Origin of the sequence: Tianweitania aestuarii (genome assembly GCF_018457165.1) — a bacterium.
Lineage (GTDB): Bacteria > Pseudomonadota > Alphaproteobacteria > Rhizobiales > Rhizobiaceae > Tianweitania > Tianweitania aestuarii.
Genome location: NZ_JAFMNX010000002.1, coordinates 510,519 through 566,169, shown reverse-complemented (window position 1 = coordinate 566,169; position 55,651 = coordinate 510,519). Strand labels below are relative to the sequence as shown.

Annotated in this window: 56 protein-coding genes, 1 tRNA gene and 1 pseudogene (1 of these 58 running past the window's edge); 33 read left to right on the top strand and 25 right to left on the bottom strand. The window is 60.5% G+C overall.

The genetic code is table 11. The features are described from left to right. Positions 1–54: 54 nt before the first annotated feature. Genes JYU29_RS10790 through JYU29_RS10770 form a run of 5 tightly spaced genes read right to left on the bottom strand, consistent with a single transcriptional unit; the run spans position 55 to position 5,306 of the window. Positions 55–801 carry an amino acid ABC transporter ATP-binding protein gene (locus JYU29_RS10790; protein ID WP_213984796.1) on the bottom strand — a complete coding sequence of 249 codons (747 nt, stop codon included), beginning with the start codon at positions 799–801 and terminating at the stop codon, positions 55–57. Continuing rightward, positions 798–1,895, bottom strand: a complete 1,098-nt coding sequence (locus JYU29_RS10785) for an amino acid ABC transporter permease (protein ID WP_213984795.1) — start codon at positions 1,893–1,895, stop codon at positions 798–800. Before JYU29_RS10785 ends, JYU29_RS10790 begins: the two co-directional genes overlap by 4 nt. Next, the gene (locus JYU29_RS10780; protein ID WP_213984794.1) at positions 1,892–3,043 is read right to left on the bottom strand and encodes an amino acid ABC transporter permease; all 1,152 of its coding nucleotides are present in this window, start codon (positions 3,041–3,043) and stop codon (positions 1,892–1,894) included. Before JYU29_RS10780 ends, JYU29_RS10785 begins: the two co-directional genes overlap by 4 nt. Before the next feature lie 19 nt (positions 3,044–3,062). Beyond that, positions 3,063–4,085 carry an amino acid ABC transporter substrate-binding protein gene (locus JYU29_RS10775; RefSeq protein ID WP_213984793.1) on the bottom strand — a complete coding sequence of 341 codons (1,023 nt, stop codon included), beginning with the start codon at positions 4,083–4,085 and terminating at the stop codon, positions 3,063–3,065. A gap of 39 nt (positions 4,086–4,124) precedes the next feature. Beyond that, positions 4,125–5,306, bottom strand: coding sequence for a PLP-dependent transferase (locus JYU29_RS10770; protein ID WP_213984792.1), 1,182 nt, complete (start codon positions 5,304–5,306; stop codon positions 4,125–4,127). Positions 5,307–5,415: 109 nt separating this feature from the next. Between JYU29_RS10770 and JYU29_RS10765 the strand changes: the two genes are divergently transcribed. Continuing rightward, complete coding sequence (locus tag JYU29_RS10765) at positions 5,416–6,321, top strand: LysR substrate-binding domain-containing protein (protein ID WP_213984791.1); 906 nt, start codon at positions 5,416–5,418, stop codon at positions 6,319–6,321. A 280-nt stretch (positions 6,322–6,601) separates the two neighbouring features. On the opposite strand, the gene JYU29_RS10760 is transcribed toward JYU29_RS10765, so the two are convergent. From JYU29_RS10760 to JYU29_RS10735, 6 genes are read right to left on the bottom strand one after another with little or no spacing between them, the layout of a single operon-like run. Further along, entirely contained in the window at positions 6,602–7,846 is a 1,245-nt protein-coding gene (locus JYU29_RS10760) for a four-carbon acid sugar kinase family protein (RefSeq protein ID WP_213984790.1), read from the bottom strand. 1 nt (position 7,847) lies between these two features. Beyond that, complete coding sequence (locus JYU29_RS10755) at positions 7,848–9,122, bottom strand: ribulose-bisphosphate carboxylase large subunit family protein (protein ID WP_213985040.1); 1,275 nt, start codon at positions 9,120–9,122, stop codon at positions 7,848–7,850. Between the two features lie 8 nt (positions 9,123–9,130). Further along, complete coding sequence (locus JYU29_RS10750) at positions 9,131–9,670, bottom strand: VOC family protein (protein WP_213984789.1); 540 nt, start codon at positions 9,668–9,670, stop codon at positions 9,131–9,133. Between the two features lie 8 nt (positions 9,671–9,678). Next, positions 9,679–10,956 carry a TRAP transporter large permease gene (locus JYU29_RS10745; protein WP_213984788.1) on the bottom strand — a complete coding sequence of 426 codons (1,278 nt, stop codon included), beginning with the start codon at positions 10,954–10,956 and terminating at the stop codon, positions 9,679–9,681. Further along, positions 10,953–11,498 carry a TRAP transporter small permease gene (locus JYU29_RS10740; protein WP_213984787.1) on the bottom strand — a complete coding sequence of 182 codons (546 nt, stop codon included), beginning with the start codon at positions 11,496–11,498 and terminating at the stop codon, positions 10,953–10,955. The genes JYU29_RS10745 and JYU29_RS10740 overlap by 4 nt, the downstream gene beginning before the upstream one ends. 3 nt (positions 11,499–11,501) lie before the next feature. Then, positions 11,502–12,521 (bottom strand): TRAP transporter substrate-binding protein, encoded by a 1,020-nt coding sequence (locus JYU29_RS10735; protein ID WP_213984786.1) that lies wholly within the window; start codon positions 12,519–12,521, stop codon positions 11,502–11,504. Between the two features lie 152 nt (positions 12,522–12,673). Between JYU29_RS10735 and JYU29_RS10730 the strand changes: the two genes are divergently transcribed. Next, the gene (locus JYU29_RS10730; RefSeq protein WP_213984785.1) at positions 12,674–13,696 is read left to right on the top strand and encodes a LacI family DNA-binding transcriptional regulator; all 1,023 of its coding nucleotides are present in this window, start codon (positions 12,674–12,676) and stop codon (positions 13,694–13,696) included. Between the two features lie 245 nt (positions 13,697–13,941). Beyond that, positions 13,942–14,976, top strand: coding sequence for a DmpA family aminopeptidase (locus JYU29_RS10725; RefSeq protein WP_431192856.1), 1,035 nt, complete (start codon positions 13,942–13,944; stop codon positions 14,974–14,976). Positions 14,977–14,986: 10 nt separating this feature from the next. On the opposite strand, the gene JYU29_RS10720 is transcribed toward JYU29_RS10725, so the two are convergent. Beyond that, complete coding sequence (locus JYU29_RS10720) at positions 14,987–15,409, bottom strand: Lrp/AsnC family transcriptional regulator (RefSeq protein WP_250157339.1); 423 nt, start codon at positions 15,407–15,409, stop codon at positions 14,987–14,989. 131 nt (positions 15,410–15,540) lie between these two features. On the opposite strand from JYU29_RS10720, the gene JYU29_RS10715 reads away from it, so the two are divergent. The 15 genes from JYU29_RS10715 (at position 15,541) to JYU29_RS10645 (ending at position 31,959) form a co-directional block, all read left to right on the top strand. After that, a complete protein-coding gene (locus JYU29_RS10715; protein WP_213984783.1) occupies positions 15,541–16,638 on the top strand; it encodes a saccharopine dehydrogenase family protein in 1,098 nt (365 codons plus the stop codon). Positions 16,639–16,885: 247 nt separating this feature from the next. Beyond that, positions 16,886–18,511 carry an amidohydrolase gene (locus tag JYU29_RS10710; RefSeq protein WP_213984782.1) on the top strand — a complete coding sequence of 542 codons (1,626 nt, stop codon included), beginning with the start codon at positions 16,886–16,888 and terminating at the stop codon, positions 18,509–18,511. Between the two features lie 57 nt (positions 18,512–18,568). Continuing rightward, a complete protein-coding gene (locus JYU29_RS10705) occupies positions 18,569–20,161 on the top strand; it encodes an ABC transporter substrate-binding protein (protein ID WP_213984781.1) in 1,593 nt (530 codons plus the stop codon). Between the two features lie 81 nt (positions 20,162–20,242). Next, the gene (locus JYU29_RS10700) at positions 20,243–21,178 is read left to right on the top strand and encodes an ABC transporter permease (protein ID WP_213984780.1); all 936 of its coding nucleotides are present in this window, start codon (positions 20,243–20,245) and stop codon (positions 21,176–21,178) included. Between the two features lie 3 nt (positions 21,179–21,181). After that, positions 21,182–22,003 carry an ABC transporter permease gene (locus tag JYU29_RS10695; protein WP_213984779.1) on the top strand — a complete coding sequence of 274 codons (822 nt, stop codon included), beginning with the start codon at positions 21,182–21,184 and terminating at the stop codon, positions 22,001–22,003. Then, the gene (locus tag JYU29_RS10690) at positions 22,000–22,917 is read left to right on the top strand and encodes an ABC transporter ATP-binding protein (protein ID WP_213984778.1); all 918 of its coding nucleotides are present in this window, start codon (positions 22,000–22,002) and stop codon (positions 22,915–22,917) included. The genes JYU29_RS10695 and JYU29_RS10690 overlap by 4 nt, the downstream gene beginning before the upstream one ends. Beyond that, positions 22,914–23,864: an ABC transporter ATP-binding protein gene (locus tag JYU29_RS10685; protein ID WP_250157338.1), complete on the top strand. Its 951-nt coding sequence runs from the start codon at positions 22,914–22,916 to the stop codon at positions 23,862–23,864. Before JYU29_RS10690 ends, JYU29_RS10685 begins: the two co-directional genes overlap by 4 nt. A gap of 9 nt (positions 23,865–23,873) precedes the next feature. Beyond that, positions 23,874–25,361, top strand: a complete 1,488-nt coding sequence (locus JYU29_RS10680) for a M81 family metallopeptidase (RefSeq protein WP_213984777.1) — start codon at positions 23,874–23,876, stop codon at positions 25,359–25,361. A 398-nt stretch (positions 25,362–25,759) separates the two neighbouring features. After that, positions 25,760–26,335, top strand: coding sequence for an Lrp/AsnC family transcriptional regulator (locus JYU29_RS10675; protein WP_213984776.1), 576 nt, complete (start codon positions 25,760–25,762; stop codon positions 26,333–26,335). A gap of 1 nt (position 26,336) precedes the next feature. Then, positions 26,337–27,146 carry an ABC transporter substrate-binding protein gene (locus JYU29_RS10670; RefSeq protein ID WP_213984775.1) on the top strand — a complete coding sequence of 270 codons (810 nt, stop codon included), beginning with the start codon at positions 26,337–26,339 and terminating at the stop codon, positions 27,144–27,146. A gap of 66 nt (positions 27,147–27,212) precedes the next feature. Further along, positions 27,213–27,881, top strand: a complete 669-nt coding sequence (locus tag JYU29_RS10665; protein WP_213984774.1) for an amino acid ABC transporter permease — start codon at positions 27,213–27,215, stop codon at positions 27,879–27,881. Positions 27,882–27,890: 9 nt separating this feature from the next. After that, positions 27,891–28,553: an amino acid ABC transporter permease gene (locus JYU29_RS10660; protein ID WP_213984773.1), complete on the top strand. Its 663-nt coding sequence runs from the start codon at positions 27,891–27,893 to the stop codon at positions 28,551–28,553. A 61-nt stretch (positions 28,554–28,614) separates the two neighbouring features. Beyond that, on the top strand, positions 28,615–29,346 hold the full coding sequence (locus JYU29_RS10655) for an amino acid ABC transporter ATP-binding protein (protein ID WP_213984772.1): 732 nt from the start codon (positions 28,615–28,617) through the stop codon (positions 29,344–29,346). A 27-nt stretch (positions 29,347–29,373) separates the two neighbouring features. Further along, the gene (locus JYU29_RS10650; protein WP_213984771.1) at positions 29,374–30,651 is read left to right on the top strand and encodes an NAD(P)/FAD-dependent oxidoreductase; all 1,278 of its coding nucleotides are present in this window, start codon (positions 29,374–29,376) and stop codon (positions 30,649–30,651) included. Positions 30,652–30,657: 6 nt separating this feature from the next. Beyond that, on the top strand, positions 30,658–31,959 hold the full coding sequence (locus JYU29_RS10645) for an NAD(P)/FAD-dependent oxidoreductase (RefSeq protein WP_213984770.1): 1,302 nt from the start codon (positions 30,658–30,660) through the stop codon (positions 31,957–31,959). A 754-nt stretch (positions 31,960–32,713) separates the two neighbouring features. On the opposite strand, the gene JYU29_RS10640 is transcribed toward JYU29_RS10645, so the two are convergent. After that, on the bottom strand, positions 32,714–33,538 hold the full coding sequence (locus tag JYU29_RS10640) for an IclR family transcriptional regulator (RefSeq protein WP_213984769.1): 825 nt from the start codon (positions 33,536–33,538) through the stop codon (positions 32,714–32,716). A gap of 115 nt (positions 33,539–33,653) precedes the next feature. On the opposite strand from JYU29_RS10640, the gene JYU29_RS10635 reads away from it, so the two are divergent. The 9 genes from JYU29_RS10635 to JYU29_RS10595 all read left to right on the top strand — a co-directional run bounded on the left by JYU29_RS10635 (position 33,654) and on the right by JYU29_RS10595 (position 41,834). Then, the gene (locus JYU29_RS10635) at positions 33,654–34,802 is read left to right on the top strand and encodes an acyl-CoA dehydrogenase family protein (protein ID WP_213984768.1); all 1,149 of its coding nucleotides are present in this window, start codon (positions 33,654–33,656) and stop codon (positions 34,800–34,802) included. A 28-nt stretch (positions 34,803–34,830) separates the two neighbouring features. Then, positions 34,831–35,829, top strand: a complete 999-nt coding sequence (locus JYU29_RS10630) for an acyl-CoA dehydrogenase family protein (protein WP_213984767.1) — start codon at positions 34,831–34,833, stop codon at positions 35,827–35,829. An 11-nt stretch (positions 35,830–35,840) separates the two neighbouring features. Continuing rightward, positions 35,841–37,067, top strand: coding sequence for a CaiB/BaiF CoA transferase family protein (locus JYU29_RS10625; RefSeq protein ID WP_213984766.1), 1,227 nt, complete (start codon positions 35,841–35,843; stop codon positions 37,065–37,067). Next, positions 37,052–37,822, top strand: coding sequence for an enoyl-CoA hydratase/isomerase family protein (locus tag JYU29_RS10620; RefSeq protein WP_213984765.1), 771 nt, complete (start codon positions 37,052–37,054; stop codon positions 37,820–37,822). Before JYU29_RS10625 ends, JYU29_RS10620 begins: the two co-directional genes overlap by 16 nt. A 25-nt stretch (positions 37,823–37,847) precedes the next feature. Beyond that, positions 37,848–38,867: a TRAP transporter substrate-binding protein gene (locus JYU29_RS10615; RefSeq protein ID WP_213984764.1), complete on the top strand. Its 1,020-nt coding sequence runs from the start codon at positions 37,848–37,850 to the stop codon at positions 38,865–38,867. A gap of 62 nt (positions 38,868–38,929) precedes the next feature. Next, positions 38,930–39,451, top strand: a complete 522-nt coding sequence (locus JYU29_RS10610; protein ID WP_213984763.1) for a TRAP transporter small permease — start codon at positions 38,930–38,932, stop codon at positions 39,449–39,451. Then, positions 39,448–40,734: a TRAP transporter large permease gene (locus JYU29_RS10605; RefSeq protein WP_213984762.1), complete on the top strand. Its 1,287-nt coding sequence runs from the start codon at positions 39,448–39,450 to the stop codon at positions 40,732–40,734. The genes JYU29_RS10610 and JYU29_RS10605 overlap by 4 nt, the downstream gene beginning before the upstream one ends. A gap of 10 nt (positions 40,735–40,744) precedes the next feature. Further along, the gene (locus JYU29_RS10600) at positions 40,745–41,026 is read left to right on the top strand and encodes an alcohol dehydrogenase catalytic domain-containing protein (RefSeq protein ID WP_213984761.1); all 282 of its coding nucleotides are present in this window, start codon (positions 40,745–40,747) and stop codon (positions 41,024–41,026) included. 28 nt (positions 41,027–41,054) lie between these two features. Continuing rightward, positions 41,055–41,834: a zinc-binding dehydrogenase gene (locus JYU29_RS10595; RefSeq protein ID WP_213984760.1), complete on the top strand. Its 780-nt coding sequence runs from the start codon at positions 41,055–41,057 to the stop codon at positions 41,832–41,834. Positions 41,835–42,032: 198 nt separating this feature from the next. Here the strand turns inward: JYU29_RS10595 and JYU29_RS18515 are convergent, their stop codons facing one another. The 3 genes and pseudogenes from JYU29_RS18515 to JYU29_RS10585 form a co-directional block, all read right to left on the bottom strand. Next, positions 42,033–42,233, bottom strand: coding sequence for a hypothetical protein (locus JYU29_RS18515; protein WP_213984759.1), 201 nt, complete (start codon positions 42,231–42,233; stop codon positions 42,033–42,035). 39 nt (positions 42,234–42,272) lie between these two features. Then, positions 42,273–42,386 (bottom strand): annotated as a pseudogene (locus JYU29_RS18510) (hypothetical protein); the annotation flags it as partial. A gap of 111 nt (positions 42,387–42,497) precedes the next feature. Next, positions 42,498–42,574: transfer RNA gene (locus tag JYU29_RS10585), tRNA-Met, on the bottom strand. 350 nt (positions 42,575–42,924) lie between these two features. On the opposite strand from JYU29_RS10585, the gene JYU29_RS10580 reads away from it, so the two are divergent. After that, positions 42,925–43,899 carry a Gfo/Idh/MocA family protein gene (locus tag JYU29_RS10580; RefSeq protein WP_213984758.1) on the top strand — a complete coding sequence of 325 codons (975 nt, stop codon included), beginning with the start codon at positions 42,925–42,927 and terminating at the stop codon, positions 43,897–43,899. 73 nt (positions 43,900–43,972) lie between these two features. Here JYU29_RS10580 and mnmA read toward each other — a convergent pair whose 3' ends face one another. Further along, positions 43,973–45,160: a tRNA 2-thiouridine(34) synthase MnmA gene (mnmA, locus tag JYU29_RS10575; protein WP_213984757.1), complete on the bottom strand. Its 1,188-nt coding sequence runs from the start codon at positions 45,158–45,160 to the stop codon at positions 43,973–43,975. Between the two features lie 336 nt (positions 45,161–45,496). On the opposite strand from mnmA, the gene sciP reads away from it, so the two are divergent. Next, the gene (gene sciP / locus JYU29_RS10570; RefSeq protein ID WP_213984756.1) at positions 45,497–45,772 is read left to right on the top strand and encodes a CtrA inhibitor SciP; all 276 of its coding nucleotides are present in this window, start codon (positions 45,497–45,499) and stop codon (positions 45,770–45,772) included. A gap of 149 nt (positions 45,773–45,921) precedes the next feature. Here the strand turns inward: sciP and JYU29_RS10565 are convergent, their stop codons facing one another. After that, positions 45,922–46,302: a flagellar export protein FliJ gene (locus JYU29_RS10565; RefSeq protein ID WP_213984755.1), complete on the bottom strand. Its 381-nt coding sequence runs from the start codon at positions 46,300–46,302 to the stop codon at positions 45,922–45,924. Positions 46,303–46,769: 467 nt separating this feature from the next. On the opposite strand from JYU29_RS10565, the gene ctrA reads away from it, so the two are divergent. Continuing rightward, entirely contained in the window at positions 46,770–47,465 is a 696-nt protein-coding gene (gene ctrA, locus JYU29_RS10560) for a response regulator transcription factor CtrA (RefSeq protein WP_213984754.1), read from the top strand. Between the two features lie 69 nt (positions 47,466–47,534). Here the strand turns inward: ctrA and JYU29_RS10555 are convergent, their stop codons facing one another. After that, positions 47,535–47,927: a response regulator gene (locus JYU29_RS10555; protein ID WP_213984753.1), complete on the bottom strand. Its 393-nt coding sequence runs from the start codon at positions 47,925–47,927 to the stop codon at positions 47,535–47,537. Positions 47,928–48,041: 114 nt separating this feature from the next. Next, complete coding sequence (gene chpT, locus JYU29_RS10550; RefSeq protein ID WP_213984752.1) at positions 48,042–48,671, bottom strand: histidine phosphotransferase ChpT; 630 nt, start codon at positions 48,669–48,671, stop codon at positions 48,042–48,044. Between the two features lie 312 nt (positions 48,672–48,983). Between chpT and JYU29_RS10545 the strand changes: the two genes are divergently transcribed. Both JYU29_RS10545 and JYU29_RS10540 read left to right on the top strand, forming a co-directional pair. Then, entirely contained in the window at positions 48,984–49,523 is a 540-nt protein-coding gene (locus tag JYU29_RS10545; RefSeq protein ID WP_250157392.1) for a DUF1134 domain-containing protein, read from the top strand. Positions 49,524–49,618: 95 nt separating this feature from the next. Then, positions 49,619–50,956 (top strand): coiled-coil domain-containing protein, encoded by a 1,338-nt coding sequence (locus tag JYU29_RS10540; protein WP_213984750.1) that lies wholly within the window; start codon positions 49,619–49,621, stop codon positions 50,954–50,956. Here the strand turns inward: JYU29_RS10540 and JYU29_RS10535 are convergent. The 4 genes from JYU29_RS10535 to JYU29_RS10520 form a co-directional block, all read right to left on the bottom strand. Continuing rightward, positions 50,915–51,721 carry a TrmH family RNA methyltransferase gene (locus JYU29_RS10535; RefSeq protein ID WP_213984749.1) on the bottom strand — a complete coding sequence of 269 codons (807 nt, stop codon included), beginning with the start codon at positions 51,719–51,721 and terminating at the stop codon, positions 50,915–50,917. The genes JYU29_RS10540 and JYU29_RS10535 overlap by 42 nt on opposite strands. 37 nt (positions 51,722–51,758) lie before the next feature. Beyond that, complete coding sequence (locus tag JYU29_RS10530) at positions 51,759–52,079, bottom strand: ArsR/SmtB family transcription factor (RefSeq protein ID WP_213985038.1); 321 nt, start codon at positions 52,077–52,079, stop codon at positions 51,759–51,761. A 91-nt stretch (positions 52,080–52,170) separates the two neighbouring features. Continuing rightward, positions 52,171–52,950: a HugZ family pyridoxamine 5'-phosphate oxidase gene (locus JYU29_RS10525; RefSeq protein WP_250157336.1), complete on the bottom strand. Its 780-nt coding sequence runs from the start codon at positions 52,948–52,950 to the stop codon at positions 52,171–52,173. Between the two features lie 6 nt (positions 52,951–52,956). Beyond that, positions 52,957–53,718, bottom strand: coding sequence for a 3-hydroxyacyl-CoA dehydrogenase (locus tag JYU29_RS10520; RefSeq protein ID WP_213984748.1), 762 nt, complete (start codon positions 53,716–53,718; stop codon positions 52,957–52,959). 167 nt (positions 53,719–53,885) lie between these two features. On the opposite strand from JYU29_RS10520, the gene JYU29_RS10515 reads away from it, so the two are divergent. After that, positions 53,886–54,968, top strand: a complete 1,083-nt coding sequence (locus JYU29_RS10515; RefSeq protein ID WP_213984747.1) for a Gfo/Idh/MocA family protein — start codon at positions 53,886–53,888, stop codon at positions 54,966–54,968. On the opposite strand, the gene JYU29_RS10510 is transcribed toward JYU29_RS10515, so the two are convergent. Next, a protein-coding gene (locus JYU29_RS10510; RefSeq protein ID WP_213984746.1) for a Gfo/Idh/MocA family protein crosses the window boundary here: on the bottom strand, positions 54,925–55,651 show its 3' portion. The gene runs 491 nt beyond the window's last position; 727 of the gene's 1,218 nt are visible here — the last part of the coding sequence; the start codon falls outside the window, past its right edge; it ends in the stop codon at positions 54,925–54,927. The genes JYU29_RS10515 and JYU29_RS10510 overlap by 44 nt on opposite strands.

Below are 55,651 nucleotides of genomic sequence, written 5' to 3'. Positions count from 1 at the left end.
TGGGCATGGATGCGCTGCGTGCACCGGTCGCGGAATGGTGTCCTAACCTTCGCGCTAATGCATGATGTTGCTGAGAAAGTTCCTGGTACGCGCACTGTCCGGGGCATTGAAGAACGTTTCGGGGTCGTTGGCTTCGACGATCTCGCCGGCCTCCATGAAGACCACCCGATCGGCCACTTTCCTGGCAAAGCCCATTTCGTGGGTGACCACGATCATCGTCATGCCTTCTTCGGCCAAAGCCACCATCGTATCCAGAACCTCCTTGACCATTTCGGGATCGAGCGCCGAGGTCGGTTCATCGAACAGCATGATCTTGGGCGTCATGCACAAGGCACGCGCGATCGCGACGCGCTGCTGCTGACCGCCGGAAAGCTGTCCGGGATATTTGTCGGCTTGTTCGGGAATGCGGACTTTCTCGAGGAAGTGCATGGCGAGGGCTTCCGCATCGGCGCGCTTTTTCTGCCGCGACAGGATCTGCGGCAGGGCACAATTCTCCTTCACCGTCAGGTGCGGGAACAGGTTGAAGTGCTGGAAGACCATGCCGACCTCGCGTCGGATCGCATCCAGGTTCTTGACGCTGTCGTTGAGCACGATGCCATTGACGCGGATGCTGCCGCGTTGATGCTCCTCGAGCCGGTTGACGCAGCGGATCAGGGTCGACTTGCCGGATCCGGACGGCCCACACACCACGATGCGCTCGCCTTGTGTCACATTGAGATCGATGTTGCGCAGCACCTGAAAGTGCCCGTACCATTTATCGAGCGCTTCGATTTCGATTGCTTGTGAACGCTGGTCGATCATCGATAGCTCCTTGCCTGCACACGGCTTTCCAGCCAGCGCGCGTAATGGGAAATGCCGAAGCAGATCACGAAATAGATCAGTGCAACGAAGACATAGCTTTCAACAAACGGCGCCGGCCACATCGGGTCCGTTGCCGCTACACGGCTGGCGCTCAGCATGTCGAACACACCGACGATGAGAACGAGGCTCGTGTTCTTGACCATGACGATTGCAGTGTTGGTCAGCGGCGGGATGACCTTCTGCAGCGCTTGCGGCAAGACGATATGCGCCACCGCCTTCCAGCCGGGAATGCCCAAGGCCTTGGCGGCCTCGACTTGTCCGGAAGGCACGCCCTGCAAACCACCGCGGATGACTTCCGCTAGATAAGCGGCTGCGAAGATCGTGAGCGCTGCCAATGTGCGGCCGAGCTTGTCGATCGACCATCCTGCGGGAAGCAAAAGCGGCAACAGAATCGAGGCCACAAACAGGAGGCCGACCAGCGGCAATCCTCGCACGAGCTCGATCGTCAGAACGGACAGCATGCGTGCGATCGGCAGGTTGGAACGCCGGCCCAGCGCAAGAAAGATGGCGAAGGGAAAGCCGAGGCCAAGCGACAGCAGAGCCAAAAGAAGCGTAATCGGCAAACCACCCCATTTCGACGTCGAGACAGGCTCCAGTCCGAACACGCCGCCGGCCATAAGCACCAACATGACGACAACGGCAAAAACCCAGAGGTAGATGAGCCGGGCACCCCAAAGTCTGGGCGACAGGGAGCCAAGGATCATCGCAAGAATGATGCCCATCACCAGCAGGGGGCGCCATTGCTCATCCGGCGGATAGGTGCCGAAAATGATAAAGCGGAACTTGGCCACAATAAACGCCCAGCACGCACCGCCCTGGCTGCATGCAGCCGGATCATTGGTTGTCCAGATCGCGTCGAAGACGGCCCAGTTCAGAACCGGCACCATGGACAGCAGCAGAGCGCCGACAGCGACGGTGAGACAGGCCGAAACAAGGTCTCCGAAAAGCAGCTGAACGAAGGACTTGCGTGTTCGCCTGGGAGGGAGTGACGGGTTCGGGAGCGCGCCGACAGCATCCATGTTGAGTGTGCTCATCGTGCGTCCACCAGCGCCACGCGGGCATTGTACCAGTTCATCAGAAGCGAAACGGCGATGCTGATGGTCAGGAAGATGGCAAGCAGCAGCGCTATGCTTTCGATCGCTTGTCCGGTCTGGTTGATCACCGTTCCGACCACGAGCCCAAGTTCGGGATAGCCGACGGCCAAGGCCAAGGTCGTGTTCTTGACCGTCGACAGATATTGCGAGGTCATGGGCGGGATGATGATGCGCAGCGCCTGCGGAATGATGATCCGCGTCAGCGTATGACACTCAGACAAACCGATTGCGCGTCCCGCTTCCCACTGGCCAGCTGCAACGGCATCGATTCCGCCGCGAATGATCTCGCCGATGAAGGCGGAGGTGTAGATCACCAGTCCGAGCATCAAAGCAGCGAATTCCGGTGACAGCCGCAGGCCGCCAGCGAAGTTGAAGCCCTTGATTGCCGGAACGCTGATGGCACCCGAAGGCCTGATGATCAAAGCCAGCACAAGCGCGACCGCGGCAAAGACGGCAACGAGGATGAGGATCGGGTGATCGGTGTCGGGACGAACCAGTGCGATGATCTTGCGATGAAACATCACCAGCAGAACAAGTGCCGCCAGGAGCAGCGCGACATAAGCGAGAGCCGCGCCGTCGAGATCGAGAGAAGGAATGTAGAAACCGCGCAGCGACAGAAACACGCCAGGCAGCGGATGATAGGCCATGCGTGGTGCCGGCAGGGACGTCGTGGCGATCGCATACCAAAACAGCAGATGAACGATCAGCGGCATGTTTCGCATGGTGGTCACGAACACGCCTGCAACGCCTGAGATCAGAGGGTGCTTGGACCGTCGTGCCAGGCCCACAGCGAGACCCAGTGCCGTGGACAAGATGATCGCCAGAAGCGAGATCGTGATCGTGTTGCCGACGCCGGTAACATAGGCCCAGAAGAACGTGTCCGAGGGGTTGTAGGGCAGCACGCTTTCCGAAATCGGGAAGTTGGCCTGCCGCCACAGGAAGTCGAAGCCAACCCGAATGCCGCGGGCATTAAGGTTGGAAACGGTGTTGGTGACAAGCCAGGCGAGGAGGGCGGCAAAGCCGCCCAGCAAGAGTATCTGCCCGCCCCAGCTTCTGAACCGTCGGTTGTCCAGAAGAGCCGATATCATGGCGTGATCCTTCCGGAGCTTATTGGAAGGTCAACGGGAACATCAGACCGCCATCGGAAAAGAGCCGGTTGGGACCACGCTCGATCTTCAGCGGGCTGTTGGCACCGACATTGCGGTCGAACATCTCGCCGTAGTTTCCGAGCTGCTTGACGATGTTGTAGGCGAACTTGTCATCAAGACCGAGCGCCTTGCCGTTGCCCGGTTCCACGCCTAGGAAGCGTTTCACGCGCGGATCGTCAGAGCTCATCATCTCGTCGATATTGGCTTGCGTGATCCCGTAGAGTTCTGCGTTCAGCAGCGCCTGGATCGACCAGTTCACGATATCTAGCCATTGGTCGTCGCCGTGGCGCACGGCAGGCGTGAGCGCGTCCATGTATTTGTTGGCGGGAAAGATCACATAGTCGTCTGCGTTCGTGGACTGTGTCGCGCGCACCGAAGCGAGTGCCGATGCATCCGTGATCAGGGCATCGCAACGGCCCGAAAAGAACGCCTGACGAGTGGCCGCGACATTGTCGAACACGACGGGATTCAGTTCGAGCTTCAGCCTTGTCGACACGTCGTTGACGACAACTTCCGTCGTGGAGCCGGTTTGCACGCACACGGATGCTCCAGTCATATCCTCCACCTTGGTCACGCCCGAGGATTTCGCGACCATAAAGCCGGTGAATTCATAATAGGTCGGCGTGGTGAAGTTGATGCCGTTGGCGTCGCGCTGAAGGGTCCACGTCAAGGTGCGGGGAAGAATGTCGATTTCGCCGGTCTGCAGAGCGGGAATGCGCTGCTGGCCGCTGAGCGGCACGAACTCCGCCTTGTCCTTGTCGCCGAAAATGGCAACAGCCACGGCACGGCAGGTTTCAACGTCGAGGCCTTTCCAGTAACCCTTGTCATCGGGTGCACCGAAGCCGACCGTGCCTTGGCTTGCGCCGCAAACCACGCTGCCGCGCGCCTTGACCTTGTCGAGCGTTGGCCCCGCATGGACTGCGGTTGCCGACATCATTGCACTCGCTGCCAGTGCGGCCATCATCCAGGTCTTCATGATCATTGTTCCCTTATTATTATTGAGTTTAGGCGTGAGGCGGTGTCAGGCGCTGTTTGCTTGCGCAGGTCCTGCAGCAATGGCCGCCACGATGGGTTCGAGGTCGGCCCAAAGATCGTTTTCGTCTTCCAAGCCGACACTGATGCGCAGGATCGTGCCGGCATGGGCGTTACAGCCGGTCGCGCGGGAGATCGTCATCGGTGCAAGGAGACTGTGGGTGCCGCCCCAGGATGCGCCGATGGAAAAGGTCTTGGCATTGGTCAGCGCTGCCGGCAGGCTTTCCTCCGCATGCGGCGGGATCACCACGCTGAAAACGCCACTCGCGCCGGTGAAATCGCGCTTCCAGGCTTCGTGGCCGGGCGCATTCGGCAAGGCCGGATGCAGAACCAGGTCTTCAGGTATCCGAGCAGCAATCCGCTTTGCGAAATCGAGAGCCACCCGGCCTGAATGAGCGAGGCGGACACCCATCGTTTCCATGCCGCGCAGCACGAGAGCGCAGTCATCGGGCGACACGCCGATGCCGATCATGCGCATCGTGTCCTTCAAGCGGCGGTGAAGGTCGATGTCTTTTACGGCGATCGAGCCCATCAGCAGATCGGAATGACCGCCGGCATATTTGGTCAGTGCCATGGAGGAGAAATCCATGTCCTGTGCCAAAGGCTTGAAATAAAGCGGTGTAGCCCAGGTGTTATCGCAGCCGGTCAACACGCCACGCGCCTTGGCTGCCGACACGAGGGCTGGAATATCCTGGATTTCCATCGTGGAGGATCCCGGCGACTCCGTCCAGATCAGCTTGACGCTGTCATCGATCAGGTCGGCAATGCCGCCGCCGATCATTGGATCGTAGATACGAAACAAGATGCCGCGTGGCTTGAGGTAATTCTCGCAAAAGCCTGCAACTGGCGGATAGGCCGTGTCCGGGATCAGAACACTGTCTCCCGGCATGAGGACCGTCAAAAAGACGATCGTAATGGCTGCTTGACCGGATGGCACGAGCACGGTGCGCAAACCCTGCTCCAGGCCAGTGATGGTCGCTTCCAGCGTTCGCGACGTGGGCGTGCCATGCAGACCATAGGTGTAACCATCCGGACCACGATATTTGCGATTGGCATAATCTTCCGCGCTGTCGAACACGATGGTGGAGGCGCGGTATGTCGGGATCGCGAGGCTCGCAAAGCCTTCATGGGAGATCTGGGGCCGCTTTACGCAAAGCGTTGTGTCACGCATGGGTTTTCCGTGGTTTCGATTTCCCCGGAGTCTAAGCGTCTGAAGGCTAGACAAACAATTGACCGCAGCATCTAACTCTATGCGGAAACCTTATAGGGGGTGATGCGCTGTGAATTTCCGGCAGATCGAAGCGTTTCGCGCCGTTATCCTCAGCGGGACCGTGTCGCGCGCGGCTGAGTTGATGGGTGTGACGCAGCCGAATGTCAGTCGCCTCGTCGGCGAACTGGAGGACGCGATCGGCTTTGCCTTGTTCGACCGGGTCAAAGGCCGCCTGATCCCCACTCCGGAAGCGCAAGCCTTCTTTCGTGATGTGGATGCGAGCTTTCGCGGCCTGGATCTGCTCCGCTCATCGGCGGCACGCATCCGTGATTTCGGATCGGGACAGTTGCGGGTCGCCAGCCTTGCGGCCGCAGGATCCACCATCGTCCCTCGTGCGATCACGAAGTTCCGGCAAAGTTACCCGACAGCGATTGTCACCTTGAGCATCATGTCGTCCGCAGCGGTGCGAAATCATGTGGTCGATGGAGAGTTCGACATCGGGCTCGCCGCTGACGAGGTCGATCTTTCGGGCATCGATCATCAGGTGTTCGGAAGCTTCCCCGCGCTTTGTGCCATCCCGCCCGGTCACAGGCTCGCGGCAAAAAAGGTAATCCGGCCTGAGGATCTTCACGACGTCGATTATGTGGCGCTGTCACCGGAAGACCGCGCAAGGGTTCAGTTCGAGGCCCTGTGCAGCGCCGTACAATCCAAGCCGAACCTCGTGATTGAAACGAGCTTTGGGATTACGGCATGCGCTTTGGCTATTGCCGGCGTCGGCGTCGCAATCGTCAATCCGCTGGCAATCGATGGGTTCGCGGAAAGGGGACTGGTGCTTCGCCCGCTGGAACCCGCGGTTTACTTCAAAAGCTACCTCCTGTTCCGACCAGACATGCAGAAGGCGAGGCTGGTGAGAGCATTCGTGTCTGCATTGATGGAGATCCGAAACACAAGACCGTCTGTTGTGCAGAACACTTGAAGAGGTAATTTGGCGCCTGTTGATGGAAAGCGGACGGACTGCTTTACACCAACAAATGGCGAAGACGTGTCGCTCGCATGATCGGCTTAATTTTACCGTTACAATGCGTGCAGCCTGAAAGTCCCAGACGTTGTCCGGCGGCGTGGAAGCAGAAGTCATCGGGCACCTGCGGCGCTGATCGGCCCATCATCAGAGAAGCTGGGGTGCTGCTTGTAGCGGAGGCAACCGTTCGCCATTGATAAGCGCTCTTCTTGCTGACAAGCCTAAAGCGCGCAGGAATTTAAGTCAGGAAGTTATCGAACAGATCGGTCGATCCAACCTGCCCACCTTTAAGCAAAAGACGCATTCCGTTCAGTGGTGAACCTGAAGCGTGTCCTCGGCAGATGGCGACACCGCTACCGGCTCGGCTTTCAAAGCTCAAGCTATCAAAACCGAGACGGTGTACAACCGCGCTAGAGGTGTCGCCGCCGGCAACACCGAGTGCGCGAACTGGGTAATGCACTAAGATCAGCCTCGCCATCTCGGCAAGACGCTCTGATAAGGTGTTGGGTGACAAACCATAATCAAGATCGGCGCGCAGATGAACGAGCACATGAAGCCCGCTTGCCAGCTTCTCTGCACAGTGGTGAGCGCAAGTCTGCAAGCCTTCTACCGTTATGTCAGCTCGGCTCAGCGGCACACGCTGGTAGCTCGAAGCTGCCGCGATCTGCGCCGCGGTCGCCGATGACCGGCTGCCGGCCAACACCAAGCGCGGACCGTCTATGACCGGCAAGCCATCGCCGCAGAAGTGGTTCTGCGGCTTTGGTTCAGCGCTGGTAATTGCTTCGGCTACACTGCTTGAACCTAAAAGCAGTAAAGGTTCGTTCGGCCTGAAAGAGCGAAGGGCTTGACCAACATTTTCGATATCGGTTTGATCCATTGCGTCAAATAAAAACCGTCTACGCTTCTCCTTCTCTGCGGCGGCCAGCGTCGCGCCTTCAGCCGTTCTTGGCACGAGCGTCAGCTCGCTAAGCCCCTGCGCACTGAGATGAAGTCGCAGATCAGCTTCATGCATCGGCGTGACGGGATGTCGGCTCATGATGGGATGTCGGTCGATGCGATACACTGCGCCGTCCGGAGAGCGTGCGAAGAGGTTGCCGAAAGAGCAAAAGCGTCCGAGGCTCGGCTGGCCGCCGATCACCGCGACCAGCGCGGGCTTTAGCACGGCCTCAATAGCGAGGGCAGCCGCGCCGATGCTGCCGACATCAGGTGCGGAGTCGAAGGTTGAACATACCTTGTAGTGCACGATGCGCGGCGCCAGCGGCAGAACGGCTTGAGCGAGATCAGTGACGCGGGTGTGGATTTCGTCGGGTGTCTTTGCCCGAAGATCGGTGGCAATGCCAACTGCATCTAAGCCGAGCTTTTCGACAAGCCGTGGGTCCGGAGCCTGCAGGAACAGGCGCACACGACGTCCCGCTTCCGCAAGGGTTGCGAGCGTGTCCGAGGCGCCGGTGAAGTCGTCTCCGATGAAGACGTAGTCGACCATCTCAGCCGCCAAAAAAGCCGAGAGCTGCTGCGAGCTCTGGTCGTGTGGCCGCAGCTACCTGAAGGTCGCTTTTTTCCTTAACAGCCTCCCAGGCCTGGAGCAGACTGCGCACACCGGCAGCTGGTCCTTTCGGATGTGCGAGAATACCGCCGCCTGCCATGAACAGGAAATCGGCGGAACCGGCAGCTTGGGCCGTGACGGGCAGGGTGCCCGCCCATTGCCCGGACGAGAAGGCCGGTAGTACGACGTCCGACGCATCGGGTGCATCGAACGCAAGTGGCTCAAGGCAGCGCCGCGCGCTCGCTTCGACCTCTTCGGGCGCATCTGAAAACTTTCCACCAATGCCGTGCACATGCATGTGGTCGACGCCAGCGAGACGGTAAAGCGCCTGATAGGCATCGAAGCCCATGCCAAGCGCAGGGTGACGTGCGAACGCACCGTAGCCGTTCCGATGGCCGTGCAGCGCAAGTGGTGTGTGACGGCGCAGCGTTTGCACGGCCGACAGCCCGCACCAGTTCAGGCTCGCCATGACGCAGGACCCGCCTTCTCGTTGCACGAGATCGGCATGTCGCCGCATCGCATCGGTTTCGTCGGTGACGTTGAAGGCCACCATCACGTCACGGCCGGTGCGATCGCGATAGGCTCGAACCACAGACATGACGGCAGGCACACGCTCATGCAGCGGTGCATGATCGGGGTCGGCGCAAATTTCGTCATCCTTGATGAAGTCCACTCCAGCTTCGCACAGAACCGAAACTAGATCGGCAATGTCGTTGGCGCGCATGCCGACATTGGGCTTGATGATGGTGCCGAAAAGAGGCCGATCATGCACGCTGAGCCGCTGGCGTGTGCCCGCGATGCCAAGCTGCGGCATGTCAAACCGCATCCTGTAAGATTGCGGAAGCTTCACATCTATGAGGCGTAGGCCCGACACTTCGCCGAGGTCATAGAGGTTGCCGGCTACAGTGGAGGCTAGGGTCGGTAGGTTGGCTCCGAGGTTGGCGATGGGAAAGGCAATGCGGATACGCGCGCGCCGCCAAGGGCCGGAAGCCCGCTTGCGTTCGAGATAGGCACTGGCAAGGCTTGGATGTTCGACGGACTGCAATTCATCCACCGCCAGAACGGTGGCTGCAGCACGCTCGCGCAACGCATCCGTTTCACCGGCAACGCGAACGAAGGTGCCGCTGCTTTGTTCGCCAGCCATGATGGCCGCGACCTTTTCCGGGTCGAGCGGCGTTTCGACTACGTAGCTCGCCTCGATGGTTCCTGCCTTCATGGTTGTCATCAGATCGCCGAAAGGTCCGGAAACGGCCGGATGGGATCACTGCCGTCCCAGTTTTCTGACGATTTGTGGATCAGGTCGAACATGCGTCCCTTGGGACCCATCACTTCGGACAGCTCGATTACCGTGCCGGGATGCGCTTCGCGGTCGAAATACACGAAGCGGCCGTTGGCTCCGACCTGTCCGCTCATCTTCTGTCTAAAGCCTTCGCTCTCCATTTTCGCGAGATCGGCGTCGTAGTTCTCCGTCCAGAACGCAACATGCTGGAGCCCGCGATGACCGGCTTGGCAGAAGTCGCGATACATCGATGGCGCGTCGTTGCGCGTCTGGATCAGTTCGACCTGGATATAGCCGCTATTGGCCAGCGCCACGGAGTTGTGAACGTCGTAAGACTGGCCCTCGTAGCGGTAGTCCTCGATCGGCACGCGCGGATTGTAGAACCATGGACCAACGCCCATCGTCTGATGCCAATGCTTCATGGCGGCTTCGATGTCGTCCACGACATAGCCGAGCTGGCGGATCGGGCCCAAAAACTTGCTCATGGATAGTCCTATTGGGAAATGAGGTATGGCAACCAGGTCGACACGGCAGGCACGAGCGTGACGACCAGCAACGACAAGACCAGCGGGATGAAAAAGGGCATCACACCGCGAACAACCGAGTGCACCGGCATCTTGGCAACGATCGAAACCATGTAGAGGCTCATGCCGACTGGCGGAGTGAGCAGGCCGATCATCAGGTTGAGTACGAAGACGATTCCGAGCTGCAGCGGATCGACGCCGGCTGCATGCAGGGCCGGAGCAACGATGGGAGCGATGATCAAGATGGCCGCGATCGACTCCAGGAACATGCCGACCACAAGAAGAAGCAGGTTCACCAAAAGCAGCAGAACAAGCGGGTTATCGGATAGTCCGAGAAGATAATCGCCAGCCAAGGCAGGCACCCGATCAAGCGTCAGCACCCAGGCAAACACCGCTGCCGTCGAGACGATCAAGAGAATGCCCGAGGTCGCTTCCACCGTATCGCGGAGACTGTCCCACACCGCGCGCAGGCTCAGCGTTCGATACGCGGCGAAGCCGATGAACAATGCATAGGCAACCGTGACGCCTGCCACTTCGGTTGGGCCGAAGTAACCGCTCAGCAATCCGCCGATCAGCATGATCGGAGCGAGCAGGGCGGGCAGGGACAGCACGGCCTTCTGTGCAACAGCGCGCAGCGACGGGCGTACCGTGTCGCGCGGCAGGTTATACAAGCGTGCCATGACGGCAACCTGCGCCATCAGGAATAGGGTGATCAGCAGTGCTGGCACGATGCCGGCGACGAGCAACTGCACTGCCGAAACATTGGTAACGCTGGCATAGATGATCAACGGAATGGACGGCGGGAAGATCGGCCCGATCGTCGCCGCCGCGATGGTTATGCCGGCAGCAAACTCCTTGCGATAGCCCTGCGCGACCATCTGATCGACCTGGATCTTGCCCAATGCGCCGATATCGGCGAGCGCCGCACCAGAAACCCCGGAAAAGATCAGGCTGACCAGAATGGAGACTTGCGCCACTGCCCCGCGAACCCGGCCGACAACAAGTCGGACCAGATCGAAGATATGCGTGGTGACGCCAATCGCGTTCAACAGATTAGCTGCAAGGATGAACAACGGCACGGCAAGCAGCGGAGTGGAATCGAGCGCGTTGACGGCTCTCTGCACCAGCACATGGATCGGCAGATCGAATGCAACGATGGCGACAGCAGAGGAAAGGCCAAGGGCAATTGCGATCGGCGCACCGGCAAGCAGTGCCACGATGAAGATTGCGAGGAGAACAAGGCTCATGGCAGCACTGCTTCCGCCTGGTTGAGCGTTCCACCGCGCACAAGGACGAGCATCCGGTAAAGCGTGATCGCTGCCAAAAGGAGGAAGCAGATCACGGACGGCGCATAATATATCCAGTTCGGGATGCCGAGCGTAGGCGTGGCGAACTTCCACGCCCGTCCGAGAAAGGCGTAGAAGCCCCACAGGAAGAACCCGGACAAAGTAAGCACCATCGCCTCCACGAGGATGGCTACGATGCGCCGAGGCGTAGGCGGGAGCATCGACGGGATCATGTCCACGGCTACATGCTGACCGCGGAGCGCCAGCAGCGGGGCGCAAAGGAACACCAGCGCCACACCACAAAAACGCGCAAGCTCATCCGCCCATGGCATGCCTGAATTCAGGAGGTTGCGCCCAACCACCTGAGCGATGATGAGGCATGTCATCAAAGCCAAAAGGCAAGTCGCGACGATCCGCAACACGGTCGCCAAAGCTCCCAGCGCCCTCGCGCCGGGAGGATCGATTGCATGTGGGCTCACGAAGCGCTCTTCACCAACGGACATGGATCAGGCAATCGCCTTGATCTTCTCGTAAAGCGCTCCGTACTTGTCCGCAAAACGCTCTTGGATGACCTTGTTGACCGATGCGCGGAAAGCATCGACGTCGAGCCCCTCGGCGGGGCCAATCACGGTCATGCCCTTCTTGCGCAGTTCCTCGGTTTCTTTTTCCTCGTTGTCCTGGATCGCCTTTGTCGCCCGTTCGCGGACTTCAAGTGCTGCTTGGCGCACAGCTTCTTTCTGCTCGTCCGAAAGAGCCTGCCACGCATCCTCGTTCATGATGACGACTTCGGCGTTGGACATGTGGCCGGTCAGCATGAGGTGCGACTGCACTTCGTAGAGCTTGACGTTGAGAATGACGTTGATCGGGTTTTCCTGGCCGGCAACGACGCCGGTTGCCAGTGCGGTGGGGACTTCCGACCAATCAACTGGCACCGGCGCGGCGCCCAGGCCTTGAACAGCCGCTTGGTAGATCGGGAAGGGAACGGCACGGATCTTTTCGCCGGCAAGATCGGCCGGAGTTTTAATAGCCTTGTTGCAGGTGAGGTGACGGCGGCCGAAATAGTGGGCGTAGATGACGCGCACATTGGCTGCCGCGATCAATCCTTCGTTCAGTTCCTGCATGACTGGCGAGTTGACGTCCATCACCTTCATCAGGTGATCGACATCGCGATAAAGATATGGCGTATCGAGCGCGGCGAATGGCTCGTAAAGCGAGCCGATGCCGCCTGCGGTGTTGTGCGAGAAAGCGATCGTTCCAAGCGACGCCGCTTCGGCCAGCTCCTGCAGCTTGCCCAACTGCGATGAAGGAAAGACCTGTACGGCGATGTCGTTGCCGGAATGTTTGGCAACGGCTTCTGCAAACCAGTCAGCTTGGGCACCGGCAACGCTGGCCGGCTCGTTGTTGTGGCCGTAGCGGAGGGTCAGCGATTGCGCGAGAGCCAATCGCGGCATCGCTGCAAGTGCGCCAGCGCCGACACCCAAAGCAAGCATTCTACGGCGTGTAATCGAGTTAAAGTTCCAGTTCATCGCACCCTCCCGTGATGTTCTGTCTGGGACCGGCGCAACTCCACGCCAATCCTCCTCCCGTTGACAAAAGGCTACGGAGCAGAAAGCATCACGTCAAATCGCAAATGCTGAGGTTTTCTGAGGTAATGTCACCAATCGACGGGCCGGCATCGATGGCCGATATTGCAGCTGCTTCTCATATGTCTTTGGCAACGGTGGATCGCGTCCTTAACCGCCGCAAGGGGGTGTCGAGCCGAACGATCGAGCGTGTCTTGAAAGCAGCTGTAGAGCTTGGCTATCTAAACCCTGAGGCACACGAGCAGCTGGCCGCTCCACGACCACCCAACATCGTCTTCCTCCTCCCAATGGGCACCAACCCCTACCTGCGGCTGCTGGGTGAAAAGGTCCGTGCGGTGGCAGATGCGCATTCTCGCGACCAGCCGCCTATCCGGTGTTTCTTCATCGACAGTTTTGACGCAAAAGCGCTTGCAGCAGGCATTCGGCAGCATGCTCGCTGGGCCGATGGTATAGCTTTTATGGGGATCGATCACCCTCTCGTGCGCGAAGCGATTGAGGAGGTGGGCGCCTCGGGAACACGGTTGGTCACCATCGTGTCGGATCTGCCGCATCCTGCCCGCGAGACTTATATCGGTCTCGATAATCAGGTTGCCGGACGAACGGCCGCCTATCTGCTCGGCCGCTTTTGCGGTGGCAGAAAGGGAAGCGTTGCGCTGGTTGCAGGAAGCCGAACATACCGAGCTCATTCCGAGCGCGAGACTGGGTTTTTGAGCCTGATCGAAGAACTCCAGCCAGGTATTGAGGTGATCGGCATGCGCGAGGGGCATGATGACCGAAATGAAAACTATCAGCATGCCTTGGCGCTGATCGAACAGCATCCAGATTTAGTCGGCATCTACAATGTCGGCGGCTCTTCAGACGGTATTGCCCGCGCTTTGACCCAGAAGCAGAAGAGTGGAGATATTGTGTTTATCGGCCATGGACTAACCCATGACACGCGTCGACTTCTGATAGAGGGCACGATGGATGCGGTGATCAATTCGGATCCGGATCAAGTGATCAGCGCAACCCTGGCGCACTTTAACGGTGTGGCTCAAGCAAGCACTCGCAACCATCACCTTCAGCACCTGAAGATCGAGCTCATACTTCGCGAGAACATCCCGTTGCAGTACGTCTGAAGCTAGGCATAGCTTGCAAGCGGGTTCTTTGTCTCTGTGGTCACGAGCTTGGCGTGAACTGATCTAGTCCGTTTCGGCTAAAAAGGTTGGATGACATCATCGCGCCGGTGGTGCGCTTCGGAAAGGCCATGATTGGGAACTGCAGACTGAACTAGCGACGATGCTTTTTGCAAAGCATCTACGTTGCCTTCATGCGCCTATGGAAATTAGCTCAATACGGCGCCTATGTTGAACTTGGGAGGATCATTGTGGCCGGATTTCGCGATTTCGACTTGAAAGTCGGCACCATGTCGATGGGACCGCGCAACGCGATCACTGATGTCGCGGGCGTTCAGGTCGGTCATGTCACGGTACAAGCAGGCGACATTAATACGGGCGTGACCGCCATCATCCCACAGCCCGGCAACCTCTTCCAAAACAAGCTCACGGCAGCGGTGGAGGTGATCAACGGGTTCGGAAAAAGCGCCGGTCTCGTTCAGGTGGCGGAACTGGGCACGCTGGAAACGCCGATCCTGCTCACCAACACGTTCGGCGTGGGCACCTGCGTCAACGCGCTGATCCGGTATGGGATCGCTGAGAATCCCGATATCGGTCGCAAGACATCGACCCTCAACGCGGTTGTCTGCGAGTGTAATGACGGGGTCTTGTCCGACATTCAGGCGATGGCCGTAACTGAAGCCGACGCGCTGGCCGCGATCGCGTCTGCAGGCAGCGAGGTTGCGGAAGGATCGGTCGGGGCGGGCACCGGCATGGTGTGCTTCGGCTTCAAGGGCGGCATCGGCACGGCTTCACGTGTGATCCGTCTGGCCGGGGAGGCGCGGCATCTCGGCGTGCTGGTGCTGGCAAATTTTGGCAGGGCTGGCGATCTCATCCTGCCCGATGGAAGGCGCGCCGATCCCAAACAGCCGCCTCAGTCCGAGAAAGGCTCGATCATCATCGTACTCGCCACCGATGTTGCGGTGGACCATCGCCAGCTGCAGCGAATCTGCCGGCGAGCGGGTGCCGGCATTGCGCGGCTCGGCGCGTTCTGGGGCCACGGCAGCGGGGATATCGTGCTGGGCTTCACCACAGCAAACCGCATCGCCCACCATCTGGACGTCGATACCGTTGCGATGGAGCGCCTGTCGGACCATCGGATGGACGAAATGTTCCGCGCTGCCTGCGAGGCCGCGGAAGAAGCGATCCTAAACGCGCTTTGCGCCGCTACCGCGGTTCAGGGCCCGGGTGGTGCAAGCCGTCCTTTGTTTGCGGACTGGCTGAAGGCACAGCGCGCGTCCTGAGCGGCTGCCCTCAGCGATCCACCTTGGTGGCCAAGATCACGGAGGTCTGGGTGCGCTCCACCCCTTCGAGGTCGCCCACGGCGTCGATGATCCTGTCCAGCGCTTCAACCGTTTCCGCCGCCACGATCGCGATCAGGTCGAACGCGCCGCTGACGGAATGCAGGGTACGCACCTGAGGTATCGTGGAAAGCTCCGCGATCGTTCTTGCCGCTGATTTCGGCTTCACCGTGATCAGAACATGTCCCTTGACCATCGCGCGCTCGGCCGATGCGCCGCGGCGCAGCGTATAGCCCTCGATCACTTTGGTGCGCTCCAGGCGCTCAATGCGCGCCTGCACGGTGGTGCGTGACAGTTTCAGCCTGCGCGCCAGCTCCGCCACTGGCATGCGGGCGTTTTCACCCAGGTACGAAAGCAGTTCCTCATCCTTGTTCATTAGACAAAATGTCCAGTTCATTCGGCAGAGTGATGTGAAATGTCCGGCATTTTTATCAATCAGTCGGTTTGAAAAGCCAAGCGGCAAATGACTTGCTTGTGGAAGGGGTTTACATCGGGAAAAGCTTGAACATGAAGAAGGTCGTTGTTGTCGGTGCGGGAAACATTGGCTCCACCATCGCCGCCATGCTGGCCGAGACAGGCGATTACGCCGTGGTGCTTTGCGACAGCAATGCCAGCCGCTTCGACTGGATTGGCAAGCACAGCGCCATCACCACGCGGGTGGTCGACATCACGGACGCCGCGGCACTCGGCGACCTGTTTGCCGGCTGCTTCGCCGTTCTGAGCGCCGCACCCTTTCACCTCACCACCAGGATCGCGGATGCGGCGGCGGCCGCCGGCATCCATTATCTCGATCTGACCGAGGATGTCGCTTCCACGCGCCATGTGAAGCAGCTCGCCGATGGCGCGAAATCGGCTTTCATTCCGCAGTGCGGGCTAGCGCCGGGTTATATTTCGATCCTCGCCAACGATCTTGCACAGCGCTTTGACAAGCTGGAGACCGTTCGGCTGCGTGTCGGCGCGCTGCCGCAATATCCGTCAAACGCGCTCAACTACAATCTGACCTGGAGCACGGACGGCGTCATCAACGAGTATATAGAGCCCTGCGAAGCCGTGGTGGAAGGGCACCTGACCAAGGTGCCGGCCATGGAAGAGCGCGAGGAATTCTCGCTCGACGGCATGACCTACGAGGCCTTTAATACGTCGGGCGGGCTGGGCACCTTGTGCGAAACCTATGCTGGCCGAGTGCGAACGCTGAATTACAAGACGATCCGCTATCCCGGACATGCCGCAATCATGAAGGCGTTGCTTAACGACCTGAACCTGCGCAATCGCCGCGACATGCTGAAGGACATTCTGGAAAAGTCCCTGCCGGTCACCAGCCAGGATGTCGTGATCGTGTTCGTCACCGTCAGCGGCTACAAGGCGGGTCGTCTCGTGCAGGAAACGCATGCCCAGAAGATCTACAGCGGCATAATTGGCGGCACGCTTTACAGCGCGATCCAGATCACCACGGCAGCCGGCATCTGCACCGTGCTCGATATGCTGGCATCAGGCAAACTGCCGCAAAGCGGTTTCGTGCGGCAGGAAGAAGTGAGCTTCCCTGAATTCCTGAACAACCGGTTTGGCCGCTATTATGGGAGCAGTTCGGCTGCGCAGGCAGCCTGACCCGCACAAGCGTGTTCGAACGAAATCCGCGGCCGGTGAAGCATTTACTTCGCGGAAAATGATCAAAGCGGCATTGCCTTTGCGGCAAAAGTTTGGAGACTATGAGGTCGGCGCACCCTGGGGAGGGGACTGATTGAGCGCCAGCGTGATCCAACAGAGATGACGCGCAGCTTGAACATGCCGGCAGTGTTTCGTCGGCAAAGAAGCGTCGTATCCGCGCGGCGCTTGGGGAGGGGACGGAGAAACAATGACTTCCGACAGGCACGCCGATCTTGTTTTGCAGGGAGGCAAGATATGGACCGGCTACGGCAACCCGATCGTGGAAGCGATCGCGATCGGCGGCAACACGGTGCTGGCATCTGGCTCGAACGCTGATGTTGCAGCACTGATTGGGCCTGACACCAGGATCGTGGACCTCGCCGGCCGCTTTGCCATGCCCGGCCTGATCGACGCCCATCTCCATCTGATTTCCACCGGGCTCCTGCGCGGAAAGGTCGATGCGACCGCCGATGCCGCGCCGACGCGCAGCGCGCTGATGACCGCTCTCCAGAAACGCGCAGCGCAGACTCCGAAGGGCGAATGGGTTACAGCCCGCGGGTTCGACCAGACGCGCTATGACGACGGACTGATGCCAACCGTCGACGAACTCGATGCGGCCTTGCCTGATCATCCCGTCTCCGTCACGCGCGCTTGCGGCCATGTCAGCGTCGTGAATTCACTGGCGCTGGAGCGCGCAGGCATAGATGCCGACACGCCGGATCCGGATGGCGGCGTGATCGGGCGGGCGGATGGTCGCTTGACCGGAATGCTCGCGGAAAATGCGCAGGACCTTGTTCACAACGTCCAGCCGACGCCTTCGCTTGCCGAGATTATGACGGCGATCGAGGCGGGCGGTGAGCATCTGCTTCAATTCGGCATTACATCCTGCATGGATGCCGCCGTCGGGCAGATCGACGGTATGACCGAGATCGAAGCTTATCAGCGGGCGGAGCGGGAAGGGCGCTTGCCGGTTCGGGTCTGGGCGACGCTTCTGGGCGATCCCGGCTCTTCGATCGTGGAACCCTGCCATGAACTTGGACTCACGACAGGCGCCGGCAGCGCAATGTTTCGCATCGGCGGCGTCAAGATCTTTACCGACGGTTCGGCGGGCGGGCGAACAGCTTGGATGCGCCAGCCTTATGTCGGCCAGCCCGACAATCGCGGCGTGCAGATGCTGTCGGACCAACGCCTGTTCGAGCTGGTCGACCATTATACCGCGCTCGGCTACACGATGGTCTGCCACGGCATCGGCGATGCGGCCATCGATCAGCTCGTGCGCGCTTATGAACGCGTGCGTGCCGCCGACCCGACGCATGGGCATCGCCACCGGATCGAGCATTGCGGGTATGTGGACGACGCGCTGAACCAGCGCATGCTCGCAGCCGGCATCCTGCCTGCGCCGCAGCAAGCCTTCATCTACGATTTTGGCGATGCCTATCTTGCCGTACTCGGGCCGGAGCGCGGAATGCGATCCTATCCGATCGCCACATGGGACCGGCTTGGGATGAAGCCGTCCACCGGCAGCGACTCGCCGGTTTGTTCGCCAAATCCGTTTCCAGACCTTTACGCCATGCTGACGCGCAAGACGCACAAGGGAACGGTCATGGATGCGTCCGAAATCCTTTCGCCAGAACAGGCCTTGCGCGCTTACACCGAGCACGGCGCATATTCGCAAGGCGAGGAGCAGGTGAAAGGCCGGCTCGAACCGGGAATGCTCGCGGATATCGCGGTGTTCTCCAACGACCTGCTGACGGCCGAGCCCGAAACAATTCTTCATTCAACCCGGTGCGACATGACGATCGTGGATGGGAGGATCGTTTACGAACGACTTTGAGCGCGCCACGCGGCGTGCCCGCGAAGAAACGGCAACAACCAGAAAAAAAGGGGAACTATGTTGACCAGACTTGGCTTGATCGCAGCGCTTTCACTGGGAACGGCGACAATCGCCATGGCGCAGGACGCCACGCCCACGGATGGCGGCAAACTCGTGTTCACCGCGCCTTATGGCAATTCCATCACCTCTCTCGACATCACCGCCACGCCGCACACGCAAGACGAGATCGTGGCAAAGGCGCTCAATCGCTCGCTTTACAAGTGGAACCCGGAAAAAGGTCAGCCGGAACTCGATCTCGCGGAAAGCGTCGAGAAGTCGGACGACGGCAAAACCTACACCTACAAGCTCAAGGAAGCCACGTTCCACAACGGCGACAAGCTGGACGCCGATGACGTGCTTTGGTCCTATAACCGCCTGGCCGATCCGAAAAAGGCGCTGCCTGGCGCAGAACAGATGCTGCAGATCGCAGGTGTGTCCGAATTCCAGGCCGGCACCGCCGACCAGATTTCGGGGCTGAAGAAGATCGACGATATGACGGTGGAGATCACGGTCACCAACCTGGCCGATCCCGGCTGGAACCTGATGTCGAACTATGCGCCAATCTATTCCAAGGATTATGCTGAGGACCAGCTTGCCTCCAAACCGAATGGGCTGGGGCCGTTCAAGATGGCGAACTACGTTGCTGGCTCGAAGATTGAGCTGGTGAAGTTCGAAGACTATTTCGAGGAAGGCAAGCCGCATCTCGACAAGCTCGACATCATGCTGATGGGCGAGGCTTCGGCGCGCGACGTCGCGTTCCGCAATGGCGAGATCGACGTCAACATCCTCGGCCCGGTTCAGTATGAAGCCTATGGGCAGGATGACGCGCTGAAGGACAACATCCTTGAAGTGGCCGAAGTCTACACGCGCAATATCGGCTTCAATCCCAAAGTCGAAGCGTTTCAAGACAAGCGCGTCCGCCAGGCGATTAACTACGCGATCAACAAGGACCTGATCGTCGAGAAGCTCCTGAAGAACAAGGCTTATCCGGCCGTGTCCTGGCTGCCGGTGTCCTCACCGGCCTTTGACAGAAATGCCGAGCCTTACGCCTATGATCCCGAAAAGTCCAAGGAGCTGTTGAAGGAAGCCGGCTATGAAACCGGCCTGAGCTTCTCCGTGACCGCGACGCCGAACGAAAGCTGGGGCGTTCCAATCGTGGAAGCGATCATCCCCATGCTTTCGAAGGTCGGTGTGCAGGTAACAACCGATCCGGTGGAAAGCGCCGTTCTTTCGGACAAGATCCTGTCCGACAATTTCGAAACCTTCATCTGGTCGAACTCGTCCGGCCCGGACGCGCTGAAATATCTGACCTGCTTTTATTCGAAGACGTCGCAGACCGCCTGTAACTACGTGAAGTTCTCCAACCCCGAATTCGACAAGCTGGTTGAACAAGCGGGCAGCGAGACCGATCCGGCCAAGCAGGCCGACATTCTGCGGCAGGCCAACAATGTCCTGCAGGAAGAAGCGCCGGTCTGGTTCTTCAACTACAACAAGGCCGTCATGGCCTATCAGCCCTGGGTTCATGGCTTGAAGCCGAACTCCATGGAACTGGCGATCCAGGATTACGAAGACATCTGGATCGACGCGGACGCACCGGCTTCGCGCAAGTAGCGGCACGTGAACGGTGGCTGATATCGCAAGCCGATATCAGCCACCGCCCCCAATCCGCTTCATGAAAGGCAGACATCGCGCATGTTGCGCTTCATTCTTCGCCGTACATTACAGATCATACCAACCCTTCTGGTTGTTGTTCTGATCATTTTCGTGATCTTCAGCGTCGTACCCGGCTCCTTTATTTCGAGCCTGATGTCCGAGGGGCGCAACGCCACGAATGCGGATGTCATGGCACATCTCAATCAGCAGTTTGGTCTGGACAAGCCTCTTCTGGTGCGCCTGGGGGATTATCTGTGGGGCCTGGCGCAATTCGATCTCGGCATCTCCTACCGGACGCGTGAGCCGGTCTGGAACGTCATCGAGCCGCGTCTCTGGCCCTCGATCAAGCTGGCGCTGGCCGCCATGTTTTTTGCGGCAATTATCGGCATTCCGCTGGGCTTCATTGCTGCACTGAAGCCGGGAAGCATGATCGACAGTGGCACGATGATGCTGGCGATCTCGGGCCTGTCGCTGCCTGAGTTCTGGTTCGGTCTTCTTCTGATGTATGTTTTTGCCCTTCAACTCGGCTGGCTGCCCTCCTTCGGCTATCAGGCCGACAGCATCCGGCACATCATCCTGCCGGCGATCGCGCTCGGCGTTTCGCCCATGGCGCTTCTGGCGCGAACCACGCGCGCGGGCGTGCTGGACGTGATGAACGCCGATTTCGTGCGCACCGCGCGCGCCAAGGGCTTATCCGAGCCGAGGTTGGTTCGCGGCCATGTGGCGCGCAACGTGCTCGTTCTCGTTCTCACCACGCTTGGCCTGCAGGTCGGCTCCTTGATGGGGCAGGCGATCGTGATCGAGAAACTGTTTTCCTGGCCGGGCATCGGATCGCTGCTGGTGGACAGCGTGGCCGCGCGCGACATCCCGGTCGTCCAGGGCGCGGTGATCGTGATCGTGCTGTGGTTTCTCGTCATCAACATGCTGGTAGACGTGGCCTATGCCGCGATCGACCCGCGCATCAAGGTGACCTGATCCATGCGGCTGCGCTTCAACCTCGTTCTCGGGCTGCTGCTCGCTGCGATCGTGATCATTGCCGGTGTTTTCGCCGCCTGGATCGCTCCTTACCACCCGATCATCGACGCAGATCTGATGAATTCCGAGATGCCCCCGAGCTGGGAGCACTGGATGGGCACGGACGGGCAGGGGCGCGACGTGTTCTCCCGCGTTCTTTACGGCGCGCAGGTGTCGCTCACCGTTGGTCTGGTGTCCCAACTGATCAACTCGTGCATCGGCACAGCACTTGGTGTGTCGGCCGGCTATTTCGGCGGCTGGTGGGACGATCTCGTGAACGGCCTGACCAATGTGATGCTGGCCATCCCATCGCTGGTTTTCGCTCTCGCCATCATGGCGGTTCTGGGGCCCGGCCTGCCAAGCCTCCTGATTGCGCTCGGCCTCACCAACTGGTCGTGGACTTGCCGCATCGCGCGAAGCTCGACCTTGTCGCTGAAGAACCAGGGCTTCGTTCAGGCCGCCAAGGTAGCCGGGTTCGGCGATGGCAACATCATGCGCACCCAGATCCTGCCCAACATCATCGGTCCCGTTCTGGTGATGGCAACGCTTGGCATCGGCGGCGCGGTTCTGGCGGAAGCGGCGCTGTCGTTTCTGGGCGTCGGCATCCGCCCGCCGCAGCCGAGCTGGGGCAACATGCTGACCGACGCGCGCGAACTGCTGCGCGCCGCACCCTGGGCGGCCGTGTTCCCCGGTCTTGCGATCTTCATCACGGTGCTTGGCTTCAACCTGCTCGGTGACGGAATGCGCGACCTGCTCGATCCGCATATGAGGACACGCCGAGCATGAGCAAGACTGTTCCCGCCTCCATCCTGTCGGTTCGCGATCTGCGCATCGGGATCGGCAACCAGAGCGACCTGCTTCACGGCGTTTCCTTCGACATCCTGCCGGGCGAAACCTACGGGCTGGTGGGCGAATCCGGTTCAGGCAAAAGCATCACCGGCCTGTCCGTGCTCGGACTGCTGAAGCGGCCGCTGCAGGTGACGGGCGGCTCCATCCTGTTTCGCGAACAGGACGTGCTGAAGCTGAACAAGCGCGAACGGCGCCGTTTGCGCGGCGACCGAATGGCGATGGTGTTCCAAGAGCCGATGACGGCGCTCAATCCGCTTGCGACGGTGGGCCGCCAGATCGCCGAAATGTTCGTTGTTCATCGGGGCTTGAGCTGGGCGCAGGCGCGCCTAAAGGCCGTTGAAGCGCTGGAAACCGTACATGTGCCGGCGCCCGACGAACGTGCGCGCTCCTATCCCCATCAATTGTCGGGCGGAATGCGCCAGCGCGTCATGATCGCCATTGCGCTGGCCTGCCGTCCCGATCTGCTGATCGCCGACGAGCCGACAACTGCACTCGATGTAACGGTGCAGGCAGAGGTCCTGAAGCTAATTGCCGAACTCTGCCAGCGAGAAGGAACCGCCGTGCTGCTGGTCAGCCACGATCTGGGTGTGATTGCCAATATGTGCCGTCGCGTTGGTGTCATGGATCGGGGCAGGCTGGTGGAGGAACAGGACACGAGAGCGCTCTTCGAAACGCCGCTTCATCCCTACACAAGGGGGCTGTTGGCCGCCCGGCCGCGCTTGGGATCGCGGACAATTTCCGAGCGCGGCCGCTTAACTGAACTCGACGAGCTCGTGGCAGACACACAGCGGGGCCGAGATGCACCGACACTGGTCACGCCGCGCGGCATGTTGGCAGAGGCCGGCCGATGAGCACGCCGCTTCTGGAAATCCGCGATCTCACCGTTCACTTCCCGCTGCCCAAGCCGTTTCTGTTCGGTTCAACGCGCGTGCTGAAAGCGGTGCAGGGCGTCAGCCTGACCCTGAACGAGGGCGAATGTCTCTCGATCGTGGGCGAGTCCGGCTGCGGCAAGTCCACCACGGCCTTGTCCGTCATGGGGCTGCAGGAACCCACATCCGGCGAAATCCTGTTCAAGGGCAAGCCGCTGACCGGCCCAAACGCGCCGACGCGCAAGGAGCGCGCGCGCATCGCGCAGATGGTGTTCCAGGACCCTTATGCCTCGCTTAACCCGCGCCAAACGGTCGGCCGCATTCTGGCCGCCCAACTTGCGTTGCATGACATCGCCCATGGAAGCGAAGCCAGCCACCGTGTTGCCGACATGCTCAGCCGTGTTGGCCTCACGCCCGACCACGCCGACCGATATCCGCACGAATTTTCCGGAGGGCAGCGCCAGCGCATCGGCATCGCGCGGGCCCTGATGCTTGACCCGAAGATCCTGGTCCTCGATGAGCCGGTGTCGGCGCTCGACGTGTCTATCCAGGCCCAGATCATCAACCTCCTGATGGACCTGCAGGAAACGCTGGGACTGAGCTACATCATGATCTCGCACGACCTCAGCGTGGTGGAACATGTCAGCGACCGGGTCGCAGTTATGTATTTCGGTCGCGTCGTGGAGGAAGGCGACTGGCATTCGATCTTCAGCCGCCCCACACACCCTTATACGCGCCGCCTGATCGGCTCCGTTCCCGATCCCGACGCCATTCTGAGCGGTGATCGCGGTTTGCCGGACGCAGCGGAGATCCCGCGCAACGCGCGCTTTTCGCCGGATGTGTCGCGCAAACCCGATCCTCACGAAAATGTCGAACCAAGCCAGCTCGTTTCAATCGGCGCCACCCATCGCGTGCGCCTCGCGCAGTAGGAAAGCTTAATGAGCTTCACCGTTCTTACCTGCGAGTTCATGCATGAAAGCAACACGTTCTCGCGGCTATCCACCGGCTTGCCGCAGTTCGAGATCGATACGCTGCATTATGGCGCCGACGCTATCCGCGTGCGGCGGCACGCCAACACGGAGCTCGCCGGCTTTATGGATGTTGCGGAACAAGCAGGCTGGAATGTCATCCACGCGATATCGGCGCATGCGGTGCCAGGCGGCCGGGTCACCAAAACTGCCTATGACCACATTGCCGGCGTGATCCTGGACGCAGCGCGCGCAAACAAGAGCCGCCTCGACGGGGTTCTTCTGGGCCTGCACGGCTCAATGGTGCCCGACTTCTGCCAGGACGGCGAAGGGCATCTCCTCGAACTGCTCCGCACCGAACTTGGCGCTGAGGTACCGATTGCCGTGACGCTTGATCTGCATGCGATGGTGTCGGAAGCCATGGTGCGCAACGCGCAGATTCTTGTTTCCTACAAGACTTATCCGCATGTCGACATGCGCGAGGTGGGGGCGCATGCCGCGCGCATCCTCAAACGCGCCATGAGCCGCGAGATCAGCCCACGCACTGTGAGAGCGCATGTGCCGATGCTCGACGAGGCCAATTCGGGCCGCACCGACATTCCCGAAACGCTGGCGCTTTATGACCGCGCCCGCGAAGCCGAGGCCGAGGGCCTGCTTGTGGTGTCGGTCAACGCCGCCTTTACCGGCGCGGATGTCGCCTGTGTCGGTCCGACAGTTCTCGCGACCTATGACAGCGGCGACCCTGATGCCGAAGCTGCCGCCAAACGGATAGTGGAGGAACTGGCGAGCCGGATTTGGGAAGGCCGCAAGCACAAGCGCAACGTCTTTATCGGCGTGGAGGAAGCAGCTAGCGAGGCAGTGGTCTGGCGCGGCGACAAGCCTCTGGTGATCGCCGATTATGCCGACAATCCTGGTGCCGGCTCTTATGGCGACGCCCCCGCGCTCCTGAAGGGATTGCTCGAAGCGGGCGTGAAAAACGCGGTGTTCGCCCCGATGGTCGACGCACAGGCCGCAGAAGAGCTGCATCAGCACAGCGAAGGTGACACCGTCACCGTGACGCTGGGCGGAAAGGGCGATCCGCGCTTCGGCGGAGGCCCTTTGACGGTGACCGGCGTGATCAACAGGCTTTCGGAAGGCCGTTATGTCGGCGATGGTCCGATCCAAGGTGGTCTGGCCCACAGCTTCGGGCCCACCGCCGTTCTCGGCGCAAATGGCGTTGAGGTGCTGATCGTATCGGAAGCGCAGCAGATGGTCGACCTGCAGCAGCTCCGCGCCTTCGGCATCGAGCCCACGACCCGCGCGATCCTGGCACTTAAGTCGATGCAGCATTTTCGCGCCGCTTTCGAGCCCATCGCAGGCAAGGTGATCGTCTGCGACAGCGGCGCACTGGCAACGCCGCGCGCGGAGCTGCGGCCTTACATCAACGTTCCTCGTCCTCTTTGGCCTCTGGATAAGTGACCGAGTTTAGGTTCGATCCGAGTGCGTCCTAAGAAAGCACGATTGGTTGGAAATAAACGGGCATCCACATAACCAGAACGTTTGCGGTTGAGTTAGCCGAGAGCGGCTTCGAACGCTTCACTCTTAAGCCGAACTTTTCAGACCGTTTCGCCTCGACAATCTTCTCGCAACCTGAATGCCGCAGGCATCAGTAATGGCACGTGAGAAGCAGATGTGCATCAACGGACCGCTCGGCGGATGCGCATCGATAAACTTAGAGATGATCCTCTCACGATGATTTTGGGTAGCAAGATTGTTGCGTATTGAAAAATTATCATGTGAGAATTTTCTATATAGAAAATCCAGTTGACATTGCGCGCTCTTCCGGGAAGTTACGCTTATATCGGAGGCAGCAGATCATGCGCGTGGCGCTCGACAAGATAGATCGAAAGCTCGTCAAGCTGCTTTCAACCGATGCGCGGGAGGGCGCCAATCAGATAGCGACGCGGCTCGAGCTTAGCCCGCCCACCGTGCGCGCGAGGCTGAAATCGCTGATCGAGCAGAAACTGCTGAAGATTGCAGGACTGGTGAACGTGTCGGAGCGGCCGGAGCTCACCGTCGCCATCCTCGGCATCAATGCGTATGCGAATGGCCGATTGGACGAAGTCGCACGCAAGATATCGGAGTTGCCTTTTGTAACGTCGGTCAGCATCGTGACCGGTCGATATGACCTGATTTGCGAAGTGATGTTCGAAGGCGACATGGATGCACTTTACCGAGTGACCAGTGAACTGCTTCCAGGCCTAGCAGAGCCCGGCGTCATTCGCGGCAGCGAGACCTTTGTTGTGATGAAGTCTCACAACAAGTGGCTAAGCCTGCCCAAGGGCGTGTGGGACAGCGATCTAGATCCGGCGGATGACCGGCAAGACCAATCCAGGCGGCCGCAAGAGCAGTCGTTGGAGAACAAACATCTTAATGGGGAAGAGGACAACTGAGATGACAGGGAATTTCAAGACATTTGTTCTGTCGGCACTGTTTGTTGCTTTGGCAGGAACAACGACCGCGACCACTAACGCGCAGGCCGGAACGCTCGACGACATCCTGGCACGCGGCGAGCTGCGCGTTGCGGTTCAAACGCAGGGCCCTCCCTACTCGTTCATGGACAAGAATGGCGAGCGCACCGGCAGCGCCATTCAGCTGACCGAGCTCATGGCCAAGGAAATGGGCGTTAAGGTCACCTATCTCGACTTTGATTGGGATGGTCTCATCCCGGCCTTGATGTCCGGCAAGGCCGACATACTGGCCGCTGATATGACGGCTACGCTGACGCGCGCGACCAAGGTGGCCTTTACCAAGCCATGGATCCATGTCGGCGCCGTTGGCTTCACCACGCAGGGCAGCGACTTCAAGAGCCTTGAAGACTGCAAGAAGCCCGGCACGACCATTGCGGTTATCCTGGGTTCGACCGCCGAAAAGAGCGTGCCGACCTTCTTCCCAGACGGCGAAATGAAGTCGTTCAAGGGCGGCGGCACAGTTGTGCTCGATGCCGTTGCATCAGGGCAGGCCCAGTGCGGCGTCAACGACAACACCGCGGTCTCGGCCCAGATCCTCAACTATCCCGAAAACACGTTCAACGTGTTTCCCGAGATGCTGACCTCCGAGCCGCTCGCTTACGCCGTGCGCTATGACTCGCAGGACCTGCTGATCTGGGCGAACCTGTTCCTCGATACGGTTCAAGGGGACGGTCGTTTGAAGGCGAACCTGGATTACTGGGTCAATTCGGCCAAGTGGCAGGCCGATCACTAAGATCGAACAGGTGGTGCGGGTGTTTGCCCGCACTGCCGTCTGGAACGACCGCACATCTGGTGAGCTATGCTGGGCAACCTCAATATCAGGGTCATCTTCGAGTACTTTCCTGCGCTGTGGCAGGGATTCCTGAACACACTGATGATGTCCGGCCTGGGGTTCGCGGGCGCCATGATCCTTGGGATCATTGCCTGCGCCCTGACGATCCAGCCGCTACGCTGGCTTCGCGCGCCAGCCGTCGCTTATGTCGACGTCATTCGCGCAACGCCGCTGCTGGCCCAACTCTACTTCCTGTATTTCGGCCTGCCGCGTCTCGGCATCCTGTTGCCCGAGATCCTAATCGGCATCGTCGCTCTGGCGTTGAACTCCGGCGCCTATGTCGCCGAGATCATCCGGTCTGGCATCCTGGCCGTTCCGCGCGGGCAGTTCGAGGCTTCGATGAGTTCGGGCCTCACGTATCTCCAGCGCATGCGCTTCATCATCCTGCCGCAGGCAATCCGACCGACCGTGTCGCCGCTGATCGGACAGGCAATCGTGCTGGTAAAAGACAGCTCGCTTTTGTCGCTGATCTCGGTCGTGGAACTTGCACGTGTCGGCCAGCAGATCGCGCTCGACCGCTTCATGCCGGTTGAAGGCCTCGCCGCGACCGCTGCCGGCTTCCTTATCATCTACTACATGCTCAAGGCTTTGGCCGCCTTGTGGTCTCGCTTCAACCGACTGCCCGGACAGGCCTAGGAGCTGCCCATGTTCTGGTTTCAAGTCGAACGCTTGCTGAACTACTGGCCGCTTCTGCTCAAAGGCTTGGGCATGACGGTGTCATTGTCCCTCATTTCGCTGCTGATCGGCGGCGTGATCGGGCTGTTGTTCGGCATCATCCGGGCAGGGCGCATTCGCTGGCTGTCCTTCGTGGTCGGCCTTTACATCGACCTGTTTCGCGGCACACCGTTTCTTGTGCAGGTGTTTATCTGCTTTTTTATCCTGCCGAGCGTCGGCATCGAACTGTCGGCGTTCTCGGCGGGCGTGCTTGCTCTGTCGAACCTCTCGGCCTGCTTCATCGGTGAAATCGTTGCGTCCGGCATCAAGGCCGTTCCACGCGGTCAGAGCGAAGCAGCGCTGTCTTCCGGCTTTCGCCATTGGCAGCAACTGCGATTGATAATCCTGCCGCAAGCGCTGCGCATCGTGCGCCCGTCGCTCGTGGGGCAGTTTATCCTCCTTGTGAAGGATTCGTCGGTGATCTCCGCCATCGGCATCATGGATCTGACGCGCTCGGGCTGGATGATCGTGCAGAACATCCCCAACGGACTGCTGATCTTCGGCGTCGTGGGCGTCGGCTACTTCATCATCTGCTATCCCATGATCTTCCTGGCGCGTCGCATGGAGCGCCGCAACCAATCCTCGCTGCTGTAGCGTTCGTGCTGCCTGCCGCTTGGACGCTCCTTCAGTCACGCTTGACCCATTGGACTTGCTCATGATCCGGTTTCAAGGCCTGAACAAATGGTTTGGCAATGCCCTACACGTCCTGAAGGATATTGATCTTGACGTCGCCAAGGGCGAGGTTGTGGTTGTTTGCGGCCCGTCGGGCTCGGGCAAAAGCACGCTGATCCGCTGCGTCAACGGGTTGGAGCCGTTCCAAAAGGGCAGTCTGACAGTGGACGGCGTCGATCTTGGGGCGAAGGGTGTCGCCTTGCGCGACCTGCGGATGGAAGTCGGCTTCGTTTTTCAGCAGTTCAACCTTTATCCGCACAAGACGGCGCTCGAGAATGTAACGCTGGCGCCGATTCATGTGCGCGGGCTTTCCAAGACTGAAGCGGTGGAGCGGGGCGAAGCCCTGCTTGCCAAGGTCGGACTGGCCGATCGCATGAACAACTATCCGAGCCAGCTGTCCGGTGGACAACAGCAGCGCGTGGCGATTGCGCGGTCGCTTTGCATGCAGCCAAAGATCATGCTGTTCGATGAGCCGACTTCGGCGCTCGATCCGGAAATGATCACTGAAGTGCTCGATGTCATGGTCAGCCTTGCCAAGGAAGGCATGACGATGATGGTGGTGACCCACGAAATGGGCTTTGCCCGCAAGGTGGCGCATCGCGTGGTGTTCATGGATCAGGGTGCGATCGTGGAAAGTGGCGAGCCTGCCAGCTTCTTCGGCAATCCGACGCATGATCGAACCCGAGACTTCCTGAGCAAGGTTCTGCACCACTAGATCGCGCAGATCCTCGGAGGTCCAGGGATGGCTGTCATGCCCCACTGCCTGCTTGCCGGCGAACCGCGTTCCATTGCGATCATCGGCGCAGGGATCGTTGGCTGTGCCATTGCTTTTGCGCTGAGTCGCGAAGGGCACGCGGTGACGGTATTCGACCCGAACGAGCCGGGTGCGGGGACCTCCTCTGGCAATGCCGGCGCGATCGTCACCGGATCGATCACGCCGACATCGACGCCGGCTGTCGTTCGATCGCTGCCAAGTTATCTCCTGTCGCGGCACTCACCGGCGGTTCTGAGAAGGCATCATGCGCTCAAGGCGCTGCCATGGCTGCTGCGGTTCATCCGCCATGGCACACCGGCCGAGGTCGAGCGCATCGCGCGCGCCCTGCTGCCCTTGGTGTCCAAGGCTCTCCAAGCGCATCGCGACCTTGCGGGCAACTCTGGTGCTGCAAACCTGCTGTCGCAGGAGGGCTGGCTGAAGGTCTATGCATCGGAAAAAGAGTTCGCGGGGTCGGCGCTCGAGCGACGGCTGATCGAGCACCACGGCGTGGTTCACGACATCCTGGATGGGGGCCAGATACTGGAACTTCAACCTGGCCTCGATCCCGCTGCGTGCTATCGCGGCCTGTTTCAGCCCAGTGCCGGCACTGTGCGTTTCCCGAAGGCACTGGCGCAGGCCTATCTGGGTGCGGCGTCAAGACGAGGCGCGCAGGTGGAGCGCGCTCGGGTTCACCGTATCACGCCGCAAAACAACGGCGCGACTCTGCAGGTTGAAGGGAGCGAGCGAGGGTTCGACCGCGTGATCGTTGCCGCCGGCGCTTGGTCTGGTGTCTTTGCCAAGCAGCTTGGCGATCGCGTCAGCCTCGATACCGAACGCGGCTACCACATCAGCTTTGGTCCGGGATCCGAGCAATTGCTGCGCCGCCCGGTTGTGTTCCCCAGCCGCAACTTCGTTCTTTCGCCGATGCACAATGGCGTGCGCCTCGTCAGCGGCGACGAATTGGCCGGATTGGTGGCTGCGCCCGATTACAGCCGCATCGATGCGCTCGTGCCGAAAGCGTTCCAGGTCTTGCCGGCCTTGGCCGACTGGAAGCCGTGCGAACGATGGATGGGTTACAGGCCCTCGACGCCTGACAGTCTGCCGGTGCTAGGCCGGGCGACCAAGACGCCCAACGTGGTCTACGCCTTTGGCCACGGGCACCTCGGCGTGACGCTGTCAGCCATGACCGCATGGCTGGTCGCCGATCTTGTGGCGGAAAGGCCATCTGCCATCGATCTCTACCCTTACCGTGCTTCGAGATTTTGATCCCAGATGTCCAGCTTCCCGATCGCCCTCACCAACACAGCCGATTTCGCCGGACCGCTTCCCGAAGCGGTGGATGTTGCCATCATAGGTGGCGGGATTATCGGGGTCATGACCGCCTGGGCGCTCAGAAAAAAGGGGCTGTCGGTTCTCGTTTGCGAGAAGGGCCGCGTGGCGGGCGAACAATCCAGCCGCAACTGGGGCTGGATACGGCAGCAAGGGCGCGACTATGCCGAACTGCCGATCATGGTCGATACAATTCGGATCTGGAAAGCGCTCGACGAAAAGCTGCGTACGGGCATCGGCTTCAAACAGTCAGGCATCACCTATCTCGCGCGCAACGAGGCCAAGCTCGCGGAGCATGAAAAATGGCTGGCGGGCGCGCGCGCATACGGCGTGGACACGCGTCTTCTGACGCGGCGCGAAACCGAAGCGATGCTTCCCAACAGCGCCAACTGGGTGGGTGCTATGACCACGCCTTCAGACGCAATGGCCGAGCCGTTTGTTGCGGTGCCCGTGCTGGCGCATGCGGCGGTTGAAAGCGGTGTAATCATTCGGGAAGACTGCGCAGTGCGCTCGCTTGATATCGCAGGCGGCAAGGTGCAGGGCGTTTTCACCGAGCATGGCCGCGTGCGGTGTGAGCGGGTGGTGGTTGCGGCGGGCGTGTGGAGCTCGCTGCTGCTTGCCAATCACGGCATCCGCATCCCGCAGCTCGGAGTAGTGTCTTCAGTGATCAGCACGCAGGCCATGCAAGCGTTCTTCCCGGCCGCCGCCTGTGACGATCGCTTCGCCATTCGCCGCCGGGCCGATGGCGGTTATACGCTGACGCCCTGGTCGACGCACGACTTCTTCATCGGCCCGGACGCCTTCCGCAACCTGTCTGCCTACCTTCCGCAACTGCGGGATGATTTCAGGAGCACGCACTTCAGCCTGTTTGCACCGAAAACTTACCCCGATGCGTGGGGCACCAGGCGCCGCTGGACACCGGATGAGCAATCACCGTTTGAACGATGCCGCATCCTGCATCCGCGACCAAACGAGACGGAACTGAACAAGGTGCTCGCCTCCTTTGCTGCCGCTTTTCCTGTCGTGGGCAAGCCGCAGGTGCGGTCGACCTGGGCAGGAATGATCGACACGATGCCGGACCTGCTGCCGCTAGTGGACCGAGCACCAATCAATGGCGTCACGATTGCCACAGGTATGAGCGGGCATGGCTTCGGCATCGGTCCCGGGATGGCAGAGGTTATCGCAGATCTGGTGCAGGAACGGAGCCCGAAGTATAATCTGTCTGCGTTTCGACTGGGAAGATGAGGTAGTTTCCGAACAGTGCCTCACGAGGGCAAGCGGATCGGTATTATTTAAGCCCTGAGCCTCAGTCCGCTCGCAACTCAGGAGGTGAGAACCGCCCTGCTGCGCGGGCCGATTGCTTGCAAGATTTTACGCCTGGGAGAACGGTGAAGCACTCTCAGGTGCCGCGGCCATTGCAGCGATGTGGTGAGCCTGACCGCTTCTGGGCCACTCGGCTTCCTCGCCCGTATCCCGATCATTTTGCGGGTGTTTGAACGTGTCTACGAAGCCTTGCTGCGCGTTCAAACTAGACTCCAGCGATTAGCTGAGTCGTTGGAGCCTGATGAGCAACGCAAGGCTTCCTGTTGGAACTGATCAGGAAAGTCGGCGGCATAAGCGATAATCGGCTGGGCGGCTGGTATGGCTATCGTGCTTCGTAACCTGCGCTCAACCTGATCGTGGAAACGCTCGCCGTACGCACCATACGGAATGGCATGTGTTGCGCTGCATCCTGGTACCTTGGCAACTGATCTCAGCCGACCTGTTCAGCGTGACGTTCCTGCTGGAAAGCTCTTCTCTCCTGAGACTGCAGCCAAGCACCTGCCAGATGTAATGTCTACCTTGAGCGTGTCAGATAACAACAGCATCTTGGCTTGGGGAACCAAAATCACGCGGTGAAAGGATTTGATTTGAGGCAGCTTTGCGCGCCATTCCAGTCATAGGAGCAAGTGTTGCATTTTGCGAGAAGCGGATTGTTCCGCTTTATGCGTAGTAAATCCTATATCCGCAGCCGCAGCCGCTCAACAGCACGCCGCAACGCTTCCACCAACTCCGCTTCACGTTCCTCGAAATCATCGAGCATCCCGGCGACGCTTACGACAAGGGCACGGCCGCTGCGGTCGATCCCTTCGGGCAGAGGCATGGCGATCGCGCCAGCGCCGCGTGTGACATAGCCGCGCGAAAACGCGTACCCGCTGCGCCGCACCTCTTCGACCTGCTGCAGAGTATGAGCCGGATCGATCGTGACATCGGGAATTTCCGCGTTTGTTCGACGCACAAGCGCAGCGATTTCGGAGTTCGGCGCCTTGGCAAGCAGCGCAAAGCCCGTTGCGGAATTCACGAGAAGGCGTCGCGAGCCGATCGGGATATGGAACCGCAAGGCAGCACGGGCCGGCAAAACGTAGATATATTGAGAAAACAGGCCGATACGCGTCGCCACGAAGATGCCGGTGTCCACTTCCTGAGACAAGAGCTCAAGGCTGCCGATCAGCCGACCGTCGCGAATGGGCCCGCCATCAAGCCATGCGCCCAGAAGTGCGACGCGCGGCGTGGGCAGGAAAGTCCGATCTTCATCATTGAGCTCGAGATAGCCGGCATGAGCTAAGGAACGCAGCAAAACGGAAGTCGATGATTGCGGCATGCTGATAGCCCTCGCAATCTCCTGCGCCCGCGCAGGGCGGCGCACTTCCAGGAAGAACTCGAAGATCTGCAACACGCGAATGGCAGACTTTACCGATGGTCCATCACCTAGCCGCTGCGGATTGGGAGCGGTCGGAATGCCTTTCACGATCTCTGTCGCCGGCAAGGCTGGTCGGTCAGTCATTCAAAAGCCAAAATCATGTATGTGATATGATGGTGCGCATATGTGATTTCATGTTGCGCGGCTCTCGTCAACGGTGCCTACTCCTAGGACATGAACCACTTTGGGAGGAGCCTCGGTGGGAACATTCGATTTCCAGAACGTTGTTTTGCCAGCTGCGGCAGAACAAGCCCGTCACGACATCCGTGCTTTCCTTCAAGCCGAGCTGGACGCCGGCCGCTTCAAGCCGCATCGCTGCAGCTGGACCAGCTTCGACCGTGATTTCAGCCGTCGCCTAGGCGAGGCGGGCTTCATTGGCGTCACATGGCCAGAACGGTACGGCGGAAAGGACGCTTCAACGCTCACCCGTCTGGTCATAACGGAAGAACTGCTCGCCGCCGGCTCGCCATGCGGGGCTCATTGGATCGCCGACCGCCAATCCGGGCCGCAGATCCTGCGCCACGGCTCGCAGCGTGCCCGCGACGAGATCCTGCCGCGCATCGCTCGGGGCGAATGCTTTTTCGGCATCGGCATGAGCGAGCCCAATGCAGGATCCGACCTCGCTGCCGTGCGCACGAAAGCAAGCAAGGTGGATGGTGGCTGGCGCATCGATGGCCAGAAGATCTGGACCACCAACGCACATCAGGTGACTTATATGATCGTGCTGGCGCGCACCGGCGATGCGGGCCCCGATCGCCATGGCGGCTTGACCCAGTTCATTGTCGCTCTCGACAGCGACGGCATTGATGTGCGCGGCATCAGCGACATGGCCGGCAATCACGAGTTCAACGAAGTCTTCTTCGACAACTGCTTCGTGCCCGACGACATGATGGTCGGCAACGAAGGCGAGGGCTGGACCATGGTAACCGGCGAGCTGGCTTTCGAGCGCTCCGGGCCTGATCGCTTCCTGTCCGATTACCAGCTGCTGGCAACGCTGGTGGACGAGATCGGCCCTGAACCTGATCGCGGCCAGGCTCAGGCGATCGGCCGGATGGTGGCGCAGCTCGCCTCGCTTCGCCGAATGTCGGTGTCTGTTGCAGGCCTTCTCGACAAGGGCGAGCAGCCGACGGTACAGGCCGCCCTGGTCAAGGAAATGGGTACGACCTTTGAGCAATCGCTGCCGGAAATCGCCCGCACGATCGCACCAACTGAACCGACGCTCCTGTCTGATGACCGTTATGTCGGAGCCTTGGCTGAAACCGTGCTGCGCGCGCCGTCCTTCAGTCTGCGTGGAGGCACGCGCGAAATCCTCAAAAGCATGATCGCGCGCGGCCTCGGCCTGCGCTGAGCGGCGAAAGAATTTAAGGAGGCACCGCATGGACATGGCTGACAACGACATGGCCGGCATCATCAACGAACAAGCGCAGCGTTTGTTTGAAGGAACGGTGACACGCGACCAGCTGACCGCCGCCGACAATGGTGACTTTCAGGCGACCCTGTGGGCGCAGGTGGGAGAAGCGGGGCTGCCGCTCGCCTTGTTGCTTGAGGAAGCCGGCGGCATCGCGCTTGATCCTGTTCAAGCCTTCGAACTCATTCGTTCGGCTGCCTATTATGCCGTGCCGCTGCCGCTTGGCGAAACCATGTTGGTTGCCGCCTTGTTGAACGAAGCATCGGAGGGACCGGCAAGCCTCGCGCATGGACAAGCCGGTCAGGCATCTCGCGTGCCGTATGGGCAAGCGTGTTCGCGTGTTCTGGTGGAGAACAACAACGGCTGGCGCGTGTTCGAGCGCGACCAAATAACGGGCGAAGCCGGACGCAACCTTGCTGGGGAACCGCGTGATGCCCTACATCTGCAAGGTGACGGCCGTTCTGTGGAAAGGCCGCAGTGGCTGGGCGACGAAGGATTGGCAGCCGTTGGCGCTTTGTTGCGTGCCGTGCAGATGAGCGGCGCGATGCGTCGGGCGCTTGATCTAGGCGTTGCACATGCCACCGAACGCAAGCAGTTCGGCCGACCGATTGCCGCCTTTCAGGCTGTTCAGCACATGCTGGCCGACGCCGCTGTGCAGGTCGCTTCCGCCAGCGCCATCGCGGACAACGCGGCACAGGCCTGGGGCAAGGAGGATTTCGTTGTGCGTGCGGCCCTTGCCAAGGTGCGAACCGGGGAGGCGGCCAGTCTGGTGGCGCGGGTGACGCATCAGGTTCACGCCGCAATGGGAATCACCCAGGAACACAGCCTGCACTTCTATACCCGCCGCCTGTGGTCGTGGCGCGACGAGTTCGGCTCGGACGCTTACTGGGCGGAATGGATCGGCCAAGCGGTGTGCAAGCGCGGCGGTGCCGCGCTGTGGCCCAGCCTGGTTGCTGCGACCAGCTGAGGCGCAAGGCGATGATCCAAGAAAACCACCAACCCGCATTTCGTGGCCCGCTCAGCGGCATACGCGTGATCGACCTCACCAACGTGATCATGGGTCCGTTTGCAACCCATATCATGGCAGATATGGGCGCCGACGTCATCAAGATCGAAAGCCCGGAAGGCGACAGCCTTCGCGCTTACCAGCCTTCGCGCAATGCCGGCATGAGCGGCGTGTTTCTGCACCTCAACCGCAACAAGCGGTCCGTTATGCTTGACCTCAACAAGGATGAGGATCGCGATGCGCTTGACCGGCTGATCGCCACGGCCGACGTGTTTCTTCATGCGCTGCGGCCCGGCTCCATCGAGCGGCTTGGTTATGGTGCCAAACGCGTGCGCTCCTTGAAGCCCGACATCATCTTTTGCGGCGCTTACGGCTTTTCGGCCGATGGACCTTATGCAGACAAGGCCGCCTATGACGACATTATCCAGGCTGGTTCAGGCATTGCTGCCATGGCCGGGCGCATAACAGGCACGCCGGCTTTTACGCCAACCGTGATGTGCGACAAGCTGGCTGGCCAGGCGATCGCTTATGCGGTGATGGGCGCCCTGTTTGCCCGCGAGCGCGGCGCCGGCGGACAGGACATCGAAGTGCCGATGTTTGAAACCTCCATCGAGTTCATGTTGCTGGAGCATTTCGGTGGCTTTGCCTTCGAGCCCAAGCTCGGCAATCCCGGCTTTGCCCGGATATTGTCGCCGCGCCGCAAACCTTTTCGCACGGCTGACGGCCACTGCTGCATCCTGCCTTACAGCGATCGCAACTGGCATCGTTTCTACGACTTTGTTGGCCGCGATGACCTGAAGACAGATCCCCGCTTTGCCAAGCTGTCGGAGCGTGTCCAGCATATTGACGTCCTGTATGAGGTGATCGAGGACGAAGCGCCCAAACGCACGACGGCCGAATGGGTCGCGTTTTGCGATGAAGCCAACATCCCGTGCATGCCCGTTCTGGCGCTCGAGGATCTGCCCGATGATCCGCATATTCAGGCGGTCGGGCTGTTCGGCACCGCCGAGCATCCAACCGAGGGCGGTTACAAGCTGGTGCGCAGCCCCGTTTCCTTCAGCGGTTCGGCCTTTGAACTGCGCCATCATGCGCCCCGTCTTGGCCAGCACACGGAGGAGGTGCTGCGCTCGGTCGGCATCACGAGGGGCGATCTATTCGCGCCCGATCAGGAGGAGGAAAAGCAATGTCCGGCAATCTGACCTACACCGTCGAGAACGGCATCGGCACGATCACGCTCGACCGCCCGGAACGGATGAACGCCTTTACCTTCGACATGATCGACCAATGGCGTGAAGCGCTTGTGTCGGCCCGCACCGATGATGCGGTGAAGGTCCTGATCGTCACTGGCAAGGGCAAGGCCTTTTGTTCGGGCGGCGACATCGTGGAAATGGAAGAGCGCCTCGAACAACAGCCTGCACAGCGCAAGGCGGAACTGTTTGAGCGCATCGAGCGGATCCCGCTGGCTTTGGAAGATCTGGACAAGCCGGTGATTGCCGCCTTGAACGGAGCGGCAACGGGCGCTGGCCTCGACATGGCTCTGATGTGCGACCTTCGCGTTTCGGCACGCTCGGCGCGTTTTGCCGAAACCTACGTGAATGTCGGCCTTGTGCCAGGTGCGGGTGGCGCGCATTTCCTGCCGCGCCTGGTTGGCACAGCCAAGGCGCTGGAACTGTTCTGGACGGGCGATTTCATTGATGCCGAGGAAGCCTTGCGGATTGGGATGGTCAACCGCGTCGTTGACGACGAGCAGCTTGCGGATGAAACCCTGAAGCTTGCACAGCGCATTGCAAAAGCGCCGATCCAGACCGTGCGTATGATCAAGCGCGCCGTGCTGGGGGGCATGCGCAACGACCTGCGCACCAATCTCGATCTTATTTCGTCGAACTACGCCGTCGTGACCGCCGGCGAAGACCACAAGGCAGCTGTTCGCCGCTTCGTGGCAAAAGGCGGCTGAAATCATTTAAAGGGAGGAAACCTTGATGAAAATGAAGCACCTGTTTCTTGGCCTTGCGGCGTTGCCGATGGCCCTCGTTGCCTTCAGCGCGCAAGCGCAGGAGTTTACGTTGCGCGTGGCCGACAGCTTTCCAACAACGCACCCTTATTCCATCAACACCAAGGCCTGGCTTGATCTGGTAACAAAACGAACGGACGGCCGCGTAGCGTTCAGCTATTTTCCGGCCGAGCAGCTGGCGAAATCGGCGGATCTCCTGGACGCGGCTGAAAACCGCCTGGCCGATATCGTTTATGCCGCTCCCTTGTATCTGTCGGATCGCTTGCCGTTATCGACGGTGATTGCATTGCCCTTGATCGGCAACATCACAGATCCGCAGAAGCTCAATGACGCGTTCAACGAGTTGGCGCTCAATGAACTGAACGAGGCTGAACTCCTGCCGCAAAACGTGCGCGCGATCCGCACGCTGGCGACTGCGCCCTACCAGCTGATGCTGCGCGGCGACAAGATCGAGACCTTGGACGGTTTGAAGGGCAAGAAGATCCGCTCGTCCGGCGGTGTCCAGGAGCGAAGCGTCGCTGCATTGGGCGCGGTGCCTGTCGCCATTCCCGCACCTGATCTGTACCCGGCGCTGCAACGCGGCACGATCGACGGTTCGCTGTTCAATACTCCGACGGCCGCCGGTTACAAGATCCAGGAACAGCTGAAATGGTCGACTGACAACGTCAATCTAGGCCTTTTTCCTGTTCTGTATGTAATCAACGAAGATGTCTGGCAGGGACTGCCTGAAGACATCCAGACCATCATGATGGACACGGCTCGCGAAGTCGTGCCGCCGGTGATCCAGGCCGACAACGAGCGTCATAACGAGTTTGGCGAAGCTTTGAAGCAGAACGGTGGCGGCTATTACCAGATCTCGGATGCCGAGCTGCAGAAGTGGCAGGAACGACTGGAGCCAATCTGGGACAATTGGGTAAGCGATCTCGATGGCCGCAATCAGCCTGGCAAGAAAATCTTCGATCGCTGGACCGAGCTGGCAACACAGTAAGGCTTGGCAACCGGCCGCTGCATGTGCGGCCGGTGATCCTTCTCGCTTGAAAGGCCACGAAGATGGTAAGACGCGTTCTAGCCGCTGTGGAGAACCTTTTTGGTTGGTTCGGACTGCTGGCACTTGCCTCCTTGATGCTTCTGGTAACCGCAGATTCAGGCGGCCGTTATCTCTTCAGCGAGCCCATCTCCGGCGTTTACGAGGTCAGCGAACTGTATCTCATGGTAGCGATCGTCTTTCTAGGCTTTGCCCAGACGCAGCGACGGCGCGGCCATGTGCGCGTGGAAATGGTGCTGGAAAAGCTGCCGCTGCCCGTGCGCCGCGTGCTGGAAGTTCTTTACCTTCTCGCCGCCGCGTTTGTGTTCGGCTGCATTGCCTACATGGCGTTCCGCTCTGGCTACAACAACATCGCGGCCGGTCGCTGGACTACCGGCGTGTTTTCCATTCCCACCGGCCCAAGCTGGTTGATCGCCGCCTTTGGCGCGAGTGTCTTCACCCTGCGCCTCCTGCTTGATGCTTTTGATGCCGCCCGCGGTCATTCGATGGCTGCGGTTTCTCATACTCCCGAGGGGATCCAGTCATGATCGCCGGCGGTATCGTTGTTCTTCTGGTGGCGCTGATTGTTTTCGGCATGCCGATTGCCTTTGCGCTCGCCGTCAGCGGCGCGCTCGGGCTCTATCTTCAGGTCGGCTTCGGCCCGATGCTGGGCATTCTGCAAACCACGCCCTATCGGTCCTCCGCAAACTTTCTTTTGTCTACCGTGCCGCTGTTTATTCTCATGGCGGAGTTGTTGGCGCGCGGCACCATCGTGCGCGATCTGTATCGCGCCTGTTATATGTGGATGGGCCATATTCGCGGCGGCTTGGCATTGGCTGCAATCGCCGCCAATGTGGGCTTTGCCGTTTTGTCTGGATCATCAACCGCCGCGGCTGCAGCAATGTCTCGCATCTCGATGCCAGAGATGCGCCGCTACGGCTACAATGAAAGCTTTTCGCTGGGCGTCATCGCCGTGGGCGGAACCTTGTCGATCATGATCCCGCCGAGCCTGCCGCTGATCATCTATGGCGTGCTTACCGAGACGTCGATCGGCAAGCTGTTTCTGGCCGGTATCCTGCCGGGTATCCTGACCACGCTCGCCTACATCCTGACCATCATCTACAAGGTCAAGCGCAACCCCGAGATCGCGCCTGCAACCGAGCGGCATAGCTGGTCGGAGCGGATGAGCACGCTGCCGCGCGTGTGGCCGGCGATCGTGCTGGTGTTTCTGGTGCTGGGTGGGATTTACTCCGGCGCCATCACCGCCACGGAAGCAGCTGCGGTTGGTGCGGCCGGCGCCCTGATACTGTCGGTGGCATTTGGCGGCTTGCGCTGGAAAGGCGGCTACGAGGCTTTTGACGCAACCTTGCGCACGACTGCCATGATCTTTGCCATCATTATCGGGGCGATGGTGTTCGGCTATTTCCTTACAATCACGCAGGTGCCTCAAGCCTTGATCACCATGGTCGGCGATCTGCCCCTTCCGCCCTGGGGCATCTTGTTGATTATCCTCTTGTTCTACATCGTGCTCGGCTTCTTTATCGACCAACTCGCCATCATCATCCTGACCCTGCCGCTGGTGTTCCCACTCGTGCAGTCGCTCGGCTACGAACCGATCTGGTTCGGCGTGGTCGTAACAAAGACGGCCGAGATGGGGCTTGTGACACCGCCACTCGGAATGAATGTTTTCGTGGCAGCGGGCGCAGCCAACGGGCGCGTGGAAGACGGGTTCAGGGGCGTTTCGGCCTTTCTTGTCGGCGACTTCATCGTTCTTGCCCTGCTAGTCCTGTTTCCGCAGATCGTCACCTTCCTACCGTCCCTGATCAATTGAGGTCCGGCTGATGGATGATCTCTTGAAGCAGCCACACTTTGCAGCAAGCCTGCCGACGCAAATGACGGCTGTGGGTCACCCTGGGCCGCGCAGCCTCGATGAACAGGACGCGCTTGTTACCATCACCCTGCCCCTGCCGCAGCCCAGTCCACGTGATCTGCTGGTCAGGGTTCACGCCACCGCCGTTAATCCCATCGACGTCAAGTTGCGCGTCGGGGGCAAGGCAAGTGCTGAAGCACCGCGCATCCTCGGATTTGAAGCGGCGGGCGAGGTAGTGGGGCTGGGGGGCTGACGTCACCGGCTTCAAGCTTGGCGACCGCGTGTTCCATCCCGGACAGGTAAACCGCCCCGGCACCTTTGCAGAATACACGCTTGTGGATGAGCGCATCGTCGGCAAATTGCCTGATGCTGTTTCTTTTGTAGATGCGGCAGCCTTGCCCATGACGGCGCTCACCGCCCATGAGCTCTTGTTTCAGCGGATGGGGATACCTGAAGGTGCTGAGAACGGCAGCGTTCTGGTTATCAACGGCGCCGGTGGTGTTGGCTCCATTGCAATTCAGCTTCTGCGCGCCTTTACGGACATGACCGTGATTGCCACGGCATCTCGGCCGGAAAGTGGCCACTGGTGCAAAAAGATGGGCGCGCATTACGTGATTTCCCATCGTGAGCGGCTGTCGAAAGCGCTTGCAAAGCTTGATCATCAGGGCGTGGATTTCGTCGCCTGCTTGTCGCACACAGAGGCTCACCTGCCCGAGATCATTCAGTGCATAAAGCCGTTCGGCACGATCGGCCTTATCGATCAGCCGAAAAGCCTCGATATCATGCCGTTGCGCGAAAAAGCGCTTCGCATCGCATTCGAAGGCGTGTTCGTGAAAGCGCTCATGCAAACGACGGATATGAGCACGCAAGGGCAAGTGCTGACGCAGCTCGGGATGTTGCTGGCAGAAGGAGCGCTGCAAACCACACGCAACCAAACACTTGCAGGACTGACTGTCGAAAACGCCCGCCAAGCGCATATGGCCATGGAAACGGGTGCGACCATCGGCAAGATCGTCCTCGTCCCGCACGTGCAAGAGGCAAGAGGCGGTAAACTTATCTAAAACGACAGTTCTACGCTGATAAGGAGTAGGATGAGCGTCTGACAATCTACTAAAGTAGGAGCAGCTATCTGCTCGTTAGATACAAGAACCTGACTTTCGCGCTCGGCGTATCGGCCCATGTTTGCTACGTTAATAAGCCGAAGTTCATCGCCGAGGCCGTGCGGAAGATGGCTCCAACCATCGGTGCAACGACTGCGTTTATCGAGCCGGCAAGCCTCTGGTAAAAAGAGCTACTGCGAAAGCTTCAACTCGAAACTGCGCAACGAACCATGTTCTGCAGCAAATTCTTGTAGTTCCGGCGGGCGATGAAGCATTCTTCGGCAAGGCATCAAAGAGATATACCTGCAGCTGGCCGACGTTCTTCTGAAAGAGGCTGACGTAGTCGACGGTGTCGTTCATGCGGGTCACCCAACTCATGCATTCGACGAGGCGCTGGCGAGCCTGACGGTAGTCGGCGGTCCTCAACGAGGCTCTATAAAGGGAACGCCCCGCAACCATCGCCACGTGAGGCGCGAGTCGCGCCTGTACGTAATAGCGGCCTTCACGGCGCATGAGATAGGAAATTCGGGCCACAACATCTCCGCGTACAATCATGCGAGATGTCACACAGTCGACTGAACCCCTGTCCAAGCCTAAGTGTTTGTTTTTGCTAGCTTAACGGAGTGGTAGCGGAGGAGGGATTCGAACCCCCGACACAAGGATTATGATTCCTCTGCTCTAACCAACTGAGCTACTCCGCCACGCGCGGTTTGATGCTGCGGTTCATAAGGCCGCTGCCCGCGAAGACGGGCGGGATATAGGGCGGCAGCTTGCTGGGTGTCAAGCGAAGAGGTGGGGTTTACAGCGTTTTGCGTTGGACATTGATGATCAAGCGGATCGCGATGGGTGATGCAGCCCCCTATCTGACCGAATTTCATCAACAATCTGCGCTGACGGTATGTTTTTGTGACCCCTTGCGGCTCAAAGGTGCGTCCCTGCGGGGTTGAGTTCGGGGGAGCGGGCGAATATGTCCGGGACAGACAGTTTCGCTGTGCCGGCGATGTTCTTTCGTTGGCAACTTCTTGTTCCAAGTGCAGGCAGATCGATCATCATGAAACCGCGTATCGCTGTGCTTGGCTGCGGCTATTGGGGCTCCAACCATATTCGGACCCTGAAGTCGCTCGGCGCGTTGCATGCCGTGGCTGATGCCAATCCGGCGCGGGCGGAAGGGTTTGCGGTTGAGCAGGATTGCCTGGCGATCGATCCGGCCGAGTTGTTCGAGCGCTCCGATGTCGATGCCGTGGTGATGGCCTTGCCGCCGCAGTATCATGCCGAGAACGCCATCCGCGCGGTTCAGGCGGGCAAGGATGTGCTGGTCGAGAAGCCGATTGCGCTGACGGTGCCGGATGCAGAGCGCGCCGTGGCGGCTGCGCATGAGCATGGCCGGGTGTTCATGGTCGGCCATGTGTTGCGGTTTCATCCCGCTTTCGAGCAGCTGATGGCGCTGATCAAGGCCGGAGAACTGGGCGAAATCAAGTACATACATTCGCACCGTCTCGGTCTCGGCAAGTTCCATACCGAAAACGATGCCTTGTGGGATCTGGCGCCGCACGACCTTTCGATGATCCTGGCGATCACCGGCGAGGAGCCGGTCGAGGTTCGCGGCGAGGGGGCGGCGTTGCTGGATCATCTCAGCGACTTCGCTCATGTTCATATGCGGTTTGCCAGCGGGGTACGGAGCCATTTGTTCGCTTCAAGGCTCAACCCCTACCGGGAGCGGCGTTTGACGGTTGTTGGCACCAAGGCGATGGCGGTGTTTGACGATGGCGAGGTGTGGTCGCGCAAGCTGGCGGTTTATCGTCATGCGGTGTGGCAAGACAGCGGACATTGGGCGTTTACCGCCAATGAACCCAGCTATATCGCGGTTGGCGAAGGGCTTCCGCTGACGCGCGAGCTCGAGCATTTCATCCATTGCATCAACACGCGGGAAACGCCGCGGACCGATGGCGAGGAGGCGATCCGGGTGTTGCGGGTGCTGACGGCCGGCACCGTGGTGCACGACAAGCGGCAGGATGCAGCCCGCTAGATCGCGTTAAAAGCAGCAAATGGCAGCGGCTTAAGAGCGCCATTTGCGCATTTGGCAACGCAGAAAAGCGATTCTACGCGACCGACTGGTAAGGAATTGCCGCAAGTTGCGCGAGCATTCGCTCGGCATCGGCGTCACGTTCCGAGCGCACGATGAAACCGCCACCGAGCACACGCGAGTCGTCCGAGTCGTCTGAATAAAAGACGCAGGCCTGACCGGGCGCGATGCCCGATTCGCCGTCGGCGAGTTCCACCACGACCTGATTGTTATCCACGTGCAAGGTTGCCGGGCGCGGCGGGCGAGTCGAACGGACCTTGGCGTAGATCGCGAGACCTTCGGCAGGGATCTGGTCGAGGGCTTCATCGCCGAGCCAGTTGGTCGAGCGCAGATAAATCTTGCGGGTGGCAAGCGCTTCGCGAGGGCCGACGACCACGCGCGCATTTTCGGCATCAAGATGAACCACGAAGAGCGGTTCGCCGGTTGCGACGCCGATGCCGCGGCGCTGGCCGATCGTGTAGCGCAGGATGCCTTCATGACGGCCGAGCACGCGACCGTCGATATGAACGATGTCGCCGGGCGAGGCGGCTTCGGGGCGAAGCTTGGCGATGATGTCGCTGTAGCGGCCCTGCGGCACGAAGCAGATGTCCTGGCTGTCCTGCTTGGTGGCGACCGACAGGTTCATTTCTTCGGCGATCTTGCGCACGTCAGGCTTCGACATGCCGCCAAGCGGGAAGCGCAGGTAGTCGATCTGAGCCTGAGTGGTGGCAAACAGGAAGTAGCTCTGGTCGCGGTCGCCATCCACAGGGCGATACATGGCGCGATGGGCGCCGTTGGCACGGCTGCGGATGTAGTGGCCGGTGGCAAGCGCTTCGGCACCGAGATCCTGCGCGGTGGCGAGCAGGTCGGCGAACTTGACGGTCTGGTTGCAGGACACGCATGGGATCGGCGTTTCGCCGGCGGCGTAGCTTTCCGCGAACGGATCGATCACGGCTTCGCGGAAGCGGGCTTCGTAATCGAGCACGTAATGAGGAATGCCGAGCGTTTCGCAGACGCGGCGCGCATCATCGATGTCGCGTCCGGCACAGCAGGAGCCGGCGCGGTGGGTGGCGGCGCCATGATCGTAAAGCTGGAGCGTGACGCCGACGACGTCATAATTTTCGCGCTTGAGAATGGCGGCGACCACGGAGGAGTCGACGCCGCCCGACATGGCAACGACGACCCGCGTGTCTTCCGGACGGCCGGGAAGATCCAAGCTGTTCATCGCTAACTGCATCCCTTGGTTCATGATGCGGGGGTCAAGCTGCGGAGCAAGGCCGCGCGGTTATGCCCTTAGTATAAGGGGCCACAAGGCGAAGCGCTACCCTGCACGGTCGGCTGCTTCGCAAGCGTGATCGGCGAGCCGTTGCGACTGGAGCCCGGATCCCTAGCCCAGAGCCTCAGGCCGCGTTTCGCTAAAGCTCAAATCAAGTCCCCACAACTTCAGTAAGCGAAACTTCATAGTCGCCGTGCAAGCTATGACAAGGTTTAGGTAAAATTTAAGGCAGAGCCTTTAAACCTGGGTTCGATTAGGTCTTTGAGTTGAGTGTAGAGAGTACGGATGACCGATCTTATTCGCCCGCGTGTCAAGTATGTCATCGGGCCGGACGGTAGCCCGCTGACAGTAGCGGACTTACCGCCCACCAACACGCGGCGCTGGGTGATCCGGCGTAAAGCCGAGGTTGTGGCAGCCGTTCGCGGCGGCCTACTCAGCCTGGAGGAGGCATGCACGCGATACAAGCTCACCACGGAGGAGTTTCTCTCCTGGCAGGCTTCTATCGATGAGTATGGGCTTGCTGGCCTGAGAACCACTCGGATCCAGCAGTATCGGCATTAATCGCCGAACTGGACGAAAAGAAGACAGGCGGCCCCGTGGCCGCCTTTTTTCATGTCCGCTTTTCCCATCAACGGCGGGAACAGAACGCAAAAAAGGCAGCCGGTTGCGCGGCTGCCTTCATGTTTCGATTCAGGTTGAAGTCGGCTGGATCAGCCGATCATGGCGCTGGCGATCTGCGGCTCGATATCGCGAGCGCCACGCGCATCGCGCGATTCCAGCATCTCGGCGCGTTCCAGCTCGATCTCGGCTTCGGACAGCTGAGCCTGGGCCGCGCTTTTTTGCTGGGCGAGGTCGGCCTGGGAGTTCTTGAGGTTGTCGCGGCGCTGGCGCGCGGCCTTGGCGAAGGTCGGATAAGCGAAGTGGCTCGTATCCGTAATGCCGGCCTTCTTTTCTTCGGACGCGATCTGGAGGTCCAGCTCGGTTGCCATACGGTCGAATTCGGCGATCATCATGTCGAGCTGTGCCATCTGACGGCGCTTCTCATTGACCTGAAACCGCTTAAGCCTAACGAGATTCTCGCGGGACTTCATACTCGGATACTCCTTGGCGGCGACCGCCGTCCGGGGACGAGCAAGGTTCGCGCAACACTCCATGCCTAGTCTGCAGCCCGTTGCCTGGTGACAGGTGATGGGGCGACAGGAAACGAAATCGTAATCTTTTCCCCGCCCGGTAACCTTTCGTTTACGGGCATTGTTAATCATAGGCCCAAGGACTTAAGGGCGGGTAAAAATAGATGCGACGATCCTAATAGGTCGAAAACATCGAGTCTCCTGAATCACTTAGCGGCCATAAGCTCGCAAAAAGGATGATGGCGCGTCCCGACACTTAATGTTTGGTTACAACGGCTTGTGCCGAAATGTTGCAAAATTGGTTGTCGCTTGCCAAGCGGGATTAGGTTTTGTTAACCATTCGGTGGCAACTTTCTTAAGGGCGGTCGCTGCCATGTTCGGGTGAACATCGGTCGAGCGCGAAGTGGCGGCGAATAAGGGGATTTCAGATGCGCGTTCTGCTGATTGAAGATGACAGTGCAACCGCACAGAGCATTGAGTTGATGCTCAAGTCCGAGAGCTTCAATGTTTATACGACGGACCTCGGTGAAGAGGGCGTCGATCTCGGCAAGCTTTATGATTACGATATCATCCTGCTGGACCTGAACCTGCCCGACATGTCGGGTTATGAAGTTCTGCGCACGCTGCGCTTGTCCAAGGTGAAGACGCCGATCCTGATCCTGTCCGGCATGGCCGGTATCGAGGACAAGGTTCGCGGCCTCGGCTTCGGCGCCGACGACTACATGACCAAGCCGTTCCACAAGGACGAGCTGGTTGCCCGTATTCACGCGATCGTTCGTCGTTCGAAGGGCCATGCACAGTCGGTCATCACCACCGGCGACCTGATCGTGAACCTGGACGCCAAGACGGTTGAAGTCGGCGGCCAGCGCGTGCACCTGACCGGCAAGGAATATCAGATGCTGGAGCTGCTTTCCTTGCGCAAGGGCACCACGCTCACCAAGGAAATGTTCCTCAACCATCTTTATGGCGGCATGGACGAGCCGGAGCTGAAGATCATCGACGTCTTCATCTGCAAGCTGCGCAAGAAGCTCGATCACGCTTCGGGCGGCCAGAACTTCATCGAAACGGTGTGGGGCCGTGGCTATGTGCTGCGCGAGCCCGAGGAAGTGCGCGTCAGCGCCTGATCATCGATCACATCGAGCTTTCCGAAGAACCCGGCTTCCCGCCGGGTTTTTTGTTTCAGGCGGCCTGTTTCAGGCGGCGGTCATCGTGGGGCGCTTGTTGCCGGTGGAGCCGAAGCTCTGGCGCAGGCTGCCCAGGAGGTGGCTGCGGTCGAAGGGTTTCAGGAGATAGCCGGACGCGCCGGCACGCTTGGCGCGCATGATGGCGCCGATATCGAGCCGGATCAGGCTGATGACGATCTGGGGCTTGGCGTTGTTCAGTTGCACATTGTGCAGGAAGTCGGACATCGCCATGTCAGGCAATCTGGCTTCAACCAGAATGATGTCGGGCACCTTTTGGTCGCAATGCGCCAGGGCCTCGCGACCGTTGGCAGCTTCTACCACCACCATGTCCTGGCTTTCCAGAATGCGCCTTGCGACACGTCGGATGACATCCGACGCATCGACGATCATGCACCGCTTCATGCCCGTGTTCCCCTCCGCCGGCGTGAATTATTGCCAGACGAAAACTAGAGGGGGATCATGGAAGAAAGGCTAACGACATCGCGAGAACTTTAGCGATGTCGCAACAAAGGGCGATCAGCTCGCGGTCAGAAGGATTTCTTCCGGCGTGGTGCGGATGGAGATTTCCATGCCCGCTTCACGCGCCAGGAGCAGGGTATAATAGGGCTGAACCGAATGGGCATCGATCGGCTCTTCCGGCCGGCCGCCGCCGTGCAGTTCGAGGAACTTCGGCGGAACGCGCACCATCGGGCCGGCTGAAGCCAGGCTGAAGCGCGGCTTGGTGTCTGTGTCTTCCAGCGTGACCGTGATCTTGCCGCCGCGCGGAATGGTGCCGATCGAAATGAGGATCAGGTTGAGCAGAAGCTTGACCTGGTTCTTCGGAAGAAGGGCGCGAGCGCCGTTCCATTCAAGATCGGGCTTTTCATTGGCGAGATAGGCCATCGCGACGGCCTGCGCATCGCCTGTGTCGATCTGCATTCCGGCAGAACCGGCCGCGCCGAAGGCGATGCGAGCAAACTGCAGGCGGGCAGAGGCGTTGCGCGCGCTGGTGCGAATGAGGTTCATTGCATCTTCGTCGGCGCCGCCTTCATCCAGCAGCTCGAGACCGTTGTTGATCGCGCCGACGGGGGAAATGATGTCGTGGCAGACACGGCTGCACAGCAGCGCTGCAAGATCCGGTGCCGACAGCGTTACAAGCTCAGCCATGATGCATCCCCAATCTGATCGCATTCGAATCAAATGCGTTTGTTCCCGCTACTTCGCGGCATTGCAAGCTCTTCGCAAGCCACGAACGCTGTCTCGTTTGGGAGACAGCGCGGCGCAGCCAGCGGTTATGGTGAAGAAATCATGCATCTTAATGGTTGAAAAAGGATTGCGGCGTAGCGTCCCGGATCAAGACATGTCGGCAGCTTCGGCGCTGCGGGCATCAAAGGCATTGAACGAGGCCTGAACGGCTCCCAAACAGGAGATAAGCGCATGCTCTTGTCGTTTGCGAACAAGCTGGTGACCAAGCTGGGGATGCTCGTGCTGGCCGTGGGTCTGGCGCTGAGCGCCGCGCCCCGCGCACAGGCGCAGGAAACCTACACGGCCGAGGAGATCGTCGATTCCGGTCACAAGTTCTTCGGCGAAGCGTCCGGCGGGCTGGCCACCATCATCGAGCGGATCTTTTCATCCTACGGCCTGCCGAACGGTTACGTGCTGGGCGAAGAAGGCTCGGGCGCGCTTATTGGCGGCGTGACTTACGGCGAAGGCACGCTGTTCACCAAGAATGCCGGCGACCACAACGTGTTCTGGCAGGGACCGTCGGTTGGCTGGGATTTCGGCGGGCAGGGCTCGCGCACGATGGTGCTCGTTTACAACCTCGACGACGTCAACAGCCTGTACCGGCGCTATGGCGGCGTGGCGGGCTCGGCCTATGTGCTGGCCGGTCTCGGCTTCAACGTGTTGAAGAACGGGTCGATCCTGCTCGTGCCGGTGCGCACCGGCGTCGGCGCGCGGCTCGGCGTCAATATCGGCTATCTCAAGCTGACTTCGCAGCCGACCTGGAACCCGTTCTGAACATTAACCGGAACGCGCTTTCCTTGACCGGGGAGGTGGATTTTACGGTCTCCTCCGTGGCACAGTGATTTCGAGTTCACCGGTTCGGCGTTTCTGTGGTCATCCAGTCCATTCTAGCCTTCATCCTCGGCTTCCTGCTTGCGGGTCTGCTTGCCATTCTGATCGCGCCGGCCTATCGCCGCCGCGCCGAACGGCTGACGCGTCAGCGTCTGGAAGCGACCTTGCCGATGAGCCTGAACGAAATGCAGGCAGAGCGCGACCGGGTTCGCGCCGAATATGCCGTTGAGGTGCGCCGCGTCGAGGCGGATGCGAAATCGCAGAAATCGAGAGCCAACGAACGCTCGGTCGAGATCGCGCGGCTCACTGCGCAGTTGAAATCTGCCGAACAAACCAATGCCGAGCGCAGTGCTGCCGTTGCCGCGCGCGACGTCACCATTGCCGATCTCGAACTGCAGCTGACCGGGGAGCGGGACGCGGTGGCCGGTTTGAAGGACAAGCTGTCTTTCGCCGAGCGCACCCTTGCCGACAAGAGCCTGGCTTACGAGGAGATGAGCCGTCTTCACGAGGAAGCGAGCCTGGTGGCCAGCAACCGCCAGATCGACCTCGTGGCGCGCGATGGGGAGATCGACCGGTTGAGCGCGATCGTGACGCAGCTGCGGGCGCAGCGTGGCGAAAACGAGCAGAAGGTGCGCGAGCAATCGGCCTCCGAGCGGCGTGCGGGCGAGGATCTGAAAACGGAACGCCGCAAGGTGGTCGATCTCGAAAACACGATTGCGCGTTTGCTGCGCGATCTGTCCGACCGCGAGGAAACGCTGGCGCGCCGCGACCGGATGATCAGCCAGCTGCGTGGCGTCGAGGACGACGGGCCTGTTGCAGACCAGAACAGCGATCATGCTGCGCAGGCCGAGATCGAAGCGGGGCCGGATGCGTTTTCCCGGGAAATTGCGCAGCTTCAGCGGGAGCTGAAACAGGCCGAGCGCACGGAAGAGGAGCTTCGTCTCGAATTGACCCAGGTTCAGGCAAGCGCGATGCGGCTTGAAGCCGAGCTGGCGGATAGGGATGTGGGCGGGTCTTCCAGTGGGATGGACGGCGCGGTGGCGCGGCTGGAAGCGGATCGCGACCGGCTGGAAGCGCAGCTTCTGGCTTTGGCCGCGGAGAACGACCGGCTGCGGCAGCAGTCTGGATCGAGCGACAGCGCCGTGGCGTCTGCGGCGCCGAACGGTTTGCGCGACGACCTTGCCCAGATCGCGGCGCAGATGGTGCATATGACGCGGGTTCTGGAAGGGCCGGGCTCGCCGATCGACGCGGCGCTGGCATCGCAGGCATCGGTTGGTGGGCGAACGGGAACGCTGACGCTGGCCGACCGCATTCGCGCGCTGCAGGACGCGGCGTCAGTCGCGGAAGCGGCCAAGCCGGTGAAGGGCGATCGCTGAGGCGGTTGCGACGTTCAAACTGTCGAAACTCTGGGACATCGGAATGCGGACGGTGCGCAGCCGCTGCATGAGCGCCGGCGGCAGGCCTTCGCCTTCCGTACCGAGCAGGATCGCGGTGCGGCCGGACGGCGTAACGGCAGACAGGCTTTCGGCGCCCGACGGACTGAGTGCCACGGCGTTGAAGCCGTGCTGGGCGAGGCTGTCGGCCAGTTCGCCTGCCGAACCACCGCGCGCAAACGGCACCTTGAGCGCAGCGCCAACCGAAACGCGGATCGCCTTGCGATAAAGCGGATCGCAGCAGGTTTGATCGAGCAACACGGCATCGGCTTCGAAAGCGGCGGCGTTGCGGAAGATCGCGCCGACATTGTCGTGATTGGCGATGCCGACCAGAACAACCACCAGCGCATCGGCCGGCAGCTTTTCGAGCAGTGCTGCGGGCGAGGGTGGTGGTGTGCGCTGCGCGAGCGCCAGGATGCCGCGATGGATGTGGAAGCCGGCGATGGCGTCCATGACGGATTGAGAGGCGACATAAACGGGCATGTCGGACGGGGCCGTCGACAAAACGTCGCTGACGCCGTCGAGCCGGTTTTCCAGAACGAGCGCCGACAAGGGCGGGAAACGGCGGGCGGCGAACAGAACGGACAGGACGACCTTGCCTTCGGCGATGAAGGTGTCGTTGTCGCGCGCAAGATCCCGATCGCGCACGTTCCGGTAAGCGGAGATGCGCAGATCTTGCGGGTCTTCGATGCGGATGATGGTCGTCATGGCCGATCCGCTTTGTTCGGATGCAAGGCCGATGGCTTTAAACGGTCGCGGCCGAAGCCTTGTCGCCGTGTGATGCGCCGCGCTTGTCCTTGTAAAGCTCTTCCAGCGTGCTCAACAGGTTGCGCGTGACGGGCGACGACAGCGAATAATAGATCGTCTGCTTGTCGCGGCGCGTTTCCACCAGCTGGAGCTGACGAAGCTTGGCGAGGTGCTGCGACAAAGCCGATTGGCTGAGCTGCACGCTTTCCGCAATCTTGCCGACCGACATCTCGCCTTCGCGAAGATGGCACATGATCAACAGGCGTTTTGTGTTGCCGAGCATGCTCAGCAGCGCAGCAATCTCGTCTGCGCGTTCCATGATTGGCTTGGACACGATACCCAACTTTCAACGTGAACTGCTTGAAGCCGAAGTTACGGTCCGTTGTGTGCGAAAGTTTCACGATGCTAAATTATTCTTTGCTTGGCGGCTCAGGCGCCGCCGAAGCCGTGTCTTGCGCCTTGGCCACGAGCGCCACCAGAGCGGCGCGCGCGTCCTGGCGGGTTTCCACCCGCTGATCGAACCAGACGCGCGCCGTCAGGTCGCCGGCGGCAAGGTCGATGCCCTCGGGATCGATGCCGGTCAGGCTCCATTTGGCGGCGGGCTGGCCTGCAAGTTTTTCGGCATAAAGCGCCACCGCATCGGCATGGTCTTCGTTCATGTGCTCGAGGATCGGCGTTTCGAAGGGGGCGAGGCTGAACGCTTGGGCGGTGAGGCAATCGGCGGGTTCCAACCGATAGGCCTTGCCGAACCCGCCGTTCAGCGATCCGCTGCGGGGCTGGCAACGATAGATTCGGAAATCGGGCAGTGCGGCGTAAAGCGCTGCTTTGGGGACATGACGCAGGAAGCGGTCGGACATGCGGGCAAGGTCGACTTCGTTTTCGACGAGTTCGGCCGTGCAGTTCAGCGAAAGCCGGGGGTAAGCCAGCGCGTCGCCCTTGCCGGGTTCACCCAGCAACAAGGAACAGCGCGGGTCGTGTTGCAGGGCCTGCGTGTGCTGCGACAGGCCGGAAACAAGCAGGAGCGGCGCGCCGTCGCAATCGGTGGCAACGGCGACGCGGCTGACGAGTGGACTGCCATCGCTTGGATCAAGCACGGCCAAAGCGCCGAAGCGCGCGGTGCGCATCAGCGTTCTGGCTAACCGCACCGCCTCGTTGTCGAGGGGGCGAAGCACGTGTTCCGGCTTCGCCATTATTCGTTACCGTGGCGCCATGCGGATCGCGCCATCCAGACGGATGACTTCGCCGTTCAGCATGCGATTGCCGATGATGTGCATGGCGAGGTCGGCATATTCGGTGGGCTGGCCGAGACGCGAAGGGAAGGGCACCTGTTCGCCCAGCGACTTCTGTGCGTTTTCGGGCAAGCTCGCCATCATGGGCGTCCAGAAGATGCCCGGCGCAATGGTCATGACGCGAATGCCGTCGCGCGCAAGGTCGCGGGCGATCGGCAGGGTCATGCCGACAATGCCGCCTTTCGAAGCGGAATAAGCGGCCTGTCCGACCTGACCGTCATAGGCGGCGACCGATGCGGTGTTGATGATGACGCCGCGCTCGCCATCTTCCTGCGGTTCGGCATGGCGCATCTTGTCGGCCACCAGACGAATGACGTTGAAGGTGCCGAGCAGGTTGATCTCGATGACCTTGCGATAGGTGTCGAGCGGGTGCGGGCCTTCCTTGCCGAGCGTTTTTGCGGCCAGAACGATGCCGGCGCAGTTCACGAGAACGCGCGGGGTGCCGAGCTTCTCCACGACTTCGGCAACGGCGGCCGTCGCGCTTTCGTCGCTGGACACGTCGCACTTCACCGCAAGACCACCGATTTCGCTCGCGACCTTTTCGGCGCGCTCCATGCCGATGTCGAACAGCGCGACCTTGGCGCCCTGTGCTGCCATTGCGCGTGCCGTGGCCTCGCCCAAGCCTGAACCGCCGCCGGTGACGATTGCAACCTGACCCGAAAGATTCATTGGTTTTCTCCCGTTCCTCTTGCCCGATCCGCCGGGATCGTGGCCCCGCCGCTGTTTACGGCAAAGCTGCCGGCGATCAAACGAAAAGTCGGTTCGGCCAAATCGGACCGAACGGCGTTGTGTCATCCATCCACACAAAATTATCCGGAACAGGATAGGTTTTGCGCATGATCATATCGGCTCCCCATTCACCATCGAGCAACCGGCCGTTTGCCTGGGGCATCGTTGGAACAGGCGTGATCGCGGCGCAATTCGTGGCGGATCTCGCCGAAGTGCATTCCGCTCGCATCGGCGCCTTTGTTTCGCGGCGCGGCCAGGTGCCCGATGCGTTCAGGACGGCGGCGCCCGAAGCCAGGATCTACACGGCTTTGGATGCGCTTCTGGCGGATGACACGATCGACGCGATCTATCTGGCCACGCCGAACAGCCTGCATGCCGAACAGGCGATCGCCTGTTGCCGTGCGGGAAAGCCGGTGCTGGTGGAAAAGCCGATCGGGCGCGATGCCGATGAAGCCCGCGCCATCCAGGTTGAAGCGGCGAAAAGTCAGACCTTCGTCATGGAAGCGATGTGGAGCCGTTTTCTGCCCGTCGTGGAAGAAGCGCGCGCCTTGATCCGCAGCGGTGCGCTCGGCGACATCCAGAGCTTCGAGGGCGATCTGTCGTTCTTCAAGCCGTTCGATGCGGCCAGCCGGTTCTTCGATCCCGTGCTTGGCGGCGGGGCGGCGCTCGATCTCGGCGTTTACCCGCTGTCGATGGCTCTGCATCTGCTCGGGCAGCCGGAAAAGGCGGGTGGGCGCTGGTGGGCGGCAGAAACGGGTGTCGATATGCGCGCCCGGTTCGATCTGACGATCGGAGGGGCGACGGGGCAGCTGTCTTGCGGCTTCGACCGTGACGGCGACAACCGCTTCGTGGTGCGGGGAACGAAGGGGACGCTTGTTCTGCACGGGCCTTTTCTCAAGGCGTCGCGGCTCAGCGTTTCGGCACCTTGGCTGGAAAAGTTGCCGGGCTTGGGAAGCCGATCGCCGCTGCCGGGACGTGGCGGGCGTTTGTTGTCGCGCCTGCCGGTGCCGGGCCGGCGGATCATCACTCGATCCTTTGCCGGCGGCGGGCTTCAGTTCGAAGCGCAGGCGGTGATGCGGGCCGTTCGTGGGGCCAAGCGGGCCTCTTCGGTGATGCCGCTGCAAGCCAGCATCGCCGTGCTGGAGATCATCCAGCGTGTGCTGGCGCAATCGCCGGAAAATCGCCGCTGAAGGTGGAACGCAGGATGTAGGGCGCGGCATCGCGGCCGGCGTTCGACAGTGCCAGCACCAGTTCGGTGATGTGCAGCGAAACGGCGCCGGAGAAGAACGGCCGGCTTTGGCGCTTGATGGCCTCGGCCTGCGCGGCGATGCCGGCGCAGAAATCGATCTGCGAGGGGAAGTTCGGCAGGGTGAGCTTGCCGGCGGCGGCAATCGGCAGGGCCGTGCCTGGCTTGGGGCGAAGCGGCAGGGTGCGGCCGAGCCTGCGTTCGATGCGGCCGGCGATCTTTTCGGAAATGCGGCGTCCGGCAGCCGTCTGCTCGAGGCGCGCGGGCGAATGGTGGTTCCAGAGATCGTCCACCGTGATCGTGCCTGCATCGCCCAGGATCGTCAGGGAGCGATCCTTCGGCGCAGTCAGTCCGGAGGTCAGGCGGGCAACAACACCGCTGCGGAAGTTCAGGAGGCCGACGGAGAAATCCGGACCGAGCGGGACGCCGGCGGGCTGGCCCTTGTCGGGAAAGCAGAGTGCGGAAAAGGCCGTCAGGCTTTCGACCGGACCGCACAGCGCGACCAGCCAGGACAAGGCATAGGCGGCATGTTCGAGCGTGCAACCGACTTCGAATTCATGAATGCCGGGCCAGGGTGCGCCGGATGGCGAGCGCCAGTTTGCCCAGCGCTCGCGAAACACCGGACCG

Coding starts and splice junctions, on each gene's coding strand:
- JYU29_RS10770 (WP_213984792.1), bottom strand. CDS start 5,306: ATGCGTGACACAACGCTTTGCGTAAAGCGGCCCCAGATCTCCCATGAA.
- JYU29_RS10630 (WP_213984767.1), top strand. CDS start 34,831: ATGGACATGGCTGACAACGACATGGCCGGCATCATCAACGAACAAGCG.
- JYU29_RS10650 (WP_213984771.1), top strand. CDS start 29,374: ATGGCTGTCATGCCCCACTGCCTGCTTGCCGGCGAACCGCGTTCCATT.
- JYU29_RS10780 (WP_213984794.1), bottom strand. CDS start 3,043: ATGATATCGGCTCTTCTGGACAACCGACGGTTCAGAAGCTGGGGCGGG.
- JYU29_RS10610 (WP_213984763.1), top strand. CDS start 38,930: ATGGTAAGACGCGTTCTAGCCGCTGTGGAGAACCTTTTTGGTTGGTTC.
- JYU29_RS10785 (WP_213984795.1), bottom strand. CDS start 1,895: ATGAGCACACTCAACATGGATGCTGTCGGCGCGCTCCCGAACCCGTCA.
- ctrA (WP_213984754.1), top strand. CDS start 46,770: ATGCGCGTTCTGCTGATTGAAGATGACAGTGCAACCGCACAGAGCATT.
- JYU29_RS10775 (WP_213984793.1), bottom strand. CDS start 4,085: ATGATCATGAAGACCTGGATGATGGCCGCACTGGCAGCGAGTGCAATG.
- JYU29_RS10745 (WP_213984788.1), bottom strand. CDS start 10,956: ATGAGCCTTGTTCTCCTCGCAATCTTCATCGTGGCACTGCTTGCCGGT.
- JYU29_RS10760 (WP_213984790.1), bottom strand. CDS start 7,846: ATGGTCGACTACGTCTTCATCGGAGACGACTTCACCGGCGCCTCGGAC.
- JYU29_RS10750 (WP_213984789.1), bottom strand. CDS start 9,670: ATGAGCAAGTTTTTGGGCCCGATCCGCCAGCTCGGCTATGTCGTGGAC.
- JYU29_RS10730 (WP_213984785.1), top strand. CDS start 12,674: ATGGCCGATATTGCAGCTGCTTCTCATATGTCTTTGGCAACGGTGGAT.
- JYU29_RS10710 (WP_213984782.1), top strand. CDS start 16,886: ATGACTTCCGACAGGCACGCCGATCTTGTTTTGCAGGGAGGCAAGATA.
- JYU29_RS10665 (WP_213984774.1), top strand. CDS start 27,213: ATGCTGGGCAACCTCAATATCAGGGTCATCTTCGAGTACTTTCCTGCG.
- JYU29_RS10605 (WP_213984762.1), top strand. CDS start 39,448: ATGATCGCCGGCGGTATCGTTGTTCTTCTGGTGGCGCTGATTGTTTTC.
- JYU29_RS10670 (WP_213984775.1), top strand. CDS start 26,337: ATGACAGGGAATTTCAAGACATTTGTTCTGTCGGCACTGTTTGTTGCT.
- JYU29_RS10600 (WP_213984761.1), top strand. CDS start 40,745: ATGGATGATCTCTTGAAGCAGCCACACTTTGCAGCAAGCCTGCCGACG.
- JYU29_RS10655 (WP_213984772.1), top strand. CDS start 28,615: ATGATCCGGTTTCAAGGCCTGAACAAATGGTTTGGCAATGCCCTACAC.
- JYU29_RS10755 (WP_213985040.1), bottom strand. CDS start 9,122: ATGAAGGCAGGAACCATCGAGGCGAGCTACGTAGTCGAAACGCCGCTC.
- JYU29_RS10675 (WP_213984776.1), top strand. CDS start 25,760: ATGCGCGTGGCGCTCGACAAGATAGATCGAAAGCTCGTCAAGCTGCTT.
- JYU29_RS10530 (WP_213985038.1), bottom strand. CDS start 52,079: ATGGAACGCGCAGACGAGATTGCTGCGCTGCTGAGCATGCTCGGCAAC.
- JYU29_RS10695 (WP_213984779.1), top strand. CDS start 21,182: ATGCGGCTGCGCTTCAACCTCGTTCTCGGGCTGCTGCTCGCTGCGATC.
- JYU29_RS10555 (WP_213984753.1), bottom strand. CDS start 47,927: ATGAAGCGGTGCATGATCGTCGATGCGTCGGATGTCATCCGACGTGTC.
- chpT (WP_213984752.1), bottom strand. CDS start 48,671: ATGGCTGAGCTTGTAACGCTGTCGGCACCGGATCTTGCAGCGCTGCTG.
- JYU29_RS10615 (WP_213984764.1), top strand. CDS start 37,848: ATGAAAATGAAGCACCTGTTTCTTGGCCTTGCGGCGTTGCCGATGGCC.
- JYU29_RS10525 (WP_250157336.1), bottom strand. CDS start 52,950: ATGGCGAAGCCGGAACACGTGCTTCGCCCCCTCGACAACGAGGCGGTG.
- sciP (WP_213984756.1), top strand. CDS start 45,497: ATGACCGATCTTATTCGCCCGCGTGTCAAGTATGTCATCGGGCCGGAC.
- JYU29_RS18515 (WP_213984759.1), bottom strand. CDS start 42,233: ATGAACGACACCGTCGACTACGTCAGCCTCTTTCAGAAGAACGTCGGC.
- JYU29_RS10705 (WP_213984781.1), top strand. CDS start 18,569: ATGTTGACCAGACTTGGCTTGATCGCAGCGCTTTCACTGGGAACGGCG.
- mnmA (WP_213984757.1), bottom strand. CDS start 45,160: ATGAACAGCTTGGATCTTCCCGGCCGTCCGGAAGACACGCGGGTCGTC.
- JYU29_RS10700 (WP_213984780.1), top strand. CDS start 20,243: ATGTTGCGCTTCATTCTTCGCCGTACATTACAGATCATACCAACCCTT.
- JYU29_RS10715 (WP_213984783.1), top strand. CDS start 15,541: ATGAAGAAGGTCGTTGTTGTCGGTGCGGGAAACATTGGCTCCACCATC.
- JYU29_RS10620 (WP_213984765.1), top strand. CDS start 37,052: ATGTCCGGCAATCTGACCTACACCGTCGAGAACGGCATCGGCACGATC.
- JYU29_RS10520 (WP_213984748.1), bottom strand. CDS start 53,718: ATGAATCTTTCGGGTCAGGTTGCAATCGTCACCGGCGGCGGTTCAGGC.
- JYU29_RS10740 (WP_213984787.1), bottom strand. CDS start 11,498: ATGTCCGTTGGTGAAGAGCGCTTCGTGAGCCCACATGCAATCGATCCT.
- JYU29_RS10625 (WP_213984766.1), top strand. CDS start 35,841: ATGATCCAAGAAAACCACCAACCCGCATTTCGTGGCCCGCTCAGCGGC.
- JYU29_RS10640 (WP_213984769.1), bottom strand. CDS start 33,538: ATGACTGACCGACCAGCCTTGCCGGCGACAGAGATCGTGAAAGGCATT.
- JYU29_RS10535 (WP_213984749.1), bottom strand. CDS start 51,721: ATGACGACCATCATCCGCATCGAAGACCCGCAAGATCTGCGCATCTCC.
- JYU29_RS10680 (WP_213984777.1), top strand. CDS start 23,874: ATGAGCTTCACCGTTCTTACCTGCGAGTTCATGCATGAAAGCAACACG.
- JYU29_RS10690 (WP_213984778.1), top strand. CDS start 22,000: ATGAGCAAGACTGTTCCCGCCTCCATCCTGTCGGTTCGCGATCTGCGC.
- JYU29_RS10720 (WP_250157339.1), bottom strand. CDS start 15,409: ATGAACAAGGATGAGGAACTGCTTTCGTACCTGGGTGAAAACGCCCGC.
- JYU29_RS10545 (WP_250157392.1), top strand. CDS start 48,984: ATGCTCGTGCTGGCCGTGGGTCTGGCGCTGAGCGCCGCGCCCCGCGCA.
- JYU29_RS10660 (WP_213984773.1), top strand. CDS start 27,891: ATGTTCTGGTTTCAAGTCGAACGCTTGCTGAACTACTGGCCGCTTCTG.
- JYU29_RS10735 (WP_213984786.1), bottom strand. CDS start 12,521: ATGAACTGGAACTTTAACTCGATTACACGCCGTAGAATGCTTGCTTTG.
- JYU29_RS10685 (WP_250157338.1), top strand. CDS start 22,914: ATGAGCACGCCGCTTCTGGAAATCCGCGATCTCACCGTTCACTTCCCG.
- JYU29_RS10790 (WP_213984796.1), bottom strand. CDS start 801: ATGATCGACCAGCGTTCACAAGCAATCGAAATCGAAGCGCTCGATAAA.
- JYU29_RS10580 (WP_213984758.1), top strand. CDS start 42,925: ATGAAACCGCGTATCGCTGTGCTTGGCTGCGGCTATTGGGGCTCCAAC.
- JYU29_RS10645 (WP_213984770.1), top strand. CDS start 30,658: ATGTCCAGCTTCCCGATCGCCCTCACCAACACAGCCGATTTCGCCGGA.
- JYU29_RS10515 (WP_213984747.1), top strand. CDS start 53,886: ATGATCATATCGGCTCCCCATTCACCATCGAGCAACCGGCCGTTTGCC.
- JYU29_RS10565 (WP_213984755.1), bottom strand. CDS start 46,302: ATGAAGTCCCGCGAGAATCTCGTTAGGCTTAAGCGGTTTCAGGTCAAT.